This window comes from Enterococcus sp. R12, assembly GCF_058135755.1.
Genome location: NZ_CM176874.1, coordinates 3448014 through 3505684 on the forward strand (window position 1 = coordinate 3448014; position 57671 = coordinate 3505684).

At 42.3% G+C, this 57671-nt stretch carries 47 protein-coding genes and 2 pseudogenes (2 of these 49 cut by a window edge); 12 read left to right on the top strand and 37 right to left on the bottom strand.

Annotation, left to right across the window (positions count from 1 at the left end):
- Window positions 1-349, bottom strand: the start of a protein-coding gene (locus ACTW1R_RS16070; RefSeq protein ID WP_060792721.1) for a protein-ADP-ribose hydrolase. Its footprint begins 461 nt before the window's first position; 349 of the gene's 810 nt are visible here — the first part of the coding sequence; it begins with the start codon at window positions 347-349; its stop codon lies beyond the left edge, outside the window.
- A 60-nt stretch (window positions 350-409) separates the two neighbouring features.
- Window positions 410-1255, bottom strand: coding sequence for an SDR family oxidoreductase (locus ACTW1R_RS16075; protein WP_489927341.1), 846 nt, complete (start codon window positions 1253-1255; stop codon window positions 410-412).
- Between the two features lie 115 nt (window positions 1256-1370).
- Between ACTW1R_RS16075 and ACTW1R_RS16080 the strand changes: the two genes are divergently transcribed.
- Entirely contained in the window at window positions 1371-1859 is a 489-nt protein-coding gene (locus ACTW1R_RS16080; protein WP_060792723.1) for an Rrf2 family transcriptional regulator, read from the top strand.
- 216 nt (window positions 1860-2075) lie between these two features.
- Here ACTW1R_RS16080 and ACTW1R_RS16085 read toward each other — a convergent pair whose 3' ends face one another.
- The 6 genes from ACTW1R_RS16085 to ACTW1R_RS16110 form a co-directional block, all read right to left on the bottom strand.
- Complete coding sequence (locus tag ACTW1R_RS16085; RefSeq protein ID WP_489927342.1) at window positions 2076-3533, bottom strand: glycoside hydrolase family 1 protein; 1458 nt, start codon at window positions 3531-3533, stop codon at window positions 2076-2078.
- A gap of 27 nt (window positions 3534-3560) precedes the next feature.
- Window positions 3561-5333 carry a beta-glucoside-specific PTS transporter subunit IIABC gene (locus ACTW1R_RS16090; protein ID WP_489927343.1) on the bottom strand — a complete coding sequence of 591 codons (1773 nt, stop codon included), beginning with the start codon at window positions 5331-5333 and terminating at the stop codon, window positions 3561-3563.
- A gap of 177 nt (window positions 5334-5510) precedes the next feature.
- The gene (locus tag ACTW1R_RS16095; protein WP_489927344.1) at window positions 5511-7259 is read right to left on the bottom strand and encodes a BglG family transcription antiterminator; all 1749 of its coding nucleotides are present in this window, start codon (window positions 7257-7259) and stop codon (window positions 5511-5513) included.
- 6 nt (window positions 7260-7265) lie between these two features.
- Window positions 7266-7463: a hypothetical protein gene (locus ACTW1R_RS16100; protein ID WP_489927345.1), complete on the bottom strand. Its 198-nt coding sequence runs from the start codon at window positions 7461-7463 to the stop codon at window positions 7266-7268.
- 38 nt (window positions 7464-7501) lie between these two features.
- Entirely contained in the window at window positions 7502-7834 is a 333-nt protein-coding gene (locus tag ACTW1R_RS16105; protein WP_489927346.1) for a hypothetical protein, read from the bottom strand.
- A 370-nt stretch (window positions 7835-8204) separates the two neighbouring features.
- Entirely contained in the window at window positions 8205-8372 is a 168-nt protein-coding gene (locus tag ACTW1R_RS16110) for a hypothetical protein (protein ID WP_489927347.1), read from the bottom strand.
- 487 nt (window positions 8373-8859) lie between these two features.
- Here ACTW1R_RS16110 and ACTW1R_RS16115 point away from each other — a divergent pair.
- Window positions 8860-9117: pseudogene (locus ACTW1R_RS16115) on the top strand (transposase); the annotation flags it as partial.
- A 375-nt stretch (window positions 9118-9492) separates the two neighbouring features.
- Here the strand turns inward: ACTW1R_RS16115 and ACTW1R_RS16120 are convergent.
- The 7 genes from ACTW1R_RS16120 to ACTW1R_RS16150 form a co-directional block, all read right to left on the bottom strand.
- Window positions 9493-9987 carry a hypothetical protein gene (locus ACTW1R_RS16120; RefSeq protein ID WP_489927348.1) on the bottom strand — a complete coding sequence of 165 codons (495 nt, stop codon included), beginning with the start codon at window positions 9985-9987 and terminating at the stop codon, window positions 9493-9495.
- A 92-nt stretch (window positions 9988-10079) separates the two neighbouring features.
- The gene (locus tag ACTW1R_RS16125; RefSeq protein ID WP_375826729.1) at window positions 10080-10271 is read right to left on the bottom strand and encodes a hypothetical protein; all 192 of its coding nucleotides are present in this window, start codon (window positions 10269-10271) and stop codon (window positions 10080-10082) included.
- A gap of 20 nt (window positions 10272-10291) precedes the next feature.
- Window positions 10292-10690, bottom strand: coding sequence for a hypothetical protein (locus ACTW1R_RS16130; RefSeq protein ID WP_242691866.1), 399 nt, complete (start codon window positions 10688-10690; stop codon window positions 10292-10294).
- A 7-nt stretch (window positions 10691-10697) separates the two neighbouring features.
- A complete protein-coding gene (locus ACTW1R_RS16135) occupies window positions 10698-10991 on the bottom strand; it encodes a hypothetical protein (RefSeq protein ID WP_489927350.1) in 294 nt (97 codons plus the stop codon).
- Between the two features lie 125 nt (window positions 10992-11116).
- Window positions 11117-11590, bottom strand: coding sequence for a relaxase MobL (gene mobL, locus ACTW1R_RS16140; protein WP_087664464.1), 474 nt, complete (start codon window positions 11588-11590; stop codon window positions 11117-11119).
- Window positions 11590-11784 (bottom strand): hypothetical protein, encoded by a 195-nt coding sequence (locus ACTW1R_RS16145; RefSeq protein ID WP_242691865.1) that lies wholly within the window; start codon window positions 11782-11784, stop codon window positions 11590-11592. Before ACTW1R_RS16145 ends, mobL begins: the two co-directional genes overlap by 1 nt.
- A 9-nt stretch (window positions 11785-11793) precedes the next feature.
- On the bottom strand, window positions 11794-11937 hold the full coding sequence (locus ACTW1R_RS16150) for a hypothetical protein (protein ID WP_242691864.1): 144 nt from the start codon (window positions 11935-11937) through the stop codon (window positions 11794-11796).
- A gap of 151 nt (window positions 11938-12088) precedes the next feature.
- Between ACTW1R_RS16150 and ACTW1R_RS16155 the strand changes: the two are divergent.
- Window positions 12089-12577, top strand: a pseudogene (locus ACTW1R_RS16155) (tyrosine-type recombinase/integrase); the annotation flags it as partial.
- Between the two features lie 23 nt (window positions 12578-12600).
- Here ACTW1R_RS16155 and rpsI read toward each other — a convergent pair.
- Together rpsI and rplM are read right to left on the bottom strand one after the other, a co-directional pair.
- Window positions 12601-12993: a 30S ribosomal protein S9 gene (gene rpsI, locus ACTW1R_RS16160; protein ID WP_003128901.1), complete on the bottom strand. Its 393-nt coding sequence runs from the start codon at window positions 12991-12993 to the stop codon at window positions 12601-12603.
- A 15-nt stretch (window positions 12994-13008) separates the two neighbouring features.
- Complete coding sequence (gene rplM / locus ACTW1R_RS16165; protein WP_301280258.1) at window positions 13009-13455, bottom strand: 50S ribosomal protein L13; 447 nt, start codon at window positions 13453-13455, stop codon at window positions 13009-13011.
- Window positions 13456-13861: 406 nt separating this feature from the next.
- Between rplM and ACTW1R_RS16170 the strand changes: the two genes are divergently transcribed.
- A complete protein-coding gene (locus ACTW1R_RS16170; protein ID WP_005233014.1) occupies window positions 13862-15076 on the top strand; it encodes an argininosuccinate synthase in 1215 nt (404 codons plus the stop codon).
- A 54-nt stretch (window positions 15077-15130) separates the two neighbouring features.
- Entirely contained in the window at window positions 15131-16510 is a 1380-nt protein-coding gene (gene argH, locus ACTW1R_RS16175; protein WP_489927351.1) for an argininosuccinate lyase, read from the top strand.
- A 41-nt stretch (window positions 16511-16551) separates the two neighbouring features.
- On the opposite strand, the gene ACTW1R_RS16180 is transcribed toward argH, so the two are convergent.
- The gene (locus tag ACTW1R_RS16180; protein ID WP_005230382.1) at window positions 16552-17040 is read right to left on the bottom strand and encodes a Dps family protein; all 489 of its coding nucleotides are present in this window, start codon (window positions 17038-17040) and stop codon (window positions 16552-16554) included.
- 125 nt (window positions 17041-17165) lie between these two features.
- On the opposite strand from ACTW1R_RS16180, the gene ACTW1R_RS16185 reads away from it, so the two are divergent.
- Window positions 17166-17843: a prepilin peptidase gene (locus tag ACTW1R_RS16185; protein WP_270267107.1), complete on the top strand. Its 678-nt coding sequence runs from the start codon at window positions 17166-17168 to the stop codon at window positions 17841-17843.
- A 76-nt stretch (window positions 17844-17919) separates the two neighbouring features.
- Here ACTW1R_RS16185 and ACTW1R_RS16190 read toward each other — a convergent pair whose 3' ends face one another.
- Entirely contained in the window at window positions 17920-24102 is a 6183-nt protein-coding gene (locus tag ACTW1R_RS16190) for a Spy0128 family protein (RefSeq protein WP_489927352.1), read from the bottom strand.
- A 292-nt stretch (window positions 24103-24394) separates the two neighbouring features.
- Here ACTW1R_RS16190 and ACTW1R_RS16195 point away from each other — a divergent pair, with 292 nt between their 5' ends.
- Window positions 24395-25810, top strand: coding sequence for an AcpB/EbpR/MafR family transcriptional regulator (locus tag ACTW1R_RS16195; RefSeq protein ID WP_489927353.1), 1416 nt, complete (start codon window positions 24395-24397; stop codon window positions 25808-25810).
- A gap of 65 nt (window positions 25811-25875) precedes the next feature.
- Here the strand turns inward: ACTW1R_RS16195 and ACTW1R_RS16200 are convergent, their stop codons facing one another.
- The 8 genes from ACTW1R_RS16200 to rpoB all read right to left on the bottom strand — a co-directional run bounded on the left by ACTW1R_RS16200 (window position 25876) and on the right by rpoB (window position 38692).
- Window positions 25876-26775 carry a ketose-bisphosphate aldolase gene (locus ACTW1R_RS16200; RefSeq protein ID WP_489927354.1) on the bottom strand — a complete coding sequence of 300 codons (900 nt, stop codon included), beginning with the start codon at window positions 26773-26775 and terminating at the stop codon, window positions 25876-25878.
- 21 nt (window positions 26776-26796) lie between these two features.
- The gene (locus ACTW1R_RS16205; protein WP_010748880.1) at window positions 26797-27651 is read right to left on the bottom strand and encodes a class II fructose-bisphosphate aldolase; all 855 of its coding nucleotides are present in this window, start codon (window positions 27649-27651) and stop codon (window positions 26797-26799) included.
- A 17-nt stretch (window positions 27652-27668) separates the two neighbouring features.
- Window positions 27669-28748, bottom strand: coding sequence for a PTS fructose transporter subunit IIC (locus ACTW1R_RS16210; RefSeq protein WP_489927560.1), 1080 nt, complete (start codon window positions 28746-28748; stop codon window positions 27669-27671).
- 46 nt (window positions 28749-28794) lie between these two features.
- Window positions 28795-29109, bottom strand: coding sequence for a PTS fructose transporter subunit IIB (locus tag ACTW1R_RS16215; RefSeq protein ID WP_005230357.1), 315 nt, complete (start codon window positions 29107-29109; stop codon window positions 28795-28797).
- Between the two features lie 16 nt (window positions 29110-29125).
- Window positions 29126-29623 (bottom strand): PTS sugar transporter subunit IIA, encoded by a 498-nt coding sequence (locus ACTW1R_RS16220; RefSeq protein ID WP_005230355.1) that lies wholly within the window; start codon window positions 29621-29623, stop codon window positions 29126-29128.
- A gap of 2 nt (window positions 29624-29625) precedes the next feature.
- Complete coding sequence (locus ACTW1R_RS16225) at window positions 29626-31092, bottom strand: BglG family transcription antiterminator (protein ID WP_489927355.1); 1467 nt, start codon at window positions 31090-31092, stop codon at window positions 29626-29628.
- Window positions 31093-31336: 244 nt separating this feature from the next.
- Complete coding sequence (gene rpoC, locus ACTW1R_RS16230; RefSeq protein ID WP_015510610.1) at window positions 31337-34987, bottom strand: DNA-directed RNA polymerase subunit beta'; 3651 nt, start codon at window positions 34985-34987, stop codon at window positions 31337-31339.
- 87 nt (window positions 34988-35074) lie between these two features.
- Window positions 35075-38692: a DNA-directed RNA polymerase subunit beta gene (gene rpoB / locus ACTW1R_RS16235; protein WP_008381746.1), complete on the bottom strand. Its 3618-nt coding sequence runs from the start codon at window positions 38690-38692 to the stop codon at window positions 35075-35077.
- Window positions 38693-39125: 433 nt separating this feature from the next.
- Here rpoB and ACTW1R_RS16240 point away from each other — a divergent pair, with 433 nt between their 5' ends.
- The gene (locus tag ACTW1R_RS16240; protein ID WP_142974312.1) at window positions 39126-40088 is read left to right on the top strand and encodes a biotin--[acetyl-CoA-carboxylase] ligase; all 963 of its coding nucleotides are present in this window, start codon (window positions 39126-39128) and stop codon (window positions 40086-40088) included.
- A 336-nt stretch (window positions 40089-40424) separates the two neighbouring features.
- On the opposite strand, the gene menA is transcribed toward ACTW1R_RS16240, so the two are convergent.
- From menA to pplA, 3 genes are all read right to left on the bottom strand, one after another.
- Window positions 40425-41378 (bottom strand): 1,4-dihydroxy-2-naphthoate polyprenyltransferase, encoded by a 954-nt coding sequence (gene menA / locus ACTW1R_RS16245; protein ID WP_347483139.1) that lies wholly within the window; start codon window positions 41376-41378, stop codon window positions 40425-40427.
- 12 nt (window positions 41379-41390) lie between these two features.
- A complete protein-coding gene (locus ACTW1R_RS16250) occupies window positions 41391-42467 on the bottom strand; it encodes an FAD:protein FMN transferase (protein ID WP_005230331.1) in 1077 nt (358 codons plus the stop codon).
- Between the two features lie 264 nt (window positions 42468-42731).
- On the bottom strand, window positions 42732-43670 hold the full coding sequence (pplA, locus tag ACTW1R_RS16255) for an extracellular electron transfer flavoprotein PplA (protein WP_016608361.1): 939 nt from the start codon (window positions 43668-43670) through the stop codon (window positions 42732-42734).
- Window positions 43671-43940: 270 nt separating this feature from the next.
- Between pplA and ACTW1R_RS16260 the strand changes: the two genes are divergently transcribed.
- The 4 genes from ACTW1R_RS16260 to ACTW1R_RS16275 all read left to right on the top strand — a co-directional run bounded on the left by ACTW1R_RS16260 (window position 43941) and on the right by ACTW1R_RS16275 (window position 48064).
- Window positions 43941-45881: an NAD(P)/FAD-dependent oxidoreductase gene (locus ACTW1R_RS16260; RefSeq protein ID WP_005230327.1), complete on the top strand. Its 1941-nt coding sequence runs from the start codon at window positions 43941-43943 to the stop codon at window positions 45879-45881.
- Between the two features lie 206 nt (window positions 45882-46087).
- Window positions 46088-46495 (top strand): NusG domain II-containing protein, encoded by a 408-nt coding sequence (locus ACTW1R_RS16265; RefSeq protein WP_010748871.1) that lies wholly within the window; start codon window positions 46088-46090, stop codon window positions 46493-46495.
- A 10-nt stretch (window positions 46496-46505) separates the two neighbouring features.
- Window positions 46506-47066, top strand: a complete 561-nt coding sequence (locus ACTW1R_RS16270; protein WP_005232987.1) for a Gx transporter family protein — start codon at window positions 46506-46508, stop codon at window positions 47064-47066.
- Window positions 47067-47077: 11 nt separating this feature from the next.
- Complete coding sequence (locus ACTW1R_RS16275) at window positions 47078-48064, top strand: polyprenyl synthetase family protein (protein ID WP_010748870.1); 987 nt, start codon at window positions 47078-47080, stop codon at window positions 48062-48064.
- A 163-nt stretch (window positions 48065-48227) separates the two neighbouring features.
- Here the strand turns inward: ACTW1R_RS16275 and gor are convergent, their stop codons facing one another.
- The 7 genes from gor to ACTW1R_RS16310 form a co-directional block, all read right to left on the bottom strand.
- On the bottom strand, window positions 48228-49574 hold the full coding sequence (gene gor, locus ACTW1R_RS16280; RefSeq protein WP_489927356.1) for a glutathione-disulfide reductase: 1347 nt from the start codon (window positions 49572-49574) through the stop codon (window positions 48228-48230).
- Between the two features lie 93 nt (window positions 49575-49667).
- Window positions 49668-50909, bottom strand: a complete 1242-nt coding sequence (locus tag ACTW1R_RS16285; RefSeq protein ID WP_375826723.1) for a peptidase U32 family protein — start codon at window positions 50907-50909, stop codon at window positions 49668-49670.
- Between the two features lie 13 nt (window positions 50910-50922).
- Window positions 50923-51843 carry a peptidase U32 family protein gene (locus tag ACTW1R_RS16290; protein ID WP_074934236.1) on the bottom strand — a complete coding sequence of 307 codons (921 nt, stop codon included), beginning with the start codon at window positions 51841-51843 and terminating at the stop codon, window positions 50923-50925.
- A 269-nt stretch (window positions 51844-52112) separates the two neighbouring features.
- Window positions 52113-54593 carry an ATP-dependent Clp protease ATP-binding subunit gene (locus tag ACTW1R_RS16295; protein ID WP_010748867.1) on the bottom strand — a complete coding sequence of 827 codons (2481 nt, stop codon included), beginning with the start codon at window positions 54591-54593 and terminating at the stop codon, window positions 52113-52115.
- A 5-nt stretch (window positions 54594-54598) separates the two neighbouring features.
- Window positions 54599-55066: a CtsR family transcriptional regulator gene (locus ACTW1R_RS16300; RefSeq protein ID WP_005230319.1), complete on the bottom strand. Its 468-nt coding sequence runs from the start codon at window positions 55064-55066 to the stop codon at window positions 54599-54601.
- Between the two features lie 229 nt (window positions 55067-55295).
- Window positions 55296-57290, bottom strand: coding sequence for a Stk1 family PASTA domain-containing Ser/Thr kinase (gene pknB, locus ACTW1R_RS16305; protein WP_489927357.1), 1995 nt, complete (start codon window positions 57288-57290; stop codon window positions 55296-55298).
- Window positions 57287-57671, bottom strand: the 3' portion of a protein-coding gene (locus tag ACTW1R_RS16310; RefSeq protein ID WP_074536310.1) for a Stp1/IreP family PP2C-type Ser/Thr phosphatase. The gene runs 356 nt beyond the window's last position; the window shows 385 of its 741 coding nt (coding positions 357-741); the start codon falls outside the window, past its right edge; the stop codon is at window positions 57287-57289. Before ACTW1R_RS16310 ends, pknB begins: the two co-directional genes overlap by 4 nt.

Sequence of the window (57671 nt, forward strand, 5' to 3'; positions counted from 1 at the left end):
TGTGTAATGGAACAAAACATCCTAGTAGCTGTGCGTTTGCAGCGTTTACGATGGCATCTACTTCCAACCTCGTGATATCTCCTTGCCAGAGATAAAGATTTTTTGTATACCGTTGCGCATCGTTTAGTGAAAAAATCTGATTTTCAGCTCTTTCTTCTAAAAGAAATTGATTTTGAATGTCAATAAAGTCCTTATGAATAGGTCGCGCTTCTCTTATATTTAATAAGCATCGCAATAAATCATTTTGTTCTTTCGGATCATCCGAGCTAGCATCTACTATTTTACTTAAGTGACTGTTTTCCTCTAATAAATAGTTAATCAGCCATTTCCTCTTTTCGCTATGGTTCATCGTCAACACCTTCTTTATAAAAATTTCCCGATTATTTTCGATAATCGGGAAATAGCAAGACTAATTTAACAACTCTTTGATTGCTTCTACGCGACTCGTCAAAGGTTTACCCAAAGCTTGTTCAAAGTCACTAGATGTCACATCTAATTGATTATTTTTAATATCATGTTGGAAAGACAAGAACATTTCTGCAACAGGTTGTGGTAAACCGCCTGCTGTCAAACTATCTACAAAGGTTTGATCATCAGATGAAACTACTTCGATTTCCTTCCCTGTTGCTTCTTTTAAAGCTGCTGCTAATTCAGCATAAGTAATAGGGCTGCCCGATAATTCAAGGATTTCAGGGTATTCTGTTCCTGCTAGTGCTTTTGCAGCAACCTCAGCATATTCGCGCTTCAAAGCCCAGCCGGTTTTGCCTTCTTTAGCTGCGTACACGAATTTCCCACTAGCTAAAGCACCGCCAATAATCGGCATTTCATTTTCTAAATACCAGTTATTACGTAAAAATGTATGCGCAATTCCCGCTTCTTTGATTTGTTTTTCAGTAAAGATGTGATCAGCAGCTAATGCACTTGTTGAGTGATCTGCATCAGCAAAACTTGTATAAGCAATGTACTGAACACCAGCGTCTTTGGCTGACTTAACCACATTAGCATGTTCTTCTTGACGATTGCCTGGTGCGCCAGACACAAAAAGCAAGCGGTCAATGCCGTCAAAAGCGTTGCTCAACGAATTGATATCAGAATAATCCCCTACTCTTACATTGTAGCCTTTCTCTTTTAGTGCAGCTGCTTTTTCTTCAGATCGTACCAAAGCATAGATCTGGTCTTTAGAAACTAAATCTTTCAAGAATTCAAGTGCATATCCTCCAAAACCACCAGTAGCTCCTGTTACTAAATATGTCATATAAAACACTCCTTTTTAGTTCGTACATTCAGCTGTACAAATATAAGTTACACCTATATAATAAATAGTATGTTAAGATAAGTCAAGAAGAAAATCTAAAAAGGACTGAATTCTCTTGAAATATTCTATTCAACTCAGTGATGCAATTCATATTATGTGTTATATCGTCATCTATAAAGATACTAATATGCTCTCAAGTGAGATGATTGCTCAAAGTGTAGAAACTAATGCTGCAAATGTCAGAAAAATAATGGCAAACTTAAAAAAAACTGGACTGATTCGAACAACTACTGGGAAACCAAAGCCCTATTTAGCAAAAGACCCAAAAGATATTAGTCTACTTGATATATATAAAAGTATTCATGGAAACGCAAATCTCATTCAAGTCGATCCTAAGACGAATCCAGATTGCATTGTTGGTGCAAATATACAAGAAGTACTAGATGGTGCGTATAATGAGTTGCAAGTAACTGTCGAAGAAAAAATGGCGAAAATCAGTCTGTTCTCTCTGTTAACAAATATTGCAAGTTTAGAGGAAAGCAAACGACCGGAAAATAAATCCTTTCTTAATCCATTTTTAATAAAACCCAAAAGTCCCAATTGAGATGCTGATATCTCAATTGGGACTTTTAATTTTAAGCTAACTTCCATTTGTTAAAATATCTATTGAGTTCGACTATCCATAACAACCTTTATAGTACCTAACAAGTAAGAGGTTCAATTTAAGCTTTCCGTCAATCAAAAAACACAATGTACTTTATAAAATAAACAAAACTTCAATCTTTAGAATAGTATCTGTTAATACTTTAAAAACCTAGACCTACAATATTTCTCCATTTGACTTAATAACATTCTTATACCAATTAAATGATTTCTTTTTAAATCGTTTCTTTGTTCCATTGCCATCATCATCCTGATCAACATATATGAAACCATACCTCTTAGAAACTTGAGAGGTCGACGCACTGACAATATCAATACATCCCCAAGATGTATAGCCAAATAACTCGACGCCATCTTTGATAGCTTCTTTCATTTGAATGATATGCTTTCTTAAGTAATCAATACGATAATCATCATTGATTGTACCATCATCTTCCAATGTATCTATTGCGCCTAAACCATTTTCAGCAATAAATAAAGGCTTTTGATAACGGTCATACAACTGATTTAATGCGATACGTAAACCTTTAGGATCAATCTGCCACCCCCACTCGCTACTTTCCAAGTACGGATTCTTAATCCCCCCAGTAATTAGGTTCCCAACTGCTCCCTCGAGATTTTCGGGATGTGCGCTTATGGCACTAGACATATAATAGCTGAACGAAACATAATCGACAGGATACATTTTTAATATTTCCTCATCACCTGTTTCCACATTTAATTTAACACCTTTTTCTTCAAATAATCGTTTTGTATAGGCAGGATAATAACCTCTGGCTTGCACATCGCTGAAGAAAAGTGAAGTCCTTTGATCTTCTACTGTTTTCTGAACATCGTCAGGATTACAACTATATGGTACCAGTAATTGATAGCTGATCATACATCCAACTTGAGAACCTGGAATAATCTCGTGACATAACTTTGTTGCTAAAGCACTCGCCACGAATTGATGGTGGGCTCCTTGATATTTTGCTTGCTCTAAGTTGGGATGATTCTCCTCAATAATACCAATGCTCACATATGGATGATGCTTTACACAATTAATCTCGTTAAAGGTCATCCAATATTTTACTTTTTCTTTATATCTATTAAACACCGTCGTAGCGAAGCGAATAAAGAAGTCAATTACTTTTCGATCAGTCCAACCTTCATAATGAGTAACTAGATGTAACGGCATCTCATAATGTGATAGGGAGACAATCGGTTCAATGCCATATTTTATCAGCTCATCGAAAACTTTATCATAAAAAGCTAATCCGGCTTCATTCGGCTCCGTTTCATCACCATTCGGAAAAATTCTTGTCCAAGCAATAGACATTCGATAGCATTTAAAACCCATTTCTGAAAAAAGTTTAATATCCTCTTTATAGTGATAATAAAAATCAGTTCCATGTCTTTTGGGATAGTATTCCTTACTGTCGGGATCTTGTGCTTTTTCTACTTGCTCATGAGTCATCATTAACCATTGATCTGTCCATGTTTCTTTTGGCTTTGTGCTATCGAAAATATATACATCGGAAACAGATAGTCCTTTACCTTCGACATCGAAGGCCCCTTCAACTTGATTTGCTGCTGTAGCTCCGCCCCACATGAAATTCTTTGGAAATGTCATCATATTACCTCCACTAATTATCGCTTTTATTTACATCGCTGGTAGACTTATATCTTTAAATTCGGCGCTATTTGTCACCACAATTATCACTGTAGTATCGTATCCTTCTTTTTTCATATTATCATTATTAAATCGAACTAGATCTTCACCAATATCCACTCGGTCACCTACTTGAACCAGCGTTTCAAAATATTTTCCGTTCAAATTTACTGTATCAATACCAATATGAATCAGAACCTCAGCCCCTTCATCACTTAAAATTCCAAGCGCATGCTTAGTTGGGAATACAGTAGTTATTTTTCCTTTTATCGGACTAGTCACAACCCCTTCTGAAGGGATAACGGCAAACCCATTTCCTAATGCACCACTAGAAAATGTATCATCTTTCACAGAGTTTAAATCAATAATTTGTCCGTTTACTGGCTTAGTTAAAGAAAGTCTATTTTGAGAAATTGTTTCTTTTTCTTCTTCATCTTTGTATCCGAACATATATGTTAATCCACAAGAAGCAACAATTGCTAAGAAATAACTTGCTACCAAAATGGGAAAACCTTTTCCAATATAGATAGGGAAAGTCAAGATACTTCGAGGTCCGATAGCAATTGCTCCTGCACCAACAGCTCCTACAATTGCTCCAAATACTCCGCCAACTGAACAGGCAATAATAAATGGACGTTTGTATTTTAAAGTTATTCCATAGACAGCAGGCTCTGTGATTCCAAATAAGGCACTGATAAAAGCAGATAAAGATAGACTTTTCATTTTCACATTCTTCGTTTTGAGGAGAACTCCCAATACTGCACCAGCTTGTGCGGCAACTGCCATGAAGCAAGCAGGACCCACAGTATCCCGTCCATAATAAGCCAGATTATTCGTCATGATTGGAACCATCCCCCAATGGAGACCAAACATCACTAACACTTGCCAAAGCCCCCCGATCACAGCTCCAGAGATTAATGGACTCAAAGAGTAAACTGCAGTGTATCCGTTAGCAATCATTTGGCTTGCATAATCTGAAATAGGACCAACTACAATTAATGTTAGCGGTACTAGAATCAAAATACAAAAGAATGGCGTCAATAAATTTTTAATACTTTCGTGTAGAATTTTCTTAAAGAATTTTTCGACGTAAGACAGTACCCAGACTGCAATAATTATAGGAATAACTGTACTCGTATATCTTGCTAGAATTAGAGGAATCCCCATGAAATTGACAGTCATTCCATCTGTAAAAGCTTGAATGACTGTTGGATAAACTAATGCTCCAGCAATTGCCATTGCGGTAAAACTATCAGTTTTGAATTTTTTTGCTGCTGTATAAGCAAGGAAGATAGGCAAGAAATAGAAGAAAGAATCTGCCGCTGCATTTAAAACAAGATAGGTTCCAGACTCTACGGAGATAACATCCAACGTAGTTAATAATGCCAAAAAACCTTTTATCAATCCTGTACCGGATAAAACACCCAATGTTGGTGCAAAGACACCAGCAATCATATTGATAAATGAGTTGAATATATTGTCTTTCTTAGTATCATTCTTAGTTGTACCATGAGAATCAGTCTCCATAAACTCACCTAAAGCTGCATAAACTTCGTTTACAGAATTACCTATTACAACTTGAAACATTCCACCTGATTCAACCACTGTAATGACGCCATCTAATTTTTCGACTGCTTTTTTATTTGCTATAGAATTATCTTTTAATGTAAATCTTAAACGAGTAGCGCAGTGATAAACATTGGATACGTTTTCATCTCCACCAATATTCGCGATAATTTTTTTCGCTAATGAACGATAATCCATTTTGTTTCCTCCTTAAATTTGTTAAAAACTAATCATTGTTGCAAGATATCTTACAACCCAAATATATGGTAAAAATGGAGAAACAGCCATTCAAATAAATTCATTAATACTAGATAATTTTATTTAACGAAAAAAAAAATCGTAAGTCTTAATTTAAAGACCTACGATTCTTAATTTTTAAAAAATGTACTCAGCGATTGTTTGAAAGAAGGTAAATATATTCTCAAACTCATCATTATACTGAGCAAAAATAATTCTTTTGATATCTCTATGATCGATTTTCAACCTATGCTTTAACTCATATTGTTTTATAAAAGTTTTCTCTCCAGAAAACAAGTTGCAGACGAAAAGTGTATTATCATTAATAGGGAAAGACGTATTAACTGGGTCTTTTATAAAAGTGAAAATTGGCTCTATACTTTTATCTTCCATAACAAACTTGTTCTCATTAGGAAAGTATTTTTTCAATAGATCAATTTTAAGCTGATTTTCCTTTTTCCAAAGAAGTTTCTGCATTCTAGTAGCAAGTTCTTTCTGCTCTTCTTTACTCATTAAACTAGGTAAATAGACAAAGTCTTCCATCCGAAAAAGTATTTCTTGTTCAGTAGACAAATGTATATCATATTCATAAAATGTCTCTGGATGTGTTTCAAATTGGTAGAGCGGTTCCGTCTGGATTGTACTGGTACGAAAATTGAGCATTTCATTTATTTTATAGTGTGTTGAATTGATCATACTTGTTGAGTGATTTGTTAATAGAAGGACCTTTACATTTCTTTTATATTTTCTAAGGGCATCTCCTAAGTATAAGACTAAATAAGAACTTTCTGCTAAATTGGGTAAAACTTCGAAAACTTCCGGAAAAATTTTACGTATTAGATATGCCTCTAATGGAAATTCATGGAGAGTTTTAGAAGCAAAATGATTAAGAATATTATTCCCTGATTCGATTCTATTTAGCATTGTTTTTATATGATTAACTATTGAATCTGTTCTAAAATTTATAGTTTCTTTGGGAATCCCAAGTGTAATTGCTATTTTGGTTTCAAACTGAGCTAATTTACTATATAAATCCTGATTGTTCGACATATCATAATCTAATTGATTGAGTTCAAGAAAATGTTTAACTAAAAAATATTTCTCTTCACTGCTAAATCGGTATCCAGTCTCTTTTTCTATTAGTTGAACAAATTTTTCTAGCTTATCCTGTTCATTGCATTTTATTTTATCAGAACAATCTATATTAAATCCAATCTCACTTCTGATTATAATAAATGTAATATACCTTCCAAAACGATAAAAATCTTCACCTGAAACAATGTACTGTTTTTCCAACAGGAAATTTTGTAGTAACTTTTTTATTTTTGGATAAAGATAATTAAATCTTTGAACTATATTTTGAGGAAGAAAGGCACTTTGTATTCTCAATTCATTGCTTACCAGAGACGCAAATATACGTTTTGAATCCTCTGTAGAAATAATTTTAACACCTTTATAACCAGAGATATCCAATTCAAGATGCGGTCTGCGATACAGCCATCTCTGTATAGTTCTGATCTCAAGTGAAATCGCAGTTTTTGAAAGAAAAAATACATCTGCTAATTTCTGCATGCTAACATAATCTGATTGAAACAGAAGAAAAATAATTAAATTGCTGGCTCTTTCATTCATAGAAGCATAAACCTTTTGAACGCCTACATGATTAGAGAGTTTTTTTTTCATCCCCTCTGTTAAATTTTCAAGTTTATAACCGAGTTGTTTGTTAGTGATTATATCAATCTCTAAATTTTCCATCAGTTCTTTTAATTCAATCTGTACGGTTCGTTTATTTGTTTGTATAAGATTTGCGATTTTCTCGCTAGAAATCCAATCTTGATAGTTCCTTAAATGAGTAATTATCTGAATTTGCCTTTCAGTAAGGTCCATTGATTATCATCCTTCTTTTTCATCAAACGTTGTATTCCAAGCTGCTATCAAAAACTGATTAATCAGTCCATATTTTTCTTCATCATTACTTATCGTCGTAAATTCACTGAACGCTGGTATTTGATAAGCTGAACAAATTTTTAAATACTGTTCTAAAAATTCGTCTAGTGGAGCATCTTTTGTTTTTGGATTATATCGATTCAACTTCTTAATACTTTCTTTGGCTTTAGGGCCATTCTGTTTTAGATTCCGACCAAATTTTTCTCCCGCCTCAGTAAATTGATTATATTTAGTATTTTTTCTTCGTCGATCATGTGTTTTGCTGCCTCAAAGGGTAAAATTTTTGATCCAAAATCTTCTAATTCATATACGAACAACTTACTGCGAATATCCGATATAGAAAAACCGGAAATATATGCCAATTCATCAATTAACTGAATTGGCAAACTAGAGATCGACCGATCACGTTGTTTCCAAGAGGATAGTGTTCTTTGATTGATTAAGCTTTCCTCAGCAAATCTGTACACGGTCATTTTTAAATCTTCTTGAATAAAACGATATACGGGATACGTCATCTATTCGCCCCCAAATACAACTCTTCTAGTTCTTCTAAAATTTGACCGTCAACTTGATACTTGATATTATACGCTTCGAAAAACTCTATTAATTCTTGTGTTTCACGATCGTTCATGTTCGCATGATCAGGATATGTTTCGTATTTACTACCGGAAGGACACCAGAATCCTCCATCATCAAAGGGATCTTCCCAAACAAAGTGTTCAGTTATAACAACAGCGTGGTTATGGTACTCGCTTAGTAATCAATACTAATTTTTCTGTTTTTATTTTAGGCATATTATCTTCCTTTCATATTTTCATTTTGGTTCCGAGGTAGATCAATAGTCCTCACTTGATCAACTCGGAGCCTTTTTGATCGATATAATCTTTAAAAGACATCCTTTGTATTGTAGTAATCATGATCCAGTACTTTATCATCACTATCAAATAACACCAACTCTACTTTTTGAGGGCTTCCATCAATATTATAATGTGCTAATAGTTCATCTACACTATCAAAACCAAAATCGTCTAATGCTTGCTCACCATCTGCCAAATACCATTTTTTTCTTCCATTATATTTCCCCCTTAAATTTTTAAGTTCACATAATTATATATATTTTACTACATATGAATACCATTTAAAGACTACATTTGAGTATTTTTTTTTCTTTATACTAAAAAGACCGTCCTCTTTGCACCCTTAAAAAAACTTTCTGACCTAATTTATTGGGCTAATGAAAGAGCTAATTGACGAGGAATAAAAAAAAAGTCAAAAACCTTTAAGTTTCTGACCCCATCCAAGATTTTCCCTAATACTAATAATTCTGAATTTTAAATGAACAGTTAATTTTTTTCGAGATTATGAACATAAAAACAAAGCAATACACTCCAATTGTGGTAACCAAAAAGAGTGTTTAGAAAATAATCATTTTCTGACCACTCCGATCTTCAAAAAATTAGATCTGATATCATACTATATAAACAATCATCGAAGATTTGTCTTTCATCTTTTAATCGTAGCCACATAAGCCTTTCGATAAAAAGACCCTGACTTGTTTTTCTCCTTATTGGCAGAACTTACCGAAACGTTAGATGACGGCTTCCAAGAGAAATTTCAAAACCTTCTAACCTGTGAAGAAGGCATCACCAACGCAATGATCTATCCTTATTCCAATGGAAAAATAGAAGCGAAGAATACCCACATAAAGACAATGAAACGAGTATCCTACAGATTTAAATCATTCGAGAACATGAGAATTAGAATCTTTTTGATCAATCAATTAATCAAAGTGAGATAACAAAAAATCTGAGCCAGAATGTGGTTCATTCTGACCCAGATTTGATTTTGCACAACTCATCAGTTCTTATTGACAAAGAGTCCTTTTTTTATTCTGCTATTTACTAATTGAAAGCAGCCGACTTGAATCTGAAAAAAATTTTCTACGGCTGGTTTTGACTTTATTTTAGATCTAACTGAATGATAAAAATTCTCCCGTATTAAATGAATGGTTAGTTTACTGTTTAGTTAGATTGTTTTAAAAATTCGCTCATCACTGTCTTCAATATAATCCCTTATGTCTATTACCACAACACTAATTGTTCTTTATCTTTTTTATATCCATTATAGCTCTATCAAGTATAATAGGAATCGTCATAGTTTTGACTTTGATTTTTCATAAATAAAATCCTTTTTTAAACAAAATAAAAGCATATGCAAATGGCCACAAAATAGGATAAACAGTTAGCTTTACTATACCAATGAAAAAAACATATAGAGAGTAAAATAAACCCATATTTTGCTTCTGTATTTTTCTATGAATTTTCCAATTTATTTGTGTATTTTCAGTAGCATTCTCATAAACATAGCTTTCATATTTTTCGTTATTAGTAGGTAATAAATACCTTCTCAGTGAAGCAACCAACAGAATTGAAAAACAACCAATCAACAAATAAATAGCAAAAAGTTCCTCCATGTAAAAAAACAGATTCACTAATGAAAACAATTCTTTTTTTTGCAAGTAAGGAATAACTATCTCTATATATAACCAAATATTATAGAAGAACGAAAAAAATATAATTATAAAAGAAAAGATAATTTGAACAATTGTATCCCAAACAGTCCCTCTAAGTATTGTGGTATCTAACCAGCTTTTGATTAACCTTTTCATACTGATAATTCTCCTTTATTTGCCTTTATTTGTAACATTCATAGAGACTTGATTGCACGTCTATGAAAAATTTCCTACGGTTGGTTTTGACTTTATATTATATCCAGCTGAACGATCAACGGTCCCACTTCTTGTGTTGCTTCATCCAACATTAAAGAGTAAATGTCGGCATTCTCTTGCGTGATACGTACCTGTTGCGCACTCATTTCACCTGCACCAACTTCTTGAATACGCATCGTTTGATTCTTTGTATCTACGCTATTAATAAAGTAATAATTATCCATGTCTTTCCTCTTTCTCCTAATTAAATAGGTCTTGACTCTTGGCTCATTTTTGCTTGTTCGGTTTCACGCTGAAGCTTTTCAAACGCTACTTGATTTTTGAATTGATCAAATTCATTGTTCGTCACCCGTTCCAGGTGTTTGACTTGATTCGTGACCAACCGAAGGTATTTGAATGATTGTTTAAATGGTCTGGTTCGCTTACTTGGATGTCGCTTTGGCGCTGATCGACTTTCATTCGTCTCTTTCCGCATACGATAATCATTTTTTAGTTTATCATATATTTCCTGATTCTTATTATGTTTTCCTGATACAGAAGAAGGGTGGTAAGGTTCTCCTAGCGACGGTGATTCATTTTCTTTTTTTAGTTCCTGAAGGATATTGTTTCCTAATCGATAATAAATACCATCCGACCCGAACATTCGGCCATCATAAAAATGATTTTTTATCTTTTTTAGGATCTCCCTCTCCATAAGTTGCTTTCTTGGAAATGTCTTCCTCATTTGCCAGCTGTTTAAATTCTTCAAAGTAGCCATTGTATTTCATCAATAAGTCAATCAGTTGATTCATTATTTCTCGATTTTCCTGCGTTAAGTTTTTACTATTCCACTTGCTTTGATTCTTCGGCAGCTGTGCTTTTAATTTTTCAAGCAACAGAACACTTTCTTTTTTCGGTGTTTCCATTTTTATTTTACTACGCAGACTATTTCTCAAATCATTCAATCGTTCCAGTTCTCTCGTTCGATCAAAAATGAGATTCGCAAAAGTCTATTTCATTTTTTCTAATGTTTCATCGAAACGTTGCCCTTTTCTTTCGTAGCGATTATGCTCTTTAACAAAAATCATTTTCACGGGTAGGCTCGACTTTCGTCGTCGCAAAATGCACGTGAAAGTGACCCGTTCAAATTATCATTCTCATAAAGAACGTCCATCATTTTTCGACCGGTCATGATCAACGGTTCCCTTTTTAATTCATTTGAATATGGATTATATATGCCTGCTTTAATTAATGCTCTTGTATCGAAAGACACCACATCTTGAAATAAAACAGATTCATTTTGGTTCGCTCCATCAAACAATTTTTTATACTGTTCAACTTTTTGTTGCGTCAGATCATCATTATTAAAATCAAACATCCCTGTATTCAGTGACCATATTTTTTCTTGGGTTTCCTTTTGCATGATCTCGATTTGTACTTTTGATAAAGTCGAATAATCAGAAAGACGTTTGTTGATCTCCACTAGCGATACTCTTCGCTTTATTTCCGATTTTATTTCCTTTAATGAAGAAATCAAGTGAGAGATTTTTTCGAAAATAGCCATCATTCATTCCCCTTTTTTAATTTGGTATTTGTTGCGATCAGCTCATAATAATCGATTTGATTAAAATCACTGACGTGAGCATATGCTACATAAACAAGGACTTGATTTGAATCCAATCCTTCATATATAAGATCAAAAACGACGAAATAGGTTTGATCATCGTTCGTATAAACACTTAGATCTTCTACGCTCATTTTGGCATCTTAATTGTCCATATCCCCAATCGATTGCGTCATTTCTTGGTTATATTCGTCAGTAATCAACTTCTTTTCGTTCAACAGCGAGACACGATTTTTAAGAAATGGTTCGTCTTTTGTGTTGAAATAGGTCGTCACAAAGTCTTGCACAACGGCACTTTTTTCATCCGTGGATTGATTTGTTTGTTCACTCTCAACGGTTTCTGGTGCCTGATTTTCAGTAGGATTAACAGTGCTGCTATTGTCCGGATCCGAATGGTTTTCTTCAATAGATTGTTCAATTTGGGCTTTTTGGAAATGAAAAAACTCGAAAGAAAATAAAATAACGATTTTCCATATTCCAAATGAACTAAAGTAATTACTTCAACAATGGAAAGACAAACAAAAAGAAGAACTAGTTCAATTTGAAATTGAGCAAACCGAAGAGTAGCTACTCTTTACCTTCTTTGATAATAAGGGAAATATCAATCAAAGACTTCATACAGATTATTTGAACTACCGTATGAAATCCATTGAGCGACGACATAAACGCCTTACCCATGCGACTCCACACAAGTTACTGCATACTGGGGCAACTTTAGCCAAACAAGCTGGTGTCGCTCTAGAACAGATTTCTGAAGCCTTGACTCACAGCGATAACAATATCACAAGAACTTATGTAAACACACCAAACGTGATTCAAATGCCTATCGGTGAAATTGCCTATCGCAAATTGTCTCAAAAAGATGCAGACCGGAATGGTGTCAACTCAAAAAAAGACGCTTCGCAAACTGAATTGCGAAACGCCTGAAAGTGTTGATATATAAAAATATATTAACGCTTAGAGAATTGTGAAGCTTTACGAGCTTTCTTAAGACCTGGTTTCTTACGTTCAACCATACGTGCGTCACGAGTAAGTAAGCCAGCACGTTTAAGAGCTAAACGGAAATCAGGATCAACTTGTAACAATGCGCGTGCGATACCGTGACGGATTGCACCTGATTGTCCAGCGTATCCACCACCATTTACGTTTACAAAAACATCGTATGAACCTTTAGTTTCTGTAACGCCGAATGGTTGGTTGATTACTTCACGCAAGTCTGCGTGTGGGATGTATTCTTCAACATCTTTTTTGTTAACAGTAATTTTACCAGTACCTGGTACTAAACGTACGCGGGCTACTGCATTTTTACGACGGCCAGTGCCGATATATTGAGCTTGTGCCAATGAAATTCCCTCCTATTAGATTAAGTTTGTGATGTCCAATACTTCTGGTTGTTGTGCAGCATGTGGGTGTTCAGCGCCAGCATAAACATGAAGTTTCATTCCTTGTTTACGGCCTAAAGTGTTTTTAGGAAGCATGCCTTTTACAGAAGTTTCGATCAAACGACGAGAATTTTTAGCACGTAATTCTCCAGCAGAGACTGATTTCAATCCTCCTGGGAAGTTTGAGTGACGGTAATAAATTTTATCGCTTGCTTTGTTACCTGTTAATTTGATTTTTTCTGCATTAATGACGATTACGAAATCGCCTGTATCCACATGAGGTGTGAATGTTGGTTTATTTTTACCACGTAAGACAGATGCTACTACTGCTGAAAGACGACCCATAGGAACATCTGTTGCATCTACTACGTACCATTTACGTTCTACTTCGCCTGGTTTGGCCATATATGTTGTACGCACAATTTTTTCCTCCAATTCAATTTCACGAATGTTTGACATACACTTGAGTTTCCGGGGCTCTTGTGGGGCAAACAATACCATATAACATAATACCTTCTATAAAGCCTAATGTCAACGTAATTCCGCCTCTTTTTGAAAATTTTCTCCATTCATTTTCTGCCATTTTCTCTGAAAAACGAAGCTTGTTGTTGCAGACTTCTAAAACTGAATATCAAAATGAATATTATGTATAAAATTTCATTAACAAAGTGAGCATCCACTTCTTTTCCTTAACCATCGATAATAGTATAAAAACCTGATAATCGCCACTTTTATGTATAAATATTTAATTTTACCCTTGATTTATTATTTTTATTCTGATAAGATAGCTTCAATCACTTGAAAACACGCGGAAAAGGAGTTAATAAGTATGAAAGAAAAAGTAATATTGGCCTATTCTGGAGGATTAGATACCTCCGTTTCAATTAAATGGTTAACGGACCAAGGATATGATGTGGTGGCTTGCTGCCTAGATATCGGTGAAGGTCGCGACACTCAATCCATTAAAGACAAAGCTTTGGCAGTTGGCGCGATTGAATCTTATGCCATCGATGCCCGCGAAGAATTCGCCCAAGATTTTGCTTTGATCGCTTTACAAGGCAATACTTTTTATGAAAATTCTTATCCTCTTGTTTCCGCTTTGTCTCGTCCATTGATCGCCAAGAAATTGGTGGAGTTGGCATTAGCGACTGGCGCAACGACCGTCGCCCACGGCTGTACTGGTAAAGGCAACGACCAAGTTCGGTTTGAAGTAGCGATCGCCGCTTTAGCGCCTCACTTGAAAGTCATCGCACCGGTTCGGGAATGGAAATGGTCCCGAGAAGAAGAGATTGCCTATGCGGCTGAAAAAGGGGTACCGATTCCCGCTGACTTGGACAATCCGTATTCCATTGACCAAAACTTGTGGGGACGTGCCTGTGAGTGCGGCGTCTTAGAAGACCCTTGGGCAACCCCGCCAAAAGGGGCCTACGCCATCACGCAAGAATTAGAAGATACTCCTGACGTACCAACGATCGTTGAGATCACCTTTGATCAAGGGGTACCGACCGCCATTGATGGCGAAACGATGAATCTAGCAGAATTGATCATGAAACTGAATCGGATGGCTGGCGAACATGGCGTTGGTCGGATCGACCATATCGAAAATCGTTTGGTGGGAATCAAATCACGGGAAGTTTATGAATGTCCAGGAGCGATCGCTTTGATGACGGCTCATAAAGAATTGGAAGATTTGGTCTTTGTCCGGGAATTGGCGCATTTCAAACCAATCATCGAGCAGCAATTAGCCCAAGTCATCTATGACGGCTTATGGTTCAATCCATTAACGGAAGCCTTGATTACCTTCCTAAAAAGCACGCAAGTCTACGTCAACGGGATCGTGCGTTTGAAATTGTTCAAAGGCAACGTCATTTGTGAAGGACGGAAATCTGAAAACAGCCTGTACGATGAAAACTTAGCAACGTATACTTCTGCAGATACCTTTGATCAGCATGCGGCTATCGGCTTCATAAAATTATGGGGACTGCCAAGCAAAGTGCACGCTGAGATCCAAGCACAACAGCAACTAACAGAAACATTGATTTAAGTATGCACGGCTGAAGCTGCCGCTTCAGCCGTAATCTTTTTTTGAGGTGAGAATATGGCAAAATTATGGGGCGGACGTTTCGATGGAAAAAATGAAGCATGGATCGATGCTTTTGGGGCTTCCATCACGTTTGATCAAAAGTTAGCAAAACAAGACATTCTTGGCAGTTTGGCCCATGTCAAAATGCTGGTCCATACGGACATCATCAGTCAAACCGATGGCGAAGCGATCATTGGCGGCTTGACCACGATTCAGCAGCAATTAGCCGCTGGCGAATTGACCTTCACGATTGAAAATGAGGACATCCATTTAAACATCGAGACATTCTTGCATGAATTGATTGGACCAGTGGCAGGCAAATTGCATACTGCCCGTAGTCGTAATGACCAAGTGGCGACCGATATGCATTTGTATTTGAAAGAAGTCGTGCAAGAGGTGATCACTTTGATCGCTGATTTGCGAGAAGCGCTGGTTTTACAAGCCGAAGCCAACATCTACACCATCATGCCTGGTTATACCCATCTGCAGCATGCACAGCCGATTTCTTTTGCCCATCACCTCTTAGCCTATTACAGTATGCTGACGCGTGACCAAGAGCGTTTCAGTGAGAGTTTGAGCCGCATCGATGTGATGCCTTTAGGCAGTGCTGCTTTGGCAGGAACTACCTTCCCTATCGATCGTGCTTTCACTGCTCAAGAGTTAGGGTTCAGCAATATTTACAGCAACAGCCTAGATGCGGTCAGCGATCGTGATTTTATCTTGGAATTTTTAAGCAACGCCTCTTTATTGATGATGCATCTGTCTCGTTTTTGTGAAGAGCTGATTCTTTGGTGCAGCCACGAGTACCAATTTGTGGAACTGACCGATACCTTCTCCACCGGCAGCTCCATCATGCCTCAAAAGAAAAACCCTGACATGGCGGAGCTGATCCGTGGAAAAACAGGACGTGTCTATGGGAACCTCTTTGGTCTTTTGACGGTCATGAAGGGTTTGCCGCTGGCGTACAACAAAGATTTCCAAGAAGACAAAGAAGGCATGTTTGACAGTGCCGAAACCATCACGAAAAGCTTGCAGATCATGACGGGCATGATCGCAACGATGAAAGTCAATCAAGCACGGATGCAAGAATCCACTGAAAAGGATTTTTCCAACGCAACAGAATTAGCGGATTACTTAGCTGGCAAAGGTGTGCCTTTCCGACAAGCCCATGAGATCGTCGGCAAACTCGTCAGCGAGTGTTTGAGCAAAGGCATCTATCTGCAAGATGTTTCCTTGGAAGAATACCAAGCGATCCATCCTGCCATCGACAGCGATATTTTTGAAAAACTTGACTCCTACACCGCCGTCAAAAATCGTCATTCCTATGGCGGCACCGGTTTTGATCAAGTGGCACAGCAAATTGAAGCCGCCAAAGCATTATTGGCAGGCCAGTAAAAAAACCAGCGAAGAAAATTCTTCGCTGGTTTTTTTGTGGATTAATGACGTACGCGAGATTTCGCTGGATCGATCAATGGCGCTTCGCCTAAGTGCGCTTGGATCATCCAAATACGTTTTTCGATGGCTGTTTTGAAGCCGATGAAGATATCTTGGGTTGGATCGTCGCCTTCTTCACCAGATACTTCGATCCCTTTTTGGTATAAGTCCGCTAAATAACGATAGCCTTCCACCAATGTAGCTAAGCGTTCTGGAATCGTGCGGTCCCAGTTACCCACTTCATCAGGGATTTGAGTGTGTTCTGCCATTTCACGCAAAGTTGAATATGGTGAACCGTCTAATGTAATCAAGCGTTCAGAAACTTCATCCAATTGCTCATTTAGATCATCCATGAATTCGTCCATCATTGGATGCAATGTCAAAAAGCCAGGTCCACGCATGTACCAGTGTGTTTGGTGAACGACCATAGCCATTTGGCTTAAATCAGCAACAAGTTGGTTTAATACTTCTTTTGTTTGTTCAAATTTCATAACGATTCCTCCTCTAAATTATCTATTTTAAGGATAATACGAAACAATTAAAAAGTACAACAAAATCATCTATTTGAGAAAATTTCTCACTCTCTTACGTATTTCTTTATGAGGGGGGACGAAAAATGACGATTTTCGTGTTTTTTTTAGGCGCTTTACTCGGCTTCTTTTGGCTTTTGCTCTTACAAACCCTGTTTTGGAATCTACCAAAAAGTGATTCTCGTTCTCACTACCAGAAAGTGAACAAAGTTTCGGATAACCATTGGTTTCTTCTCCTTCCTACAAGATGGCTTTCACCCCCACTTTATTGGATCTTCGCTTGCATATGCTATGGCGGACTTTGCGGGGTTGCCTTTCGTGCTTCAGAAAGCTTCCTGGCTTTTGTCTGGCTGACCAGTGCCTTTTTACTCAGCTTGACCGACTTGATAGACTATAGCGTCTACCCACAACTGCTGTACCCCGCCCACCTACTGCTAGCGCTGGCACAGTTTAGAAGCGGCGCTTCTTTTCAATGGCTGTCTTTAGGCTTGCTGGTTCCACTGGTCTTTTTTGTCTGGCAGGAAAAAATGGGCGACGGCGATCTCTTAGTGCTGGCAGGCTGGGGCACTTGGCTATCGCCGTCGACACTTTTGGCCCTCTTACTAGTAGCCAGCAGTCTTGGTCTCCTCGCTTTTTTTAGCTATCAAGGCATCTGGAAGAAACGATTGGCGCAGTTGCCCTTCGTTCCCTTCTTGAGTCTTGGTTTGCTGATTGTTCGCTTTCTAGCGTTTCATACTTTTGACGCTTTTTTTTCTTTGAAGTGAAGAAAAATAGGGCAGGAAAAAGCGGGACAAGTTGGCCTCATCCCGCTTTCTCTTTCTGCTCTGTTGCTTCCCCTGCCTATGATAACGGCGTCCGTTTTTTGCGATCAAGGTAGATGCCTACTGCGATCACTACTAACAACAGCCCCAAGACGACCCAACCAGCGGTCGTGGTGTCATTGGTTTTCGGTAAGTTGTCAGTTCCCGGCTTCGTTGTTTTGCCTTCTTTGACACGATTGTTGAATACCATGTCTGCCGTTTGCTCCGCTTCAGCTACTAATTTTCCTGCTTGATCTTTGACTGTGACCGTTACTTGATAAGTGGTTTCATCATAGATAATCGTTGCGTCATTGCCAGCTTTTTCACGAATCGTGTAACGATGTTCCCCAGCATCGTCATACGTCAATGCATCAAAGGTAATATTTCCATTTGCATCATTGCGTTGGGTTTGCAGAACCTTTCCAGCTTCATCCACTAATTCAAATGCGAATTCGTTGGCTTGCAAATCTCTACCCGTCAAGACTTTCTTCGCACTTAGTACGACACTGCCAGCTTGTGGTTGGTAGCTGTTTTCAAAGACTTGATCGCCTTCGTATTCCACCACTGCGGTCAACTGTCCAGCTTCATCGGTGACGGTCACGACTACGGCCAGTTCTTTTGCATCGTAAGTGATGGTACCGTCAGTTCCTGTTTTCTCACGAATGATGTAGTGGTACTCACCTGTTTCATCATAGGCGAGAGCGTCAAAGTAGATCTTGCCAGTTGCATCATTGGCTTTTGTTTGAAGAATAGTTCCGTCTTCATCGACTAGTTCAAAATCGAATTCATTTGCTTGTAGTGTACGACCAGTTAAGACTTTCTCGGCACTTAGTACGACACTGCCGGCTTTTGGTTGATAGCTGTTTTCAAAGACTTGGTTGCCTTCGTATTCCGCCACTGCGGTCAACTGTCCGGCTTCATCAGTGACAGTAACGACTACTGCCAGTTCTTTCGTATCGTATGTGATGGTACCGTCAGTTCCTGCCTTCTCACGAATGGTGTAGTGATACTCACCTGTTTCCTCGTAAGGGAGCGCGTCAAAGTAGATCTTGCCAGTGGCGTCGTTGGCTTTTGTTTGAAGTACAGTTCCATCTTCATCGACTAGTTCAAAAGCGAATTCATTTGCTTGTAGTGTACGACCAGTTAAGACTTTCTCGGCACTTAGTACGATACTACCAGCTTTTGGTTGATAGCTATTTTCAAAGACTTGGTTGCCTTCGTATTCGGCAACTGCGGTCAACCGTCCGGCTTCATCAGTGACGGTTACAACTACCGCCAGTTCTTTTGCATCGTAAGTGATGGTGCCATCAGTTCCTGCTTGCTCACGGATGGTGTAGTGGTACTCACCTGTCTCCTCGTAAGAAAGAGCATCAAAGTAGATCTTGCCAGTGGCATCATTGGCTTTTGTTTGAAGTACAGTCCCGTCTTCATCGACTAGTTCAAAATGGAATTCATTTGCTTGTAACGTGCGGCCGGTCAAGACTTTCTCGGCACTCAGTACGACACTACCAGCTTTTGGTGTATAGTCGTTTTCAAAGATCGCATTGCCATCATACGTTGCTTTTGCCACTAGTTGCCCGTCTTCATCGGTTACTTTCACGACAACACCAATTTCTTTCGTGTCATAGGTAATGGTACTATCTGCGCCAGCTTTTTCCCGAATCGTATAACGGTATTCGCCGACTTCGCCATATGTCAATTCATCGAAATAGATTTGACCATTTACGTCATTGGTTTTCGTCTGTAACACGTTGCCTGCTTCACCGACTAGCTCAAAGGCAAACTCGTTGGCTGCTAGTGTGCGGCCTGTCAACACTTTCTCTACATTCAAGACCACACCGCCAGCTTTTGGCGTATAGTCGTTTTCAAAGACTTGGTTGCCTTCATATTCCGCCACTGCGGTCAATTGTCCGTCTTCATCGGTGACGGTCACGACTACCGCTAGTTCTTTCGTATCGTATGTGATGGTACCGTCAGTTCCTGCCTTCTCACGAATGGTGTAGTGATACTCACCTGTTTCCTCGTAAGGGAGCGCGTCAAAGTAGATCTTGCCAGTGGCGTCATTGGCTTTTGTTTGAAGAACAGTTCCGTCTTCATCGACTAGTTCAAAATCGAATTCATTTGCTTGTAAGGTACGACCGGTTAAGACTTTCTCGGCACTTAGTACGATACTACCAGCCTTTGGTTGATAGCTGTTTTCAAAGACTTGGTTGCCTTCGTATTCGGCAACTGCCGCGAGCTGTCCGTCTTCATCGGTGACGGTCACAACTACCGCCAGTTCTTTTGCATCGTATGTGATGGTACCGTCAGTTCCTGCTTTCTCACGGATGGTATAGCGGTATTCACCTGCTTTATCGTAAGGAAGAGCGTCAAAGTAAATCTTGCCAGTTGCATCATTGGCTTTTGTTTGAAGTACAGTTCCTGCTTCATTGACTAATTCGAAGTCAAATTCTTCTGCTTTCAAATCACGACCGATCAGTACTTTCTCAGCACTCAAAACGACACTACCGGCTTTTGGCGTATAGTCATTTTCAAAGACTTGATTGCCTTCATAGACTGCTTTCGCAATCAACTGGCTGTCTTCTTCCGTGACGGTCACAGTTACCTTTAGTTCCTTGTCAGTATAGGTGATGGTTGGATCGTTGCCGGCTTTTTCCCGAATCGTATAGTGGTACTCGCCAGGCTCATTGTAAGTGATGGCATCAAAGGTAACTTGACCGTTACCGTCATTGGTTTGCGTTAAAATCACAGAGCCAGCTTCATCCACCAGATGGAAAGTAAATTCGCCGTCTTTCAACTCGCGTCCATCAAGCATCTTCTGAACATTCAAGGCAAGGGTTGTTTCTTTGATTTCTCGCTTATTGGCTAGTTCAAAGACATAATTGACTTCTTTATCAGAGATAGTGAAGGTGTACTGAGTCGCATCTCGTTCGTATCCTTCTGGTGCGGTGATTTCTTGGATCATGTAATCACCGTAGCGCAGATTGTCGATCCGTTCAATGGCGTTGCCGTTTTCCATGATCTGATTGTTTTTCACCACCAGATTCGACAAGATGACTTCATAGGTGTTTTGCGCATTTTTACGGCTTAATTGGAAAACCGCTTCTTCATCGATCCCTCGTTCTTTGGTGCCATCGGCATCGTATTTCACGATCGTCAAGGAGCCGTTTGTCCCAGAAGAGGTTCCGCTACCGTCTGTCGACTTGATGGTAACTTCTTTGGTCACTGTGTGAATTTCGATCTCACTACCCGTCAAATTGACACTATTGGCCACCCGTTCATTGTTCAAAATCCCGGGATCAAGCTGTGTTTGATAAACGATAAAGTACGGTTTATCAATCATTTCTTCAAAAGCGATCACTAACGATTGCGTCCCTGCCACCACATCCGAGGTGATTTTCGGATTGTCTTCGTTGGTGAAGGTGACTTTTTCCCCTTTTTCCCACGTGCCATTGTTTAAGACTGCTTCATACACATCTACGATCACGTTATCGTCGGCATCGCGTAAAAAGGTGTGCTGATTGTAGTTGATGGTATCGGTCACTACCGCATTGTGGATTTTGCGACTGTCAGCGTTGATCATGATTTCCCAATCGAGCAATCGATTGTTCTCGGCATTCTGGCTGCCGTTTTTCATCAACCAGTCCGTTTTCGCAGACTTATCGACTTGGCCATCGGCAGTCAACGTTGTGTCATTGTCCGTCAATGTAATAGTATTTTTGTAGGTAAATACTTCTTCAGATGCTTCCGTTGCCAAGAAGACCGCCAGTGTTTCTGACGTTTCTTTCAACAAGGTGATCGTAACTTTCTTCGTGTCAGGATCATAAGTGTAACTGTAATCCTCGTTTAGCACCAATTGCTCTTTCAGTGCTCTGACTTGTGTCGTATATCCAGTTACCGTGACCGTGTAAAGCGCCAAGTCTTTCAAAGTTTGGCCTTCTTGCAGCTGGTCCGTGATGATTGCATCTTTGTTGATTTTTTCTTTGTACGTATTGAATAGCCCCATCCAATAGACTTGATCGCTTGAAGCAGTCTGCTCATCAAAAATAGTTCCTAGATTCCGACCAAATACAGCGGTAATCGCTTTGGCGACATCTTCGCCTTCACCAATGAATAGGCCGTATTTCAAGGCATTTTTTAACCAGTTGGTATCCATCCAAGTATTGGATTCAGAAGCTTCCGTGAACGTATTGCCGGCTTCATCTTTATAATGGACAAACGCTGCATTACTAAAACGACTGCTAGAACTTCCTAATGCGATCTGCTGTGAAACATCGAAGCTGGTTTTGAAATTAACAGTGATCGTTGCCGAGGTCGTTTGGTACGCCCCTTGCAGCTTGATGCGAAAACCAGTCTCAAGTTCCTTCGTTGAGCCATCGGCTAGCGTTTTCGTTTCTGTGATCAGCTCTAGCGTATAGTCGGTATTGAGCTCTAAAGGCTCGGTCCCCCCGCTGGCTGTCACTACTAGCGTATCCGCCAATAAAGCTAAAGCACTGCTGTTTGAGCCAGAGATCAATTGATAGCGGTCTTCTATAATCAGGTCGCTAACTTTTTGCTGATTGGTATTGGCTTCAATTTTCCATGCGACAGTCTTCGTTTCATAGTCTTTGGTGCCAGCGGTTTTCACGACACCGATCGTTTTGGTTGGTGTCACTGTCCCGCTGCCCGTCAACGAGGTATTTTGATTGTCGCGGATCGAAGCGTAATTGTATATACGGGTATCGGCTAAAACCGATTCATACAACTGGGTGTCGTATTGGATCTTGTAGTAGCCAGCTTTGGCAAACGTGATGCCAAAGCGTACGATTTCCCCCTCTTTGTCCAGCTGGTATGACCCATCAAAGGACCAGTCTCCTGAAGGGACTTGGTTGCCATCTTTGTCTGTGATCACCAAAGTCTCTGGAACAAAAAAGTGCAGCGCGTTTTCATAAGCCGTTCCTGCATAGGTCTGATCAAAAAATTGAGCTTGGTCTTTGTCCAATGTAACGGAAATTTCCCAAGATGCTCGTTTCGTTTCTGGATCGTAGCCTTTAAATCGTTTGTATTCTGATTGTTCATCGTAGGTAACCGTTGCTTCTGCGGTTTTTTCTGTAAAATCGCTACCGTTGATTGTTGCCGTGTTTTTGAAAGAAGAAGCCGTTGGATCGGTGACTGCACTATTGATCACGATGCGGACCGGTTGATTAACTGTTTGATTGAAGGTAAACGTGTTGTTAACACTGTTAAACGTATATAAGCCATCGGTACGAATCCATTCATCGGTGGATTCATCGTACAAGTAGCCTGTCGAGGTACTATAAGCTAATCCTTGTGGCATCTTATCGGTGATCACCACATCATGCAATTCACGACTGGCTTGGTTAAAAATAATTTCCCAAACCACTGAACCGCTGGAAGTCACGTTACCCGTCTTAATGATATCGACCTCATAAATAGGCAATGTAATGATGATCTCATGGCCATCTTCATCGTAAATCCCGGTAGGAATGGTCACTTCCTCAGTAACGGTGCTTACACTTAATTCAGTGATCAGATCAATAGTCCCTGAGCGGTTGGAAAGTGTTTGTGCTGCCTCATTAAAAGTAACGGTCAATGTACCATCGAGTGCTAAGGTAAATCTTCCGATCGATTGTCCGCCGGAACGGGTCAATTCACCACTGACGGTGTTATGAATGGCAAAATAATTCGGCAATTGATACGTATAATAATCACCAGCACGAATTTCTTCCGTATCTGCTAACGACCAGTCAAAATGAATTTTGATATTGTCATTATACATCGGTGGATTTTCAGCAGTGAAAGGCTGATCGTTTAAGTCAGTGATTCGGACATTGTCAAAAAGCTGCACGCCCCGTTCATTCAGGTTGGCACTAAGATTTTCAGCGGTAGCAGAAGCTTCCGTTTCCGTCTCAGCATCTGGTGCTCGGGGTTGAATGCTGTTTTGATTCAGTGTCGAAGATGCTTGGGTTGCTTGACTTTCACTAGGGACGGTTGCTTGTTCTTCTTCTGCTTGACTCGTTGCTGACTGAACTGCTGCCGCTGTCGATGAATCCGTAGGTGCTTTTTCCGCATCGATCGTTCCGGTCACAGGTTCGGTACTTTCTAACGTTTCGGTTGTGCTTTCGGTTGCGTTGATTGCTTCTGCCAGTATGATCGTTGGTTCACAAAGGATAGAACCAAGCAAGACTAGCAAACATATATAGATAGAAAATTGTTTTTTCATAATTGTTCATTCCTTTTTATAAATTTTTTCAATTGATCTCGGAAGCGCTCGACGAATAATATTGTTCAACTGTGAGCAAGATATCCCAACAAACAACTGCTTTTTGCCTCCTCCCCATGATTCAAAAATTTTGGTCTTTGCTACTTGTATCAAACGTATTACTACTATTCCACACTTCTATTTTCCCAAAATTTTGGGGTGGGATGTATTCAAAAAAAATACAACACGCAATTTTTTTGAATACATGTAAAAACGTGATACTATTTACTTAAAAGGGGGCTCAGGGGCAATCATGTTACGGAAATTGTTATCATCTACAACACAAAAGAAACTACAGCTGATTGAGTATTTATTAGACGATCAGGGGACGAGTCTTCACGATTTGGCAGTGAAATTTTCCATTTCAATGTCTGCAACAAAAACCTATATCGCGGAAATCGACAATGAATTTTCGTTTCTGGACTTACAATTTGACGATTATTCAGCTGTTCGCCTACACTTGCATCCTTTCGCTACTCGACTAGACGTATACAGCCAGTTTTTAAATCGCTCGTCTGCGTTTCAATTGTTAGAACTACTCTTCTCATCAAGTTTCACTAGTTATGACATGCTGGCACTAGAATTAAATTTAAGCAAGTCATCGATCATTCGTTTGATCAAGAGGATCAATTTGGTTCTGGCACCGTATGATTTCTTCATCGCAACCAAACCCATCCAGTTAAAAGGAAATGAAAACAATATTCGCCAATTTTTTCTGATTTTCTTCTTAGAGAAGTACCAGTATGAATTTGTGGATGCCAACATTAACCAAGAGCAGGATTTCTTGAAGATCGCCCGTATCATGGCTGCTGCGACACCCTTAAAACTTTATTTTTCCGACATCAAAAAAATTGCCTTTGTAATCTATATCAACACGAAGCGCGATCGCTTATACGCTTCCAATCCCAATGGGAACCACATCGAATATTTCTTAGAAAAAATCGATTTAAGCGAATTTACTGGCTACAGTCGTGCTTACGTCGAGAAAATGGTCGGCTATATCACAACCCATATCGGTCAAGACCCCGCTGTCTTTCGCGAGACCAAACAAGAGTTTTATCAAATGACCAAGCGTATATTTAAAAAATACAACTATCATGAAGCCAATTTTGAAGAGAAGTTGGATGCCGTCGTCTTTTCCTATTTTCTTGGAATCAACTTGCAGGTTCCTTACTGCATCTTGGATGATCGCTTTGCTCGTTTTGTCAATAACTGTGATTTGGTCCAACAGACAGTCAATCAAGACATCGTTCAGGTTTTGACCCATTCGAATTTGCCAATCATTCGACCAAGTACGATCAATTACCTAATTTATATTTTCCATACCTCTTTTCCAAATTTCGCCAAAGAAATCATCGATACCCACGCTGACTTTCGCTTAGCTTTGTTTTATGATACAAATAGCTACCATACGGAATTTATCCAGACGAAAATCCAACAGTTTATTCCTTATCAGCTAACAATCACGATTTTAAATCCTCTGGACTCGTTTTCTCTGACCAAACTGGACGAGACTTATGATTTGATCATCGGCAATCTGACCCCCTCCTGCAGAAAAAATTTGTTTCATTATGCAGACATCAACCTGACTTCGAATGACTTGGCGTTTATCGCTCGGCAGATTCAGGAAAAGGGGATTCGGATGCTGCAAGAAAAGAGTGCGCAATAAAAAAAAACCTCGAAAAGCCGCAATTTAGCGATTTTTCGAGGGTTTTTTTGTTATTTATTTACTGTTTAATTTTGTTCACTACGCCATGGCTGGACGTTTTGCTGGCGATACAGAGCTGCTTTCCCAATTGCATTGAAGAGGGTCATTTTTTGCGTAACCACTGCTTTGGCTGCCTCAATACATTCTGGGTAAATGGCATTTGGATCCCACAATTCCGTTTCTGCTAAGATTTGGCGGCATTTTTTATAAAAGGCGTATTTATAGTCAGAGGAGATATTTACTTTTTGGATACCGATTGCCACTGCCTGAGCGATTTCTTCATCGGGATTGGCCGATCCGCCATGCAACACCAATGGGATATCGACACGATCTTTGATTTCTTGCAAGACATCCATTTTTAATTCCGGTTTGATATCTTTTGGATAAATACCATGGGCAGTTCCAATCGCAACTGCTAGTGTATCAATGCCTGTCTTCTCAATGAATTCTTGTGCATCTTCTGGACGAGTATAAATCACTTCGGAGACGCCCCCTTCAACGGAGGTTCCGGTATTACCGATCGTTCCCAGCTCGCCTTCGACAGATACCCCAATCGGATGGCAAATCTCGGTAATCTGTTTTGTCAGAGCAATATTTTCTTCAAAAGGCAGCAACGACCCATCGATCATCACTGAGCTGAACCCGCAATGGATCGCCCACATAATACTCGCCAGACTGTCGCCATGATCCATATGGATCACGATTGGCACAGAACTGTTTTTCGCTCTGGAAACTGCATAGTGGAAAAATTCATCCTTTGTAAAGGCCAATTCTGTGGGGTGGACCGCAATGATGGCTGGTGCATCGTTTTCTTCCGCTGCTTCGATAACGACGCGTAAGAAGTTGCTGTCTGCGACGTTAAAGGCACCAACAGCAAATTGATTTTCTTTGGCAACGGTCAGTAATTGTTTCATATTGATCAACATATAAGTGTGCTCCATTCTTTTTTAAAGTGATTTGTTTTTTGATCCAGATAATTCGATATACTCTTTGACGACTGCTTTTCCTGCTTCGATGGTTTGGTGGATCAGGGTCGGATAATCGCTCTCGGGATAAGCATCCAGCTGTTGGTGCAGGGCATTTCTTTGGGCTTTCATAAAATCAGCCCCTACATTGATTTTATTGATTCCTAGTGCCACGGAACGCAAGATATTTTCTCTGCCGGCTCCCGAGCCACCATGCAAAACCAGCGGCAGGTCAGTGGCTTCTTTGATGGTTTGAACGATATCAAAGCGAAATGCCGGGCGGTACCCTGCTGGATAATCCCCATGACTGGATCCGTAAGAAAGAGCGAGACAGTCGACCCCGGTTGCTCGAATAAAATGGATGGCTTCCTCTGGATCGGTATACATCCCATCGCTGGTATACTGATCCCCAGCCACTGCTCCCATGTCCCCAACTTCTGCTTCGACACTGGCATTATAGGCTTGCGCAAATTGCACGATCTCTTTGGTGATGGCGATGTTTTTTTCTAAAGGATGCATAGAGGCATCCATCATAACGCTTGAGAACCCTTCGTGGAGACATTGTTTGACGAAGGCGATATCCTGTCCATGATCCAGATTGATGGCAACCTCCACATTGACATTTTCCGCCATTCGAACGATCGGCTGGGTTAAGTAGCGATAATCCAGATGGGCCTTTAAATGGTCTTGGAGCAAGTCGACTATAATGGGTGCATGTGATTCTGCCGCGGCATCGATCACTGCTTTAGCGGTTTCCAAGTTAAAACAATTGATCGCCATAACCGCATAGTTTTCTCGATTGGCTTTTTGCAGCATCTCTTTCATTGATACATACATTTTCTTCGCTCCTTCTCTTAAGAAATTTCAATCGACGAAAAGTCAACATCTTCTTCCTCTTCCACGATCGGTGTTTCAACGGGTGCCTTTTTCAAGGCAAACAGCAAAACACCGGTAATGGCAGAACCAATCAGTAGCGCAATGGTAAATTTCAGTGGATCCGTCATGGCAGGAATGATGAAGACCCCACCGGATGGTACTGGTGAACCGACACCCCAAATCATACTTAGACCACCTCCGACGGCTGCTCCGACCGTACAAGAAAAAATGACGCGAAACGGATCAACGGCAGCGATCGGGATCACCCCTTCTGTGATCATACAAAGACCCATTGGAAAAGCGATCTTGATGTTGTCTTCTTCTTCCGTAGAATATTTGGGTCGACGTAAGAGACGAGAGAGGACCCAAGAGATCGTAACACCGAATGGCGGCACCATTGAGGCTAAAATTTTCACGGCTTCGGGTTCTTGAATGCCTTCCAGTAATAGCCCATCAGCAAATAGCGAGGCGACTTTGTTGACGGGGCCGCCAAAATCAAAGGCAGCCATACCACCGACAATCGCGCCAAATAAGAAATTTCCCGAGCCTTGCAGATTCGTTAAGAAGGTAGTCAACGCCCCAGTAGCCCACACGATCGGTACACCGATGACGAAGAACATCAAAGCACCAACGATCAGTGTCGACAAGACCGGTACGATCATCATTGGCATCAGACCTTGTGCCCAACGTGGTACTTTAAGGTTTTTTACTAAGAATAAGACCAGATAACCTGCGAGATAGCCTCCTAACATTCCCCCTAAAAAGCCTGCACCAATCGCATTGGCAATCAGTCCCATAAAAAGACCAGGAGCGATTCCTGGACGATCGGCAATGGAATAGGCGATCGCGGCAGCGATCACTGGCGCCAGCAGTCCCATCCCTAAAACCCCCAGCGAGACCAGTGCATCCGGGATCGTATAGGCAGCATCGTAATTTTCAATGACCGTGCCGTTGGCAAGATTTCCGATAGCGATTAAAAGCCCAGCTGTTACAACGACAGGTAGCATATACGAGATGGCGGTTAAGGCATGTTTTTTCAACTGCAGCTGTTTCATCATTTGTTTCATCCCCCTTTGAATTTAAGTCGTTAAAACATTCGTTGATTCATCCCTGATTTAATTTTTCTTCAATTGTTTCAAGCAAACGCTTAGGCGCTTTGATCACCATACTAGTGGGAATTTCTACTATTCGCTTGCCTTCAAAACGGTCTCTGCCGCCGATTTTGATATCTGCCGCAATAATGACAACATCGGCTGCTTGAATAGCTGCTTCCGTCAATTCACTTTCTGTCCCGATGGTTCCTTGGGTTTCGATATGGACTTCATGACCAAGTTCTTTCGCAGCTGTTTCGATTTTTTGCTTAGCGATATACGTATGAGCGATTCCTGAAGTACAGGCAGCTACACCAACGATTTTCATCTCTTCTCCCCCTTTCTTAGTTTTCTGCCATTGGATCTTTAGCAAGCAAGGCCATCATTTGATCCTTTGTCCCTGACGCAACGAGACGATCAATAAACGATTCATCCGCTAGTAGCATCGCTACTTTTTGCAGCAGTTTGATATGCATCGTATTGGCATCGGTATTTTTGACTGCAAACAAGATGATTACTTGAACGGGCGCTTCATCGATGGACTCCCATTCAAGCGGACGCTTGGTTTTTCCGATCACTAAGGAAGTCTTTTTCACACTGTCTGACTTTCCATGTGGGATTGCTAAGCCATGTCCGATACCGGTCATTCCTTCCGTTTCTCGGGCAAAGACATCTTGGGTGAACCCTGCTAAATCGGTAATTATTTGGTTTTCATATAAAAGTTCAGACAGTTCAGTGATCGCTTCTTCTTTTGAATTCGCTTCCATTTCCATCTTGATAAGATTGGGATTGATTACATCTGCGATGCTGAACGTTTGGATCGTTTGGCTTTCGTTTTTCATCTTTACATCTCTCCTAATAGTTGTTTGACTCGCTTTTCATCCTGTTTGGTAAATACCGAATTGACTAAAATCGTCGGCACCTGCGTTTCTACTGGCAAATTAATGGTGGTTAAGATCAAATCGATATTCTGGTAGTCTTGCGCATGCTTTCGGTACATACGAGCGGAAAGCACATCCACGATCTCCAGTTCAGGAAATGCCCGTTGGACTTTGACTTTCAGCAGCTCAGAAGTCCCTACGCCGCTGCTGCACATGATTAAGACTCGCTGTCTGCGCCGACGAATGACTTTAAATTTCACAAAATACAGCACCAAGAAACCAATCTCGTCTTCCGATATGGGATTCGTTCCATAGGTTTGCTCCACTTCCTTGCTGACTTGTGCCACTTGCTCAAAAATCCTTGGGTACTCCAGTTGGATGTCACTTAACAGGCCATTTTTCACGATAATTTTATTCTTTAGCCGATAGAGCATCGGCTGAATATGGCAAAGTAGATCGGTCTTGTCTGTTTGCTGGTTCAATTGAATACCCAGTGCTTTTTCCATCTGCTTAGTAAAAAACTCCGTGATTTCGCTGGCTTCTTTTGTCAGATTGGTCATTGCCAAGGGTTTGTTTTCCACTCTGGAAGACACTAAATACTGGTAGAGATAAAATACCTCACTTTCTGGCAGCTCCGTCACGAGATAGGCATTGATTTTTTCAATCACTTGTTGGGCAATTTGATAAAACTCTTGGTGCTGTTCAATCAAATGCTGTTCTTCCTCATCTAAGCCCTCAATAATTTCTTCGCGGTCAATTTCTCCTTCTCTCATTCGTAAAATCAGAATATACAGATGCGAGAAAATATTCATATTGTAAGGATACGCAATACTGTTCGCAAGTTTTCGCTCAATAAATTCAAGAATTGAGGTAATAAAGTTGATATCAAAGGCATTGATGGGATATTTTTGCGTAACCATTTCTTCATTCCACACATGGGTCTTCGTAAAGAGATCGTTGACACAGCGACGGATATTTTTTTCGGTACCAATCACTGCAATTCTCTTATCGGATCGGATCAACTGGAGTTCAAAGTACTGAAAATATTCCGAAAGACGATTGATATCACTACTTATCACTGCTTCACTCAAATAGTAAGGGGCGAACAGCTCTTTGATCAATAATCGCTTTGGTGATTTAAACAATAAATGCAGTGCAATCGCATGACGCCGCTCAAGCGGCTCATCATTTTGATCCGTTTCTTGATTTTCAATCGTGCCTTTGAGATACGCTTCATAATCCAAACAAAATCCTTTGCCGATTTCAGACCGAATGATTTCTGAACCAGCAGCCTCATTGATCCGTTTGATCGTCCGATAAATGGTTTTTGTTGAAACCTTAGCAGCTTCGGCTAGTTCATTAGCGGTCAAATTCATTCCTTGTGTCATAAACTGCTCAATCAAACGTGTTTCTCTCTTGCTCAGCTTCATACTGTCTCCCTCCGTATCTTTACTATAGCCCTCTTTTGCTCGAGTATTTCTTAATCGATGTCCACTGATTTGGACATTTCAAAAATAACGCTTTCATTAATCGTCCCAAATGCCCTTTTTCTAGGATAGAAGAAGGGCGCATTCTTTTTCGTGACATTTCCTTTTTCTAAACAAAAAAAGCTTGCCATTCCGAAGAATGACAAGCTTTTCCGTCACACTGAGTCAATCAGGTGCTGGGCATTGATTAGTTTTGGCTGTTCAATGCGTCTTCAGCAGCCATTTGTGCTTCGATGTCTGAGATGCTGTAGACATTTTCGCTGGCAACCGTTACTTCTTTTGGTTCCATTTCACGGTAACGAGGCATACCAGTACCAGCTGGGATGATCTTACCGATGATAACATTTTCTTTCAATCCAAGAAGTGGATCTTTCTTGCCGCGGATCGCTGCATCGGTCAACACACGAGTGGTTTCTTGGAAGGACGCAGCAGACAAGAAGCTGTTGGTTTCCAAGGATGCTTTCGTGATCCCTAATAGGACTGGACGGCTAGTTGCAGGAACGCCGCCGGCTACCAATGTGTCGTAGTTGCGGTCTTTAAAGTCGGCGATATCCAACAATGTTCCTGGCAAGATGCCTGAATCACCTGGATCCATGACGCGGACTTTACGCAGCATTTGACGAACCATTACTTCGATATGTTTGTCGCCGATTTCTACCCCTTGCATCCGGTAAACGCGTTGAACTTCTCGTAATAGGTAGTTTTCAACAGACAAGACATCGCGAACTTGTAACAGTTGTTTTGGATCGATCGATCCTTCCGTCAATGGCGCACCACGATGGATAAAGTCGCCTTCTGCTACTTTCATCCGGGCAGTATAAGGAACGGTATACGTACGCGTATCGGTTTCCCCTTTGATGGTCACTTCTTTGGTCCGAGTTGAAGGGTCTTCTGAGATATCGATGACTTCTCCGGTAACTTCGGTAATGACCGCTTGTCCTTTCGGATTACGGGCTTCAAAGATTTCTTGGACACGAGGGAGACCTTGCGTGATATCGTCTCCGGCAACCCCGCCGGTATGGAAGGTACGCATGGTCAACTGAGTACCAGGTTCACCGATTGATTGGGCAGCGATGGTACCGACTGCTTCCCCAACTTCAACTTCAGAACCAGTGGCTAAGTTGCGGCCATAACAATGTTTACATACACCATGTTTGGTGTTACATGTGAAGACAGAGCGAATGGATACTGTTTCGATGCCAGCGTCCACGATGGCTTTAGCTAAATCTTCAGTGATCAATTCATTGACCCCTAGAAGGACTTCGCCAGTTTCAGGATGGATCACTGATTTACGTGTGTAACGTCCAATCAAACGTTCTTCTAAGGATTCGATGATTTCGTTTCCTTCGCGAATTGCTTGAATGTCTAAACCACGGTCAGTACCACAATCGTCTTCACGGATGATGACATCTTGGGCAACGTCAACTAAACGACGTGTCAAGTAACCGGAATCGGCTGTTTTCAAGGCGGTATCGGTCATCCCTTTACGGGCACCATGGGTCGAGATAAACATTTCCAAGACAGATAGACCTTCACGGAAGTTTGAGATGATCGGCAATTCCATGATTCGTCCGTTAGGCGCGGCCATCAATCCACGCATCCCAGCAAGCTGAGTAAAGTTGGAGATGTTACCACGGGCACCGGAATCAGACATCATGAAGATTGGGTTTTTCGCTTCCAATGATTCCATCAGTTTTAACTGAATTTCATCTTTGGCTGCATTCCAAACACCAATAACTCGTTCATAACGCTCGTCATCGGTAATCAAACCACGACGGAATTGTTTCGTGATCGTTTCTACTTGTTTGTGGGCATTGTCGATGATGTCATGTTTTTCGTGCAAGTTCATGATATCAGCGATACCAACGGTGATACCTGCCATTGTTGAATGGCTGTATCCTAAGTCTTTCATGCGGTCAAGCATGCGTGACGTTTCAGTGATGCGGAAACGTTTGAAGACTTCTGAAATGATATTTCCTAAGTTTTTCTTCTTGAATGGGCCCACAAGCTCTTGTTCTTTAATGAAGGCAGGCACATCTGTACCAGCTTCAATAAAGTACTTGTCTGGTGTTTGAACCGTCAAGTTGTAGTCAGTCGGTTCGTTCAAGAATGGGAATTCTGGCGGCATGATCGAGTTGAAGATCACTTTACCTACCGTTGTTACCATCAAACGTTGTTTTTGTTCAGACGTGAATGGTTTGTCCCCTAAAGTGTTTGGATTGATGGCGATCCGTGTGTGTAAATGCACGTAGCCATTGCGCCATGCCGTAACTGCTTCGTCCATGTCACGGAAGATCATGCCTTCCCCTTCACGGCCTTCTTCTTCCATCGTCAAGTAGTAGTTCCCTAGGACCATATCCTGAGATGGTGTTACAACTGGTTTTCCGTCTTTTGGATTCAAAATGTTTTGGGCTGCTAACATCAGCATACGTGCTTCTGCTTGCGCTTCTTCGTTCAATGGTACGTGAACGGCCATTTGGTCTCCATCGAAATCGGCATTGTAGGCTTCACAAACAAGTGGGTGCAAACGAATGGCACGGCCTTCAACTAAGACTGGTTCAAATGCTTGGATACCTAATCTGTGAAGCGTAGGTGCCCGGTTCAATAGCACTGGATGTTCTTTGATGACATCTTCTAAAACATCCCAAACTTCGTCTTCTTGACGTTCGATTTTGCGTTTGGCATTTTTGATGTTTGACGCGATTTCACGAGAAACAAGCTCCCGCATCACGAATGGTTTGAACAATTCGATCGCCATTTCTTTTGGCAGACCACATTGATACATTTTAAGGAATGGACCAACGACGATAACTGAACGACCTGAGTAGTCGACCCGTTTTCCTAGCAAGTTTTGACGGAAACGACCTTGTTTCCCTTTCAACATGTGAGAAAGAGATTTCAATGGGCGGTTCCCTGGTCCTGCAACTGGACGGCCGCGACGACCGTTATCGATCAAGGCATCGACTGCTTCTTGCAGCATCCGTTTTTCATTTTGAACGATGATGTTTGGTGCATTCAAGTCTAACAAGCGTTTCAAACGGTTGTTACGGTTGATTACACGACGATACAAGTCGTTCAAGTCACTTGTGGCAAAACGTCCACCTTCTAATTGCACCATTGGGCGCAAATCAGGCGGGATAACTGGGATAACGTCCATGACCATCCAGCTTGGTTTGTTTCCTGAAGCACGGAATGCTTCTAAGATATCCAAACGGCGGATCGCACGCGTCCGTTTTTGACCAGTTGCGTTTTTCAATTCTTCTTTCAATTCAGCAACTTCGCCTTCAAGATCAACGCCATCTAATAATTGTTTGATGGCTTCGGCACCCATCGCTGCTGAAAATTCTTGACCGTATTGGTCACGTTTTTCACGGTATTCCCGTTCAGTCAATAGTTGTTTTTTCTCAAGGCTGGTGTTTCCTGGTTCAATCACTACGTAAGAAGCAAAGTAGATGATTTCTTCCAATGCACGTGGGCTCATGTCTAAAACAAGACCCATCCGCGAAGGAATGCCTTTGAAGTACCAAATGTGTGATACTGGTGCTGCTAATTCAATGTGTCCCATGCGTTCACGACGCACTTTTGAACGTGTTACTTCCACGCCGCAACGGTCACAAACGATGCCTTTATAGCGGATCCGTTTGTATTTGCCGCAAGCACATTCCCAGTCTTTGGTTGGACCGAAAATACGCTCGTCAAACAACCCTTCGCGTTCAGGTTTTAACGTACGGTAGTTAATGGTTTCTGGTTTTTTTACTTCACCATAAGACCAGCTTCTGATTTTTTCAGGAGAAGCCAAACCGATTTGCATACTTTCGAATTTATTTACATCGATCAAAAAAGGTTCCCTCCATTTCATTTCATGGACATATCCGATAGAACGGGGGCTATTTCCGCTAGTGGCGGAAATAGCGAGGGCCGTCTATTATTGCAAGCGATCTTCTGCTGTCTCGATTTGTTGGTTCAACGCGTCGGCGGCATTTTTAGCTTCTGTTTGTGCTTTTTGTTCTAATTCGCGGGCTGTTTGTTGCTCCGCAAATTTTGTTAAGGCATCAACGGTGATCAAATCATCATCGTCATCATCCATATCACGTAGTTCGATCTCTGCATCATCGATATCTAGGACACGCATGTCTAGACCCAGTGATTGCAATTCTTTTACTAATACGCGGAATGATTCTGGTACACCTGGTTTTGGAATTGGTTCCCCTTTGACGATCGCTTCGTATGTTTTCACACGACCAACCACGTCATCTGATTTGTAGGTCAAGATTTCTTGCAAGGTGTAAGCAGCACCGTATGCTTCCAGTGCCCAAACTTCCATCTCTCCGAAACGTTGTCCACCAAATTGGGCTTTTCCTCCCAATGGTTGTTGAGTAACCAATGAGTAAGGTCCAATGGAACGGGCATGCAATTTATCATCGACCATGTGGGCCAATTTGATCATGTACATGACACCAACGGAGATGCGGCCATCAAATGGTTCGCCGGTACGTCCGTCGTAAAGCACTGTTTTGGCATCGCTGGCCATTCCTGCTTCAGCAACCGTTGCCCAAACATCTTCATCGCTGGCACCATCAAAGACTGGTGTTGCCACGTGAATGCCTAGTTGACGCGCAGCCATTCCTAAGTGTAACTCTAATACTTGTCCAATGTTCATCCGAGAAGGTACCCCTAATGGGTTCAGCATGATATCGACTGGTGTGCCATCTGGTAAGAAAGGCATGTCTTCTTCTGGCATAATGCGAGAAACGACCCCTTTGTTTCCGTGACGTCCGGCCATTTTATCCCCTTCATGGATTTTCCGTTTTTGAACGATATAAACGCGAACGAGCATGTTCACACCTGGTGACAATTCATCGCCAGCTTCGCGGGTAAAGATTTTGACATCGTGGACGATTCCGCCGCCGCCGTGAGGCACGCGTAGAGAAGTGTCACGCACTTCGCGGGCTTTTTCACCAAAGATTGCGTGCAATAAACGCTCTTCTGCTGAAAGTTCCGTTACCCCTTTTGGAGTGACTTTCCCAACAAGCAGATCGCCATCTTTGACTTCCGCACCAATGCGGATAATCCCCATTTCGTCTAGGTCTTTCAAAGCGTCTTCCCCAACGTTCGGGATTTCGCGAGTGATTTCTTCAGGTCCTAATTTTGTGTCGCGGGCTTCTGATTCATATTCTTCAATATGGACAGAAGTGTAAACATCATCTTTCACCAAACGACGGCTCATGATGATGGCATCTTCATAGTTGTACCCTTCCCAAGTCATGAATGCGACTAAGACGTTTTGTCCTAGTGCCATTTCGCCTTGTTCCATAGATGGGCCATCTGCTAAGATGTCGCCTTTTTCCACTTTTTCACCAAGTGCTACTAATGGACGTTGGTTGTAGCTGGTTCCTGAGTTTGAACGACGGAATTTGGTAACAGAATAAACGTCCAATGCGCCATTGTCACGACGAACGCGCACTTCGGCTGCATCCACGTATTCTACGATCCCATCATGTTTACATAACAAAGCAGCTCCTGAGTCATGTGCTGATTTGTATTCCATACCAGTACCAACCCAAGGTGCTTTCGGATTGATCAATGGTACTGCTTGCCGCTGCATGTTGGCACCCATCAAGGCACGGTTGGAGTCATCGTTTTCCAAGAAAGGAATACATGCGGTTGCGACTGCGACTACTTGTTTTGGTGATACGTCCATGTAGTCGACTTTATCGATCGAAACTTCCAAGTTTTCAGAAGTAGCACGCGCCATAACAACGTCGTTTACGAAAGAGCCGTCTTCATTTAACAAGCTGTTTGCTTGGGCCACAACGTAGTGGTCTTCGGTATCGGCAGTCAAGTAATCGATCTTGTCAGTAACACGGCCTGTTTCGCGGTCAACTCGACGGTATGGTGTTTCAATGAAGCCATACTTGTTGACTTTGGCATAAGAGGCCAAGCTGTTGATCAACCCGATGTTTGGTCCCTCAGGCGTTTCGATCGGACACATACGGCCATAGTGGGAATAGTGAACGTCTCGGACTTCATAGCCGGCACGGTCACGGGTCAAACCACCAGGTCCTAAGGCAGATAGACGACGTTTATGGGTCAACTCACCCAGTGGGTTTGTTTGGTCCATGAACTGTGACAACTGAGAAGAACCAAAGAATTCTTTGATACTTGCGACAACCGGACGAATATTGATCAATTGTTGCGGTGTCAAGGTTTCGGTGTCTTGGATCGACATCCGTTCACGCACGACACGTTCCATCCGAGCAAGCCCGATCCGGAATTGGTTTTGCAATAATTCACCAACAGAACGAATCCGACGGTTTCCTAAGTGGTCGATGTCATCGACATTGCCGATGCCTTCCATCAAGTTGAAGAAGTAGCTCATTGAAGCAATGATATCCGCTGGACGAACCGTACGTGTAGCAGTATCTGGATAGCCATTACCGATCACGTTGACTTCTTGTTCTGGATCTTTTGGTGAAAAGACTTTGATGACTTGGACGGTCATTGGTTCGGTAACGACCCCATCTTCTGATGGATAGTACGTTACACTGTTTAGGCCATTATCGATAAATGCGCCTAGTGTTTCCATGACTTGGTGAGTCAAAACAGTGCCTTTTTCAACAATGATCTCGCCTGTTTCAGGGTCAACCAAGGTTTCTGCTAAGGTCAAATTCAATAGACGTGTTTTCAAGTCTAATTTTTTGTTTACTTTGTAACGACCAACATTTGCTAAGTCGTAACGTTTTGGATCGAAGAAACGTGCGTTCAGCAAGCTGCGTGAGCTGTCTGCTGTTTTTGGCTCGCCTGGACGAAGACGTTCGTAAACATCTTTCAATCCTTCTTCGGTACGAGAATCGCTTGCGTTTTTATGCAAGTCTTTTTCGATCGTATTACGCAATGATTCACTGTCGCCGAAAATTTCAAAGATCGTGTCATCAGAACCAAACCCTAGGGCACGGACTAAGACCGTCAAAGGAATTTTACGGGTACGGTCAATCCGTACGTAAGAGATATCTTTGGCATCAGTTTCCATTTCTAACCACGCACCGCGGTTAGGGATAACAGTTGAACCAAAGCCTTCTTTGCCGTTCTTATCGACTTTGCCATGGAAATATACACCCGGAGAGCGGACCAACTGAGAAACGATAACCCGTTCTGCCCCGTTGATGATAAAGGTTCCTTGTTCAGTCATTAATGGGAAATCACCAAAGAATACTTCTTGGGATTTGATTTCCCCGGTTTCACGGTTCGTCAAACGCAAAGTAACATGTAATGGTGCCGAATAGTTTGCATCATGGGCACGTGCTTCTTCTACTGTATACTTTGGTTCTTTCAATTCATAATCCACAAATTCTAGGGACAAGTTACCGTTGAATCCTTCGATTGGCAAAATATCTTCAAACATTTCTCTTAGGCCCTCATCTAGGAACCATTGGTAAGAGTCGGTTTGAATTTCAATCAAATTCGGTAATTCTAATACTTCACTGATCCGTGCGAAACTTCTACGTTCGCGATGCTTTCCGTATTTTACTACGTGTCCAGCCAAGCTCTTCACCTCTTCATAAAGTCTTTCAAAAAGGCTATCCGATTATTTACAAAACTGTAACAAATATTAAATATAGGTTACAGAAAGCATTTTTTGCGGCTTTTAGGCAAAAAAAAACCAAAAATAGAACGGATGCATTGGGCATTTTCTACTTTTGTTTCCTTATTCCTAAGCCGAAACGGACAATATTTCGTTTCTGCTTTTTTCGTTCAGATAGTTTTTGCAACTCCTTATTATACAGATGAAGTACTTTTCTGTCAAGCTTTCATTGGAAGTTACAATGCTTTTCTGACGCACCCATTTCCTAAGATTTTCTAAAGAAAAAAACAAGGCTGGTGAGGACTGTTTTTCGTAAGAAACTACTTTGCTTTTTGCCGATTTCTTGCTATGCTAACGAAAACGTTACACGTGAAACATTAGGAAGGATATCCTTATGACGACAAAAGAAAAAATACTGACCTTATTACAAAAAGAAGATACTGTACTGTCCGGAGAAAAACTAGCCCAAGCCTTGTCGATCTCTCGTACAGCAGTCTGGAAAGCCATTAAAGAACTTGAGAAAGAAGGCTATCATTTCGAACACTTGGCCAACGGCTATCGCTTTGTCTCCGCTGACCGCTACGATCAAGCAGCACTTGCAGCCGCCTTGCCGATGATCCCCACGATTCAAATCAAGGATGCTGTTGAGTCTACTATGAAAGAAGCCAAGATCGCCGCTTTGGACAGTGGACTGGCAACCCCCGCCCTTTTTTTGACCGAAACGCAAACAGGCGGCCATGGCCGCTTCGAACGACCGTTTTTCTCACCGAAAAAACAAGGGATCTACATGAGCTTGCTCTTAAAACCCAACCAAGCGTTTCAAGAATTGCCGCAATATACCGTTTTGGCTGCGGTGGCAGTCGCAGAAGCCATCGATGCCCTTCTAATGAAGGAAACGGCCATTAAGTGGGTCAACGATCTGTACTTAGATGGAAAAAAAATCTGCGGTATTTTGTCTGAAGCAACCAGTGACTTTGAAACAGGCCGCATTACCTCGGTTGTGATCGGTATCGGCATCAGTTTTTCGATTCCGCAACAGCAGTTTCCAGCAGAGATTCGGGAAAAAGCGACCTCACTCTTTCCTGGTGAAGAGTATCCAACCTTTTCTCGGGCAACCTTGATCCAAGAAATTTGGCGTCGGTTCTTCCAATTATTGGCAAAGCTGCCTGACATGGATTATATGGCCCGCTATAGGCAGAAATCCTTCGTTTTGGGCCGCACCGTTCAGTTTACACAACAAGGTGTGACCTATGAAGGAATCGCCAAAGACATTACTAACACCGGTGAATTAGTGGTGGAAACAGCAACGGAGCGCAAGGTGCTTTCTTCTGGAGAAATCAGTTTGGAACGGTATTGATGCTGCAAAAGTCGCAAATCCGCTTGCTGATTCGCTGCTTTCGCAGGGAATCAGTCAAAGCAATCGCGAGCACACATGCTCCATAAACAGACCTGCTTATTCCGAGGGGTCATACAAAAGAACAACCTAGGCAGCTCCCCTTTCTATCGGGTTTAGCCACTGTCACCAAAACTTTACTGTTGCAATCAGGATCGCAGAGAAAGCGAGCCTCATCTTTTCATAATAAGTAGGATGCTTGTTCTTTTATCATGTCTTTTCTACAGTTTTTATGTGCTATTTCATTCCCCACATAAAAAAGATCGACCTGCTCTTTCAAGAGCCGGTCGATCTTTTCTTTTACAGCAATTGCCACATCAGGCACAAAAGTAAGCCCAAGGCATAGCTGCTGTTGAATAAAATCATGTTCTTAATCGAATAGCCAAAGCTACGTGGGTGGGGCAGGCTGGCTTGATGTTCTTTCAAGTTTTGACGGATTTTTGGCAGTGTCAGAAACACGAGCAAAATCGGCCATTGAAAGAGGCCAAACAAGAGGCCCAATAAAATAGCGGCATAAGACGCCAACATCATGCCTTGAAACAGACGGATACCTGCTTCGCGACCGATGTAGTACACCAGCGTGTAGCGATGGTTTTCGATGTCGGCTTCCAGATCCCGTAAGTTATTGGCTAACATGATGTCAGCAATCGTGAAAATCAATGGCAAGGATGCCAACACGATGGCACACACAGCCCAGAGATTCCCCACTAAGCCAAAGGTTCCGTTCGCAAAATCCAGTGCCAGATAAAAAACTTTTTGATCAATGGTATTGATATAGATCGTGATGGCAAAAATCCCTAATCCCATCGTTACACCGCTGAATACCTCGCCTAAAGGCATCCGCGATAACGGAATGGGGCCAAAGGTATAAAAGACCCCGATAAAACAAACCACCAGCCCCATCACTAGCAGCAGCCAGCCGGTAACAAAGGTCAAGTAAAGACCGATCAGTAAGGTTCCTGCCAGCATCGCAAAAATCAGATTGCGAACAGTAGCTTCTGAGATGTTTTCGCGCCCGATCACATTGTGCTGGTATTTGTAGGTCTCTGATTTGGCTTTTTTGAAATCCATATAATTGTTGATGGACGTCGTCGTCAAATCAAACAGCAGCATCCCCAGAAAAAAAATTACAGTATTCAACGGATGAAATTCATGAAAATACACCAACGAGAACAACACACCCATAATGAAGGGGAAGACACTCGCCACCTTGGTGCGGATCTCCACCACTTCTAAAAACACTGAAAGAGACATCTTTCACTCCTCCTATTCTAAATCAGCACGATCACCCATCGTGTAGCCTGATTCCTCTGACAGCTCAAAGGTATCTTTGATGCCGTCTGTTACGTACACTTTATCTTCTTTTGTGATAAAGATCGCATCGGTTCCCTTTTCGGTATGCTGTTCGATATAAGCCAAGCCTTCTTTGACTCCTTTATCAAACGCCACCGTAGTCAACCCGTCACCATCGATGGATTTGTCAGTGATCACAGTCACACTTGCTACATCGCTATCGTAAGGATAGCCAGTCTCAGAATCAAAAATATGGTGATACGTTTTGCCGTCTACTTCTAAGTAGCGTTCGTAGATCCCTGAAGTAACTACTGTTTTATTGGTTTCTTTGATACTGCCGATAATCGAGCCGCGAGATTTGTTTGGATCTTGGATTCCGACATTCCATGGCTCATCTGCACCGCGGTTGCTATGACCTAACACATAGACATTCCCGCCCAAATCAACGATCGCGGAAGTCACGCCATTGTCCTTCAGCACTTTGACGACTTCATCCGTGATGTAGCCTTTGGCGATCGCCCCAAGGTCAAGGATCATGTCCTTGTCTTTTAAATACACCGTGTGGTCTTCGTCGTTAAACTCGACTTGTTCATAATTGATATGTTTCAACGCTTCATCGATCTCAGATTGCTCTGGCTTGCGGGCATCATCAAAGCCGATTCGCCATAATTGGGTGATCGCACCGATGGCCATATTAAAGCCGCCTTCTGATTTCACACTATAATCATAGGCTTCTTTCAACAAATAATAGATATCATCTGAAACCTTCACTGGCTTGATGCCAGCTTGCGCATTGATTTCATCGATCTCTGACCCTGCTTGGTTGATGGTGATTTTATCGCCTAACTCTCTGATGCGGTCAAAGGCAGGCTTCATAGCGTCCTCTTTGCCTTCATCATAAATGCGAATCCGAGTATACGTACCTAATAAAAATTCTTCTTGAAAATATGGTTCTTCTCGCAGCGTCGTTGCTTCCTGATCACTGCCGCAGGCTGCCAACATTGTGCCTAAAAAAACAAACATCAGAAAAAACGTTACTTTCTTTTTCATGATTTTCCTCTTTTCTATTGTCTTCAACCTTCATATAATAGCCTTTTTTTGGCAGAATGAAAAGGGGCATTCCGTGATTCCTCAACGTATTTTAGGAATCCTTAATCGAACCTTTTCTTCTTTGTAAAAAACAGTTCTTTTTTAAAAAAACCTTCCCACCAGATTGCTTCCTTTTGCACGAACTTGCTTTTGTGACCTTGTTGCCCACAAAAAAAAGACAGCACTCAAAACGAATGCTGTCCTCTTCATGGAAAGAAGTTGTGATTATTCAGTAACGAAGTTATCCACTTCGATTGTTGTTTGGTCGCCTTTTTCAGCGGCATTCAACAACTGTTGTGCATAGATAACAAAGCTGTGGAAGCTGTGGGTTGCCCCTGAAACAACATCCATGTCTGCCACAGAGCCGTCTTCGGCATTGACTGCAGAAACAAAGGCTTCATTGAAGTTTGGAATGAACTCTTCTGGACTTGTACCAGATTTTGCTTCCATGTTTTCGTTGTATGATGCATCATCTTTTTTCGACTCGCCTGCTTCGTTTAGGTAGTCGTAGTTTGATTCAGAGATTTTGCCGTCAGCTACAGTCATTGAGAAGACTACGCGGTAACCGTTTGAGTAGTTCTTTTCTTCTAATGTATAGGTTCCGTCTTTCAAGTCTGCACCATTGTCGATTTCAATGGTTTCAGTGTTGCCTGCTTGCGCCGCTTGAATCAATTGTTGTGCATAGTTTTGGAAGGAATCAAAGGAATGAGTCGCGCCAGAAACTACTTCGATTGAAGAAGGGCTTTGTGCGGCAACTAACTCTTCATTGAATTTAGGAATAAATTCTTCTGGGCTGATGCCTGCTTTTTCTTTCATTGTTTCATTGTATTCAGTGTTTTCTGTTTTTGATTCGCCATCCGCATTGACGTTGTCATATTTTGATTCAACGATTTTGCCGTCTTTGACTGTGATCTCAAATGTGACACGGTAGTCGTTTTTATAGTTCTTTTCTTCTAAACGATACGTACCATCTTGCATTGGCTCGCCTGCAACGACGGTTGCTTCTGAGCTTTCTGTAGTTGCAGAATCGCTTGCAGAAGTTTGTGATGTACTTTCACTAGTTGACGAAGAACCTGTATTGTTGTCGTCTGCTCCGCATCCCCCTAACAATAATGCTGCGAATGAAAATACCGCCATACCTACAATCAATTTCTTTGCTTTCATAATTATCCACCTTTTACTTGTTTATTTTCCCCACAAAAAAGTTTGTGATACAACTAACATTGTAAAGTAAATTTACGAGATGTCAACCGCTTCCTTTCCGCTTTTTCAATAAAAAATGACTTATTTTTTGATTTTCGCAAGTTTTCACGAATTTCAGGAAATATGCGTTTTTTTCATCAGAATCGTTAGACAAATGAACCATTTGTCTATATAATAGGAACGATTGTGTAATTATTATCATAGATTATTTTTATTAAGGAGAGATTTGCAATGGCAAAGAAAAACATTGTCGTTGTCGGTGCCGGTTATGCAGGCGTTTCTGCTACGAAGTACATGGCAAAGAAATTGAAAAAAGACAATGATGTTGAGATAACATTGATCGACCGTCACTCTTATCATACGATGATGACTGAACTGCATGAAGTCGCTGGAGGACGTGTAGAACCTACCGCAATTCAATATGACTTGCAGCGCTTGTTCTCACGCAAGAAAAATGTTCGTTTAGTAACCGATACAGTAACTGGGATCGATAAAGAAAATAAAACCGTCCAAACAAAATTAGGCAGCTATTCATTTGACTACTTGATCTTAGGGATGGGTGGCGAACCGAATGACTTCGGTACACCTGGTGTCAAAGAAAATGGCTTTACTCTATGGTCATTTGACGATGCTGTCCGCATTCGCGAACACATTGAAAAAACTGTCGCAAAAGCAGCGATCGAACCAGATGCAGCATTACGTAAAGCAATGTTGACGTTTGTCGTTTGTGGCTCTGGATTTACTGGGATCGAAATGATCGGTGAACTGATCGATTGGAAAGATCGTTTAGCTTCCGATTATAAATTGGACCCAAGTGAAATCAGCTTGAAAGTCGTTGAAGCAATGCCAACGATCTTAAACATGCTTGATCGTAACGATGCAGCCAAAGCAGAACGTTACTTGAAGAAAAACAATGTTGATCTTGTCTTGAATGCACCAATCGTTGAAGTGGCACCTGACCACATCAAACTAAAAGATGGTTCAACGATCCCAACCCACACATTAATCTGGACTGCCGGCGTCAAAGGAACTAGCGATGCTGCTGATTTCGGTTTAGAAACCGCTCGTGGTTTCCGTCTAGTTGCCAATGAGTACATGGAAGCAAAAGGCTACGAAGACAAAAACATCTATATTATTGGTGACTTGGTTTACTTCGAAGAATTCCCGAACACACCAACACCACAAATCGTGCAAGCAGCTGAACAAACTGGACACACTGCAGCAACGAATATCGTTTCAGCCATCAAAGGCGGCGAAAAACATAAATTCAAAGGAAACTACCAAGGATTTATGGTTTCCATCGGTGCCAAATGGGGCGTGGCGAACTTATTCAATAAAATTCACCTGAGCGGTTTCTTAGCGATCATTATGAAACATATCGTTAACTTGAAATACTTCTTTGATATTCGTTCTGGTTACTACATGTTCCAATACTTGATGCATGAAATCTTCCACATCAAAGATGACCGGACAGTCGCTCGTGGTCATACGTCTCGTTACGGAAACGTCTTGTGGAGTGTTCCGCTTCGTATTTTCTATGGTCTTGTCTGGTTCGTTGAAGCTTTCAAGAAAATTTTGGGTACGAATGGGGAAGTCTTCAAACCTGGTACATGGTTCGGTGAAGGTTCTTGGTTCCAAGGCAACAGCGTTTTCCCTTGGACTTGGGAATATCAAACAGTCGCTGATGCAGCAAGTGGTGCTAGTGAAGCAGCCGATGCAGCAAGTGCCGCTAGTGGTGCCGGTGAAGCAGCCGATGCAGCGACACAAGCCGCACACTTCGGTTTGAGCTATGCCTACGGTGAGCAACCAATGATCGTGATTGAAAAATCACCTGACTGGTTCACAAAAGTTATGCAATTTATCATGCCAAACAACGACGTTGCCATGTTCTTCCAAAAATTCATGGTCTTCTTTGAAATTGCTTTAGCTCTTGCATTGATGGCTGGTCTCTTCACTTGGTTAGTAAACGCAACGACTATCGTTTTAGTGTTGACTTTCTGTATGTCTGGTATGTTCTACTGGGTAAACATCTGGTTCATTCCAGTTGCATTTGCCTTGATGAACGGTTCAGGACGCGCAGTCGGTTTAGACCGTTGGGTAATCCCATGGTTGCAACGTACCCTTGGAAAATGGTGGTACGGTACCCCTCGCTCCTTATACGGCAATAAATAAGCCAGCAAAATAGAATACCTGTACGACTTCATGAGACTAAGACATTCTGATTTTCAATCAGTGTCTTGGTCTCTTTCCAAGTACAGAACTTTTTCTTGATCGTCCTTGCACAGAAATCGGTGGATTATTGAGGATTCAGCTAGTAGAATCTTGTCCTCTTATGCTAGAATGAGACACATCACATGAAAGAACAGGAGTCTTTTTTGATGAAATTAAAAGAATTTATCCGCGATGCCCATTTAAAACCATGGGATGGCGTCATCATACTTGTTTTGATCCTCAGCTCTTTTTTACCGATTTTTATTTTTGGCCAGACGCAAACAGCGGACAAAGAAGCCGTCTTGCGGGTCGATGGGACAGAAATCAAGCGTTTTGACTTAGTTGAAGGTCAAAAAACGTACACCTATCTTTATGAAGATGAAGATGGCGATACCAATTTACTGGAGATCGAAGGGGATCGGATCCGAATCAAGGAAGCCGATTGCGGCGACCAGATTTGTGTCCGCCGTGGCTGGGCCAGTAAAAATGGGGAAACCATTGTCTGTCTGCCTCATAAATTGGTGATCGAAATCCAAGCCGCAGATGGGAGTGAGACCGACGATCTAATCTATTGATCGTTTGCTTATGAGTCGATTACAACGAATAATTTTCATCTCACTGCTGGTCGCCCAAGGGGTCGTGATTGGTTTAGTTGAAAATATGATCCCTTATCCATTTGCCTTTGCGCCTGGTGCGAAACTAGGTTTGGCAAATTTAATTACCATTATTGCTTTGTTCACTATGCCGAAAAAAGACAGCTTTCTCTTGATTTGGCTAAGACTAATCTTAACGACGTTACTAGGAGGAACGGTTTCGACCTTCTTATATAGTATGAGCGGTTCCTTACTGAGCTACTTTGGGATGTCTTTGGTGAAACAGTTGGGGCCTAAGCGTGTCAGCATCATCGGCATTAGTGCGGCCGGCGGGTTCTTACACAACGTCGGACAGTTGATCACTGCCTCATGGATCGCTCAATCCTGGAGCGTGATGCTCTACTTGCCGGTCCTGTCTTTCTTTGGGATCTTGTCCGGGATCGCTATCGGGATCGCCGCCAACTACTTGCTGCGCCGTGTCGAAACACTGCGCCGTTTTCAAATTGATTATGAACGCCAGACCAAAGTCAAATGGCGCTCGGATTCAGAATAAAGGAGTTAATTATGAAACTTCATTCCATGTGGCAAGAGTATCCAGCACTGCAAGCTGACTTATCTGCCTCCTTGCAATTGATGGAAAAATCATTAAAACTAAAAAACAAAGAGGTCGAACAAGCGATCCTGTCCATGATCCATTCAGGTGGGAAACTGCTGCGTCCTGCTTATCAGCTGCTCTTTTCTGCTTATGGCAGCGACAAAGATCGCGAAAAAGCCGTCGCATTGGCGGCCTCGATCGAAATGCTCCACACTGCCTCGTTGATCCACGACGATATCGTCGATCATGCGGACACCCGCCGCAAGCTGCCGACCATTCGTTCCGAATTTGGCAACGATGTCGCTGTCTATGCTGGTGATTACCTCTTTGTCTGCTGCTTTAAATTGATGGCGGATTATGCCAGCTCCATGAAAAGCTTGCAGATGAATTCCCGTAGTATGGAAAAAATCCTGGCCGGCGAATTAGGACAAATGAGCAAACGATACGATTTGTCCGTCACTGTCGAGGATTACTTAGAAAACATTCGCGGCAAAACCGCTGAGTTGTTTGCTTTAAGCTGCTTCATCGGAGCTTACGAAAGCGGCACCTCCTTGCGCTTTGCCAATCAAGCCCGTGAGATCGGTGAAGCCATTGGTCTTGCCTTTCAAATCATGGATGACGTCTTGGATTACAGCCAAGATGCGGCTGCTTTAGGGAAACCAGTATTGGAAGATGTTCGGCAAGGCGTCTATTCCCTGCCGCTGTTAATGGCACTGAAAAGTGACCGCCAACAGCTGCTCCCATTGCTGGAAAAACAAGACGCCATGACGGACACCGACACCCACGAAGTCTATCGGATCGTCCAAGAAAGTGCTGGGATCGAGGAAGCCAAGAAACTCGCAGCCGACTATACGAAAAAAGCTTTGCAGGCGATCCAGAAATTACCTGAGACCAAAGATGAAACCAAAACGTATCTTTACCAGATCACTGCTCAGATCCTAGGGCGTCAGAACTGATCAAGGATCTAGCAAAAGCCTAGCAGCTGGAATCATACTGAAATAAGTCCCCAAGATTAGATTTTTGATCTACCTTTGGGGGCTTTTTAGTTGATAGATAGAATTTTATACGCAAAAAAAGCCTCAACTGACAAATCATCTGTCAGTTGAGGTTTTTTTTCTTTTAACGCATCGTCACAAATTCTTCTGACCCCGTCGGATGAATGGCAACGGTTTGATCAAAGTCTGCTTTTGTAGCACCCATTTTGATGGCTACAGCGAAGCCTTGCAGCATTTCATCGACACCGATCCCGATGCCGTGCAGACCGATGATTTTTTCTTCTTTTCCTAAGCACACCAATTTCATCTCACATTTTTGGCGATACTCATTTAAAGCAAAGTACATCGGTGTAAAGCGCGAGCGATACACCTTTATCTGCTCTTGGCCGTATTTTGCCAAGGCTGCTTCTTCGGATAAACCAATCGTGGCAATCGGTGGATGAGTAAAGATGACCGTCGGTACTAAGTGATAATCCAAGTACGCATCGCTTTGACCGTTGAACAAGCGTTCAGACAAGCGACGACCGGCGGCGATCGCAACCGGGGTTAAATCCAATTTTCCGATGACATCGCCCACCGCAAAAATCGAGTCAGCTGTGGTATTTTGATATTTGTCCACAATGATAAACCCTTTTTCATCCAATTGGACATCGGTGTTTTCCAGACCTAACTTATTCGTATTCGGCACACGACCACCAGCAAAAAGGACGCAATCGCCGGTCAAGGTTTCGCCATTTTCAAAGTGAACGAGATACTCGTCACCTTCTTTAATGATACGAGAGGCAACGTAGCCTGCATAAGTTTCGATTCCTGATTCTTGGTACATCTCCACGAGATTATCCGCAAGCATCTTGTCAAAGGTTCGTAATGGCCGCTCTTTGCGGTACGCCCAAGCCACTTGGCTGCCCAGCTGTTGGCTGACACCGCTGATTTCGGCTGCGATGTAGCCTGCCCCTAAGACGACCATACGCTTTGGTGCTTCTCGCAACGCAAAAAAACCATTCGAGTCAATGGCGTACTCACCACCGGGAATATTCATCGCGCTAGGTTTTCCACCGGTGGCAATCAAAATGTTTGCTGCATGGTAGTTTTCCCCATTGACGGTAACCGTGTGGTTATCCACAAACTGTGCATAACCGTGGATAACTTCTACATTGTTACTGTCTAAGCCTTTTTGATAGGCTGTGTGTAAAAAATCAATGTATTTTTCACGGTTATCCACAAGCTCAGTAAAATTAAATTTATCCACATGTGGATAAATGCCGTAGCTAGTTGCGTCCCGCTTGATCATTTCTAACATCTCACTAGCTTGCCACATGACTTTTTTCGGTACACAACCGACATTGACACAGGTGCCGCCTAATTCATTGCCTTCGATCAATAATACTTTGGCGCCGTGCATCCCTGCCCGATTGGCTGAGGCGATTCCGCCACTGCCGCCACCAATTACTATGTAGTCGTATGTTTCCATATTTGTTGTTTCCTCCTTAGAATTGTCTATGTTCTCATCGATCCTTTTTGGCTGGATTGATTCAACAAAAAAAGCCGAGAGAAACTCTCGACCTTATTTTTTCTTCCGAATCATGTCTCCGACTTCCACCGGTTCTTTGACCGGCATCGTCAACAGCATCATAGGATTTGGTGCACGATCGATGGATTCACCGTCTTCATTATACATGACTTCGACGGTTTGGTGAAAGTGATGGAATCCGGGACCGTAAAATTCGATTTCATCGCCAACGGAAAAGTGGTTCCGTTGCCGAATCGTAGCTGTTTTTGTTGCCGGATCATACGCCATGACTTCCCCAATAAATTTGTATTGCGGAATTTTCCGACGCGGACCAAACAACTGCTCATTTTCACTTGGGGTATCGTAGTAAAAGCCTGAGGCGAGCTCGCGCTGCGCAACTTTCCACAGTTCATCGATCCATTCTCGTTTGCAGACATAGTTCTCTGGATCGGCCATGTAACTGTCCACGGCTGCTTTATAAACGTTCGCCACGGTCGAAACATAGTGGATCGATTTCATGCGGCCTTCGATTTTGAAACTATCCACGCCGTTTTCAATCAAATCAGGGATATGTTCGATCATCGACATATCCACAGCACTCATGGAAAACTCTTCTTCCACTGTCCCGTTTTTAGTCAAACTGTTTCGTTCCGTTGCAAAGGGCATGTCAAACAGATCATATTTCCAGCGGCAAGATTGCGAACAGCCGCCGCGATTGGCGTCTCGCATCGACATATGATTGGACAAAGTACAACGGCCAGAATAAGAAATACACATGGCGCCATGAATAAAGGCTTCGATCTCCACGCTAGTATTTTTGCGGATCTCAGCGACTTCCTCCATGGACACTTCTCGGGCGAGAACGACCCGTTCTAGACCTTCTTCCCGCCAAAATTCCAATGTTTCATAGTTCGTGGCACTAGCTTGGGTGGACAAATGGATCGGTAGACCTGGCGCTTCTGTTGCGCAGATCTGGATCAAAGCGGGATCAGAAACGATCACTGCCGAAATACCGACATCTCGCAATTCCCGAAAGAATTCCCCTGCACCTTCTTGATTGCCCTCATGGGTCACCATGTTGGCTGCTACATAGACTTTTGCGTTGTGGGCTTTGGCAAAAGCCACCCCTTCCGCCATTTCTTCATAGGTAAAGTTTCCCGCGCGACTCCGTAGACCATAGGCATTGCCGCCGATATAGACAGCGTCAGCGCCATAGTGGATCGCTGTTTTTAATTTTTCTAACGTACCAGCTGGTGCTAACACTTCTGGTCGTTTCAATGCTTGTTTAACGGTCATTTGTTCTTGCTCCTTACTTGATATCGTCAGGATCGATGGCATAAAATCCAGTGTCCAACCCACGTTCTGCTGGATGAAGTTGGGCAACTTGTTCACTGAGCACAGTTGCTTGCTCTGCTTGCCACTTCCCACTTTCCACAAGGCTCTTGGCTTGGGCAAACAGCTTAGCAATTGCCACAAAGGCAGCCCCTCGTGTATAGATTCCGTCCAGCTTCCAGGTTTGAAAGCCTGTTGCGGCTAATTCCCCCAGCTGCAGCATCAGATTGATGTCGTTATTGGCAAAAATGTGCGTGCCGTGGCTATCTTCATAAATGGAATAGTGAGTTTCTTCTTTTTTCGGTTCAGATAAAAACAACCCACGGTCGTGGTTCTTTTCTTCCGATTGTTGGGTATAGTTATAATAATTTTGTAAAAGCGGACGCTTCGATTGGTGAATGCAGGTCGCACCATAAACCAATACTTCCACAGGAATATTTAGTTGTGGTGCCATGATTTTCATTTCCTCGAAAGGAACTTCTCGTGCTAAAACGGCTGCCTTTGCTCCTTTTTGTCCCCAAAAATTGATTTGACGAGCGCTCGTTACTAAGGTTTCCCCTGCATAAATAAATGGCACGGCACATTCTGGATTTTGCTTCATGCGGTAAATGATCCCAGGATCTCCGAGAGCGATTTGATCGGCTTGATTGGTCTTCAGAAATGCTAGGTATTCTGGAATCCGCTTCATTTTTTCTGGATGCATGATGCCATTGACTGCGATCGTCACTTTCTTTCCAGCTTCGTGGGCCATGTCGATCAGTCTGATTTGCTCTTCACGAGAAAAAGAGGCCGGTAGGCGCAGCCCGAATGTCTCTTCTCCAAAAAACAATGTATCAACATAAGGGATGAGCTGCTGTGCTTGCTCGATCGATTCCACCGTGGCGATAATCTCAACCATAATACTCCTCCTTTTTTCAACTCATTCATAGTATCACACAGCAGGGTTCTTTCCAAGAGGTCTCGTTACTCTTTTTTTCACGAATATCGCTTTTTCCGTTAATCAACCGTTGTCATAAAGCTATTTAGAAGGATATTTTTTTGTGAATCATCAATCATAATTAATAGAGATCACTTGATCACTACTAGACATAGCAAGACAAAAAAGCGACGTTTCTATGGGTGCCGATTACTCGACCATAGAAACGCCGCTGCCGTTATTGGCTCGACTTAAACTTGTTGCAAGACCCGTGCTTGTCCCTCTTTGACATTGAGAGTGATCGATCCTTTGGAAGCACCAATCGTCACTTTGTCACCTAAATGAATTTGTCCTGATAGGAGTGCTTCACTTAAACGGTCTTCGACTTCTTTTTGCAATGCTCGACGAATCGGCCGTGCCCCATATTCTGGATCAAAACCAGCTTTACCGATCACATCGATGGCAGATGGCGTGATCTTCAATTGGATGTCTTGGTTGCTTAACCGTTTGATGATCGCTTTGCTCATAATCTTCACGATTTCGTGGATCTCCCCTTCACCTAAGGATTGGAAGACCACTGTTTCATCCACACGGTTCAAGAACTCTGGACGGAAGGCTTTTTTCAGCTCTTCTAAGATCCGTTTTTGCATCGCTTGGTGATCTTTCGTTAAATCAGTGACATTGAATCCAACGCTTTTTTCTTCGCGGATTTGTTGGGCACCGATATTAGAGGTCATGATCAAAATCGTGTTGCGGAAATCGACCTTCCGACCTTTGGCATCCGTCAAATGACCATCATCTAGCACTTGCAAGAGGATATTGAAGACATCGGGATGGGCTTTTTCCACCTCGTCCAATAAGATGACGGAGTAAGGTTTTGAACGGATTTTTTCCGTCAATTGCCCACCTTCATCATAGCCGACATAGCCTGGCGGTGAACCGATCAAACGGCTCGTGCTGTATTTTTCCATAAATTCGGACATATCGACACGAACCAAGGCATCTTCACTACCAAACATCGCTTCCGCTAAGGCTTTAGCAAGCTCGGTTTTCCCGACACCAGTCGGGCCTAAGAACATGAAGGAACCAATTGGACGGTTGGGGTCTTTCAACCCACTGCGGGCGCGACGGATTGAACGAGCGACTGCTTTGACCGCTTCTTCTTGGCCAACTACCCGTTGATGCAAGATCTTTTCAAGATCCAACAAGCGTTCGCTTTCTTTTTTCTCCATCTGTTGCAAAGGTACACCAGTCCATTGGGAAACGACCGTAGCAACATCTTCTGCAGTAACACTATCGGCATAGCCTGACGCTTCTTTGACTTCCATAAACGCCACTTCCGTCAGTTGTTGGGTCAATTTCTTTTCCTTGATCCGCAGACGAGCTGCTGCTTCAAAATCTTGCTGGCGAATGGCTGCTTCTTTTTCTTCGATCAAGTTAGCGATCTCGTTTTGTAGATCTGCCAATTCCGAACTTTCATCGGTTTTGTCTAGACGCACTTTGGCTGCTGATTCATCCATCAAATCGATGGCTTTATCTGGTAATTGGCGCGAATTGATGTAACGTACGGACAATTGCACAGCGGCGTGTAACGCATCATCAGAAATTTCCACCCCATGATGTTCTTCATAACGAGGACGCAAGCCCCGTAAAATTTCTTCCGCTTCTTCTGGTGTTGGTTCGTCGACTTGCACTCGGGCAAAACGGCGTTCTAACGCAGAATCTTTTTCAATGTATTTTTGGTACTCATCTAATGTCGTGGCACCGATAGTTTGCAATTCTCCACGGGCTAAGGCTGGTTTCAGGATATTCGAGGCATCAATCGCCCCTTCGGCTCCGCCGGCCCCAATCAGTGTATGCAATTCATCAATGAATAAGATGATTTGACCATCTTGATAGATCTCATCGATGATTTTTTTCATTCGGTCCTCAAATTCTCCACGGTATTTCGTTCCAGCAACTAAAGCCCCCATGTCCAGCATCATCAAACGTTTGTTTTGCATGTCTTCTGGGACTTCCCCATTGATGATTTTTTGGGCTAAGCCTTCGGCGATCGCGGTTTTCCCAACACCAGGTTCCCCAACGAGAACAGGGTTGTTTTTGGTCCGACGGCTAAGGATCTGGATCAGCCGTTTGACTTCTTTGGCACGACCGACAACAGGATCTAGCCGTTTTTCACGGGCTAATTTGGTCAAATCACGGGCTAAGGAATCCAAGGTCGGTGTTCCTTGCTGCGCTTTGGCTTGGGCTGGACGACGACGACCAGCACTTCCGTTGGTTTTGCTTTCATTGAAGCCCATTTTTTTCTTCAAAAGCTGACGCATTTTCGCGAGACTCAAGCCGAGATTCAGCATGATTCGTGAAGCCAAAATGTCTTCGTCTCTTAATAAGCCTAATAATAGATGTTCGGTACCGATCTGTGGTGCCCCTAAACGCTTGGCTTCATCCCCTGCATAAGCAAATGTATGTTTTGCTCGTGGTGAATACGCGAGATAGGCGTTTTCTGGGTATTGACGAACGGTGCCGTACCCTGTTAAATGTTCGATTTCTTCACGAATATCGTTTTCTGTGATATTCATTTCCCGTAACGTTTTGCCAGCGATCCCGTTTTGTTCAATGACCAGTGCCAATAGAATATGTTCAGAACCTACCGCTTGGTGCTTAAAGTATTTTGCTTCTTCTTGGGCGATAGCCAAAACGGCTTTCGCGCGTTGGGTGAATAATTCATCCATCTCTTTCACTTCCTGTCTTCGTAACTTAATCGTTCTAGAATTGCATGGAGCAAATCTGCTCGTGTTCTATTTTCATAAGGAGAACGTCCTAGAACTGCTTTCGCGATGACGGTCAACAATAAATTGCCTTCTCGCTTGGACAGGATTCCTTCCTCATAAAGTTTCTGGATTATTGCATACGCATCTTTTTCCGAGATGGTTTCATCGAATAGTTGATTCATTTCTTTTAAATAGTGGTGGCTGTCAGTAATTTTGACTTTCTCGATCCGAATATAGCCGCCCCCGCCGCGTTTACTTTCAACCGCATAGCCTCTTTGAACGGTAAAGCGGGTATTGATCACGTAATTTATTTGTGAGGGCACGCAGTTGAACAAATTTGCCATTTCTGCGCGACGAATCTCAATGGTTTCACTGTCTTCAAGAATTTTCTTCAAATATGCTTCAATCAAATCGGAAGTGTTGTGATGACTCAATTCATTCCCTCCCTTGACTAATTCTGACCTTCATTATACCCAATTTTTGAATCCTTGGAAAGATGTACGCTTGCACAAAAGGAAGGTCTAAAGGAAATTTTAAAGACACTTATCCCTCGCTTCAGCTTTTTTAGCTACAAAAAGAAACAAGCAACTCATCGGGGAACAAAAAGAAAATTCTTTGGTCCCCGAAGGCTGCTTGGTTAAAATATTGGGTTTTAGCTAGTTTCTAATCACTTTCGGAACTGCTTTCGCTCGTAGCCGTTGAATCCGAGGAGTCATCTGAACTACTGCTTTGGGTAGTTGAAGAAGAATCTTGCTCTGGTCCTCTTGAGATCGTTAACGTTACTTGCGAACCGGCAACGACTGAAGAACCTTCCTCAGGTGATACGGAGATCACTTGACCTTCAGGAACACTATCATCGTATTCGCGGTTAGTATTCGGTGTTAATCCTGCACGACGGACTGCTGCTTCGGCTTCTGATTGCGTAAGTCCGATCACAGTCGGCACATTTGTCATTTGAGGACCACTACTAATGAATAGCGTGATTGCAGTTTTTGATGTTACGACAGCCTCGCCACTATTAGGCGTTTGCCCAACAACTGTGCCCTCCGGTTCATCACTCGTCTGAGGCGTGCTAATGATCCGCGCTACATCGACTCCTCGAGAGGTCAATTCTGCACGAGCCTCTGCCTCCGTTAGTCCAATAAGGTTGAGCATTTCAAAGGTATCTGGTCCCGAACTAACTTTAAAGGTAATTTCACCATCAACTGGCGAAATCTCACGTCCAGCCGCAGGTGACTGACTAATGATGTCCCCTTCACTGACATCATCAGATTCTTCTAATTCTGATTTGATATTGTCTTCATCAAAGCCTAGATCAATCAGTTCTTCCTTCACCTCTTCGAAGGAACGACCTTCATAATCATCAAGAGTGATTCTCTTGGCTCCGCTGCTGATATAAAGAGTCACGACGGAATTCTTTTTGACTTCATTGCCTTCTGGCGGATCGGTCTTGACGACATTGCCTGCTTCGACTTCATCGTCTTCAATTTCTTCTACCTCGTCTGCCACTTGCAAACCAGCAGCTTCCAGCTCGGCACGGGCAGCTGCTTCTGTCTGGCCACTGACTTCAGGAATTGCCACATCTCCCCGACCACCGCCGAATAGGAAGTAACTGCCTATGCCTAGCAGTGCGATCACCATAATGATGGGCAGCAGCAGCCACCGTTTGCGTTTTTTCTTTTTCGGCTGCGCTGGTTCTTCAGCTTGATCCGCAACCTTATCTTCTACGGGTTCTTCTACTGGCGGCGTTTCGACTTGGGCTGCTTCCAAAGGAGTCAGCACTCTCGTTTCATCCATCAGGGCATGAGGTTCCCATCTCGGTTCATTGAGTCGGTCAGGAGACAACACGGTATCAAGGTCCGCTCGCATTTCATCGGCAGTTTTGTACCGATCCGCCGGTTCTTTGGCGGTCGCCTTCAATACGACGTTTTCCAGCGATTGCGGAACATTTTTGTCATAGATCCGAATCGAAGGGATCTCATCTTGGAAATGTTTCAAGGCGATCGTTACGGCTGATTCGCCATCAAAGGGTACTTTGCCCGTTAAAATTTCATAGAGGATAATCCCAATCGCATAAATATCTGATTGATTGGTCGCCATACTGCCTCGTGCTTGTTCTGGTGAAAGATAATGCACCGAGCCTAGCATCGAGTTGGTTTGGGTGATCGATGTTTCTGATAAGGCGATCGCGATCCCAAAATCGGTGATTTTCACCACGCCGTCTTCATTGATCAGCACATTCTGGGGCTTTAGGTCCCGGTGAATGATGCGGTGCTGATGGGCCAATGCCACCGCTGATAAAATTTGTTGGATGATATCAACGATCTGCAAATAAGGTACGGGATAGTGCGTTTGGATATAGCGCTTGAGATCCATCCCTTTGACATATTCCATCACCAAAAACTGCATGCCGTCTTCTTCGCCGACATCATAAACGGTTACGATGTTTGGATGAACCAGCTCAGTCGCCGCCAAGGCTTCTCGTTGAAAGCGCCGAATCGCACTTTGGTCGTTTTGGAAGTCAAAACGAAGCACTTTGATTGCCACTTCACGGTCTAAGATTAAGTCATGCGCCAAAAACACATTTGCCATTCCGCCGCTGCCGATATTGCCGATGATTTTGTATCGGCCGTTTATCTTCTTCCCAATTTCGATCATGGGCGCTCTCCTCCAACTTTAATCAATAATACCGTGATATTGTCGACACCGCCGCGTTCGTTGGCTTGATCGATCAATGATTGCACTGCTTCTTCCAGCACAGGGTTTTCTTGGATCGTTGCTGTGATCTCTTCATCTGAGACCATGTTGGTCAATCCATCTGAACACAGCAGCAAATAATCCCCGTCTGCAATAAAGTGGATCGCCACATCGACTTCGACTTCGCTTGGCATACCGATCGAGCGGGTCAAAACGTTTTTGCGAGGATGATTCAAGGCCATTTCTGCCGTGATTTGTCCCGACTTCACCAATTCATTGACCAGTGAATGGTCCTCTGTGATTTGAGTCAGCACTTGATTGCGTAAAAGATAGGCACGGCTG

Coding starts and splice junctions, on each gene's coding strand:
- ACTW1R_RS16240 (WP_142974312.1), top strand. CDS start 39,126: ATGACGACAAAAGAAAAAATACTGACCTTATTACAAAAAGAAGATACT.
- argH (WP_489927351.1), top strand. CDS start 15,131: ATGGCAAAATTATGGGGCGGACGTTTCGATGGAAAAAATGAAGCATGG.
- ACTW1R_RS16075 (WP_489927341.1), bottom strand. CDS start 1,255: ATGACATATTTAGTAACAGGAGCTACTGGTGGTTTTGGAGGATATGCA.
- ACTW1R_RS16265 (WP_010748871.1), top strand. CDS start 46,088: ATGAAATTAAAAGAATTTATCCGCGATGCCCATTTAAAACCATGGGAT.
- ACTW1R_RS16275 (WP_010748870.1), top strand. CDS start 47,078: ATGAAACTTCATTCCATGTGGCAAGAGTATCCAGCACTGCAAGCTGAC.
- ACTW1R_RS16120 (WP_489927348.1), bottom strand. CDS start 9,987: ATGAAAAGGTTAATCAAAAGCTGGTTAGATACCACAATACTTAGAGGG.
- ACTW1R_RS16220 (WP_005230355.1), bottom strand. CDS start 29,623: ATGAAAAACGAAAGCCAAACGATCCAAACGTTCAGCATCGCAGATGTA.
- ACTW1R_RS16250 (WP_005230331.1), bottom strand. CDS start 42,467: ATGAAAAAGAAAGTAACGTTTTTTCTGATGTTTGTTTTTTTAGGCACA.
- ACTW1R_RS16285 (WP_375826723.1), bottom strand. CDS start 50,909: ATGACCGTTAAACAAGCATTGAAACGACCAGAAGTGTTAGCACCAGCT.
- ACTW1R_RS16085 (WP_489927342.1), bottom strand. CDS start 3,533: ATGATGACATTTCCAAAGAATTTCATGTGGGGCGGAGCTACAGCAGCA.
- ACTW1R_RS16295 (WP_010748867.1), bottom strand. CDS start 54,593: ATGGATGAATTATTCACCCAACGCGCGAAAGCCGTTTTGGCTATCGCC.
- ACTW1R_RS16225 (WP_489927355.1), bottom strand. CDS start 31,092: ATGAAGCTGAGCAAGAGAGAAACACGTTTGATTGAGCAGTTTATGACA.
- menA (WP_347483139.1), bottom strand. CDS start 41,378: ATGTCTCTTTCAGTGTTTTTAGAAGTGGTGGAGATCCGCACCAAGGTG.
- ACTW1R_RS16290 (WP_074934236.1), bottom strand. CDS start 51,843: ATGGTTGAGATTATCGCCACGGTGGAATCGATCGAGCAAGCACAGCAG.
- ACTW1R_RS16090 (WP_489927343.1), bottom strand. CDS start 5,333: ATGGATTATCGTTCATTAGCGAAAAAAATTATCGCGAATATTGGTGGA.
- ACTW1R_RS16105 (WP_489927346.1), bottom strand. CDS start 7,834: ATGACGTATCCCGTATATCGTTTTATTCAAGAAGATTTAAAAATGACC.
- ACTW1R_RS16260 (WP_005230327.1), top strand. CDS start 43,941: ATGGCAAAGAAAAACATTGTCGTTGTCGGTGCCGGTTATGCAGGCGTT.
- ACTW1R_RS16195 (WP_489927353.1), top strand. CDS start 24,395: ATGTTACGGAAATTGTTATCATCTACAACACAAAAGAAACTACAGCTG.
- ACTW1R_RS16205 (WP_010748880.1), bottom strand. CDS start 27,651: ATGTATGTATCAATGAAAGAGATGCTGCAAAAAGCCAATCGAGAAAAC.
- ACTW1R_RS16170 (WP_005233014.1), top strand. CDS start 13,862: ATGAAAGAAAAAGTAATATTGGCCTATTCTGGAGGATTAGATACCTCC.
- ACTW1R_RS16180 (WP_005230382.1), bottom strand. CDS start 17,040: ATGAAATTTGAACAAACAAAAGAAGTATTAAACCAACTTGTTGCTGAT.
- gor (WP_489927356.1), bottom strand. CDS start 49,574: ATGGAAACATACGACTACATAGTAATTGGTGGCGGCAGTGGCGGAATC.
- ACTW1R_RS16145 (WP_242691865.1), bottom strand. CDS start 11,784: ATGAGCGTAGAAGATCTAAGTGTTTATACGAACGATGATCAAACCTAT.
- ACTW1R_RS16270 (WP_005232987.1), top strand. CDS start 46,506: ATGAGTCGATTACAACGAATAATTTTCATCTCACTGCTGGTCGCCCAA.
- ACTW1R_RS16215 (WP_005230357.1), bottom strand. CDS start 29,109: ATGAAAATCGTTGGTGTAGCTGCCTGTACTTCAGGAATCGCTCATACG.
- pplA (WP_016608361.1), bottom strand. CDS start 43,670: ATGAAAGCAAAGAAATTGATTGTAGGTATGGCGGTATTTTCATTCGCA.
- ACTW1R_RS16185 (WP_270267107.1), top strand. CDS start 17,166: ATGACGATTTTCGTGTTTTTTTTAGGCGCTTTACTCGGCTTCTTTTGG.
- mobL (WP_087664464.1), bottom strand. CDS start 11,590: ATGGCTATTTTCGAAAAAATCTCTCACTTGATTTCTTCATTAAAGGAA.
- ACTW1R_RS16130 (WP_242691866.1), bottom strand. CDS start 10,690: ATGTTCGGGTCGGATGGTATTTATTATCGATTAGGAAACAATATCCTT.
- pknB (WP_489927357.1), bottom strand. CDS start 57,290: ATGATCGAAATTGGGAAGAAGATAAACGGCCGATACAAAATCATCGGC.
- ACTW1R_RS16125 (WP_375826729.1), bottom strand. CDS start 10,271: ATGGATAATTATTACTTTATTAATAGCGTAGATACAAAGAATCAAACG.
- ACTW1R_RS16210 (WP_489927560.1), bottom strand. CDS start 28,748: ATGATGAAACAGCTGCAGTTGAAAAAACATGCCTTAACCGCCATCTCG.
- ACTW1R_RS16200 (WP_489927354.1), bottom strand. CDS start 26,775: ATGTTGATCAATATGAAACAATTACTGACCGTTGCCAAAGAAAATCAA.
- ACTW1R_RS16190 (WP_489927352.1), bottom strand. CDS start 24,102: ATGAAAAAACAATTTTCTATCTATATATGTTTGCTAGTCTTGCTTGGT.
- ACTW1R_RS16095 (WP_489927344.1), bottom strand. CDS start 7,259: ATGGACCTTACTGAAAGGCAAATTCAGATAATTACTCATTTAAGGAAC.